The following is a 55,007-nucleotide window of genomic DNA, read 5'->3' as shown; positions in this document are numbered from 1 at the left end:
TCAAAAGGTTGGATAAGCAATGAGTTGGCGGGCGATTTTAAAGTAAAATACCGCGCCCTTCGCGATATCGAACATCGCTTGCAAATGATTGCTGACGCGCAAACCCACGTATTGCCCCGCGATGAAGAAGGCTTCAGCCGGCTTGCCGCAATGATGGGTGAGGACATGGTAGCCCTCAAGCAACGATTGCAGGGCTTATTTGAGAGCGTTCACAGCCGTACGGAGGCGTTCTTTGCGCCAGAAGCACCTGCCGATGATGGTGCTATCGCCAGTATCAACACGACTGATCAGGAAGGCGATACAGCTCCAATTCCGAACGATTTTGGCCAGGAAATAATTGCCCGTTGGCCCAGCTACCCCGCTATGCGTTCTGCCCGCGCCACGGAAATTTTCAATCGTCTGCGCCCGTCCATTGTGGCTAAATTAGTCCAAGCCGCACGCCCCGAAGAAGCGCTTGCGCATTTCGATGGGTTCTTGCGCGGCCTGCCGGCAGGTGTGCAGGTATTTTCTCTTTTTGAGGCCAATGCCCCGCTGGTGGATTTGCTGCTTGAGATTTGCGCGACGTCACCTGCGCTCGCGGCCTATCTTGGTCGTAATTCCAACGTACTGGACGCGGTCATTGCGGGTGATTTCTTTGCGCCGTTCCCAAGTGACGCGCAGCTAGGTGACATAGTTTCTGACGCTCTTACGGCTTGTGCGGATTATGAGGCGGTGCTGGATACGGCGCGACGGATTAAGAAAGAATGGCACTTTAGGATCGGTGTGCATCATCTGCGCGGTGTGATCGATGCGCAAACGGCCGGTGCGCAATATGCGTCCCTTGCCAAGGCTTTGGTTGGCGCGCTTTGGCCGCGGGTCACGGCTGAGTTCGCGTCAAAGCATGGCGCGCCGATGGGGCGCGGAGCTGTTCCAATTGCGATGGGCTCTCTGGCCGCGGGGCAGTTAAACGCGGGCTCGGATCTAGATTTGATTTTGATTTATGATGCGGACCCTGACGCCATCTCTGACGGTCCAAGGCCGCTGCAGACGCGGACATATTTTGCCCGCCTGACCCAAGCGCTGATTACTGCGTTGACGGCGCAATTGCCGGAAGGGCGGCTTTATGAGGTTGATATGCGGCTGCGTCCTTCGGGGCGGCAGGGGCCTGTGGCAAGTGGTTGGGCGTCTTATGCGAGCTACCAGAAAGAAGAAGCTTGGACGTGGGAGCATCTTGCCCTGACGCGCGCACAGGGGCTTGGTGAAGGGGCGCTTGCGCAGGATTGGAATGCTTTGCGCGATGATATTTTGCGGGACACGCAAAAAGATGTGCTGGGTGATACTAGTGATATGCGGGCGCGTTTGGCAGGGGCGAAACCTGGGAGTGATCCTTGGGACGTCAAGAACCGTGCAGGCGGTGTGCAAGATATCGAACTCTTCGCCCAAGCCAGTGCGCTGAAAGCGGGGCTTGATGACGTACCTCGCGATACGTTGGCGCAACTGGCGACAACAGTCGCAAACGGATGGTTGAATGACGCGGACGCGCGCGCCATCACCGCAGCTTATAAGACCCTATGGGCCGTGAAAGCGATGCAGGCTGAATTGAGCCTTGGGCCGTTTGACGCAGCAAAAGTCGGGACGGGCGCGGTTGGCGTTCTAAATGGTATTTTGGGCGCGGGCTCTGAGAACGACGCGCTGGCAAAAGTGGCTGAGGCACGGCAAGCGGCGCGTGCATGTATCGAACGGATTATGCCCATTGGGGGCTCAAAAGATGGGGCAGGCGGCAATGATTGACTTCAAGTTTTTGGACCCACGCGGATTGATCCAAGAAAGCTATAAAATCGATGGGATCAGCGCGCCTGAGTGCCGTTCGATCTTTCTGGACTGGGCTCTTGGGCTGCCTGCGGGCGTTGCGATGCAAGATTATATCAAGCCGCTTATTGACCACTACGGGAAGTCGAACGGGGATCATCCGATGACACAGACGCTGCGCCAGGGCCTAAAAACAGCCCCCGCCACAGGACGGCGGGGCGGGCGTGCCGCGCGTGTAGCTGAATAAACAGCCAAGTGATTACCGTGTAAGTGCTGCGGCTTCGCGCGCCAACTCTTCAATCGCGGCCCAGTCTTTTGCGGCGATGAGATTTGCAGGGCAGACCCAGCTTCCGCCGACGCAAAGCGTGTTTGACAGCCCAAGGTATGTTGGGGCGTTTTCCGGTGTGACACCACCCGTTGGGCAAAATGAGACCTGTGACAAAGGCGCGCCAATCGCTTTGAGTGCGGGAGCGCCGCCATTTGCCTCGGCAGGGAAGAATTTCTGAACGGAATAGCCAATTTCGAGCAGCGCCATGGCCTCGGAAGCTGTGGAGGCACCGGGCAACAGCGGCAGGGCAGAGATTGCGCAGGCCTCAAGCAATTTTGGCGTGGCGCCGGGCGAGACACCGAACTGTGCGCCGGCTTCTTTTGCGGCTTCTACGTCTGTTGGCGTCAAAAGGGTTCCTGCGCCAACTGTGCCGCCTTCAACTTTGGCCATCTCGCGGATCGCATCGAGGGCTGCGGGTGTTCGCAAAGTCACTTCAAGTGCGGGTAATCCGCCGGCCACAAGTGCTTCGGCTAAAGGACGCGCGATTGCGGCGTCGTGGATGACGAGCACGGGCACAACCGGTGCCAGTTCACAAATTGCGCGGGTGTGGTGGCTGGCGTCGAGTGGGCTCATCATGGTGGTATCCTCTTCGGGGTATTTGCTGCCGGAAAGTGACGTGGGTGCCTCCGGCGGCGATGTTGCTAAACAAAAGAATTGAAACAGTAAATTAACTTAAGCTTTGTTTTCGGGAGTGGCAGTACAGGCGGGGACGCCGATGGCTGTAACAAAAGAAGGCCCCACAGGACTTTTGCGCGCATGCGTATCTGTCTCGGGGGCTGATCTTCTTTTGTACATAAATATCCAAATCCCGTGTTTACACAACGACGCCAGCGCCAGAACTGGCAGGGCCTACATTTGCACGAAACACTTCAAACATCTCGCGGCCAACGCCAAATGTGTTGCCTTCAAGGTTTGGTGTGGCTGCTGCGCGCGCGTCAACACCCTCGGTCAGCACATCTAGGGTCCCGTTTTGTGCATCGACCCGAACGATATCGCCGTCCTGCAGTTTTGATAAAAGACCACCGTGAAGCGCTTCGGGCGCTACGTGGATCGCCGATGGGACTTTGCCTGATGCGCCGGACATCCGGCCATCTGTAACAAGCGCTACTTTAAGGCCACGGTCCTGCAACACTGCCAACGTGGGGGTGAGCGAGTGTAATTCGGGCATGCCATTTGCGGCGGGACCTTGGAAGCGCACAACGACGATGGTGTCTGATGTGAACTCGCCCTTTTGAAACGCAGTTTTTACGTCATGCTGATCTTCGAAAACACGGATGGGGGCTTCGACAATTTGACGTTCGGGTGCGACGGCGCTGACTTTCATCATGCCGTGCCCAAGGTTGCCCCGCAGCTGTTTTACGCCGCCTTCAGGTTGAAATGGGTTTGAGACAGGGCGGAGAATTTTCTCGTTTTCACTTTGTGCAGAGCCTTCGCGGTACTCAAGTTTGCCGTCCTGCAAAACAGGCTCTTGTGTGTAACGTGATAAGCCTTTGCCGACGATTGTATCCACATCGTCGTGCAGTAGGCCTGCGTTCAACAGTTCACCGATCATGTAGCCAAGCCCACCTGCAGCGTGGAAATGGTTCACATCCGCGAGGCCGTTGGGGTATACTTTCGCCATCAATGGCACCAACGCTGAGATATCCGCAAAGTCCTCAAGCGTAAGTTCAACGCCCGCCGCGCGCGCCATTGCAGGCAAGTGCAGCACAAGGTTTGTTGAACCCCCCGTGGCCATCAGACCGACGATGCCATTCACAAACGCTTTTTCTGAGAGCACATCGCATGCGGGGGTGTAATTGTCGCCAAGTCCAGTGATGCCGAGGGTCGTTTTCGTAGCATGTTCCGTAAGGGCGGCGCGAAGTGGGGTGTTGGGGTTCACAAAGGACGCGCCGGGCAAGTGCAGTCCCATGAATTCCATCAACATTTGATTGGAATTCGCTGTTCCATAAAACGTGCAGGTGCCCGGGCCGTGGTAGCTTGCCATTTCGGCGGCCATCAACTGGCTGCGGTCAATGTCGCCGGTTGCGAACTGTTGGCGCACGCGGGCTTTTTCGTCATTGGGCAAGCCACTGGTCATTGGGCCTGCAGGCACAAAGACCGACGGGATATAGCCGAATGTACCCGCAGCAATGATAAGACCTGGCACGATTTTATCACATACACCCAAATACATCGCCGCATCAAAAGTGTTGTGCGACAGGCCAACGCCTGCGGCCAGCGCGATCACATCACGTGAAAACAGCGACAACTCCATGCCAACTTGGCCTTGGGTCACACCATCACACATGGCCGGAACGCCGCCCGCAACTTGGGCAGTGCCGCCGTGGTTGGCCGCGGCCGCTTTGATCAGATCAGGAAAATCTTTGAACGGCTGGTGGGCCGAAAGCATGTCATTGTAGGCAGTGATGATGCCAATGTTGGGTGACTGCTCATCAAGCAGGCGGTCTTTGGCGTCACCCATCGCCGCATAGGCATGGGCTTGGTTGCCACAGCTTAGGTGGCCGCGCTTTGGGCCAATGTCTGCGGCTTTGCGCATACGCTCAAGATATGTCCCGCGCCGCTTTCCTGATCGGGCAATGATGCGGTCTGTCACGGCTTTGAGGGTGGGGTTTAGCGACATGTGGCAGGCTCCATCGGCTTTGACGTCTGATATTCACCCGCGTTCTAGCGATGTTTGCGCTAACAAGTCCAGCAGTTTAAGTATCTGGGACACAGTTTGCCGCAGTTTGCTATGATGCTTGGCCAATTCAATCGTGTGCTTTAAGGGGGATATCATGACACAAACCACCACAGATGTGCCCGCTTCACCCAGGGATCTTCCCGTAGTTCGACTGAAACCAAAATCTGACGCCCGTGCCATCAGGTTCGGCGCGCCGTGGGTCTATGCAGAGGATTTGGTGACGGATCGCCGCACCAAAGGCCTAAGCGCTGGCAGCTTGGCGATTTTGGAAGACACAGACCGCAAGCCATTGGGCCTTGTGGGGGTCACACCCGACAGTCAGATCATTGCGCGCATGCTTGACCGCGATGTGACTGCAACGATTGATCAGGCGTGGTTTGAGACGCGGTTGCGGACGGCGTTCGAGCACCGTGAGCGGATGTTTGAGGCGCCGTTTTACAGGCTGATCCACGCAGAGGCTGATGGACTGCCCGGTGTCATCATTGACCGGTTTGGTGATGTAGCAGTGGTGCAACCCAACGCCGCTTGGGCCGATGCGCGGATTGGGCAGCTATCGGCCGCGCTGCAATCGGTGACGGGTGTAAGCTGTGTGATCAAAAACGCCTCGGGCCGTGCGCGCGGGCTTGAAGGGCTTGATGATGTGTCCGAGGTTCTTGCAGGCACAGCGCCGGACGCGCCATTGGAAGTGCCGATGAACGGTGCCATCTATCTGGCGGACGTTATGGGCGGTCAAAAAACCGGTCTGTTTTTTGACCAACGGCCAAACCACGCGGTAACGGCACGGCTGTCGAAAGATGCACGGGTGTTGGATGTGTTTTCCCACGTTGGCGGCTTTGGGCTGGCGGCATTGGCGGCGGGTGCGCAGAGCGCCACATGCGTTGATGGTGCACAGCCTGCGCTTGATCTGGCCCAAGGCGGTGCGGATGCCATGGGCATGGGCGACAAGCTCAGTACGCGCAAAGGGGATGCATTTGCCGTTCTTGAGGCGCTTAACGAAGAAGGTGCGAAGTTCGACGTGGTGGTTTGTGATCCACCCGCATTTGCGCCGTCGAAAAAATCGCTCGACCGTGGATTGCGCGCCTATGAGCGTGTGGCAAAACTGGCGGCACCGCTGGTGGCCGAGGGCGGATATCTTGTGCTGTGTTCGTGCTCGCATGCAGCTGACGTGCATAAATTTGCGCGCTCATCAGCGCGGGGGATCGGGCGCGCAGGGCGCCGCGCCCAGCACATTCACACAGGGTTTGCAGGACCAGATCATCCGTTGATGCCGCAGCTTTCGGAAAGCGGATATCTGAAGGCACTGTTTTATCGGTTGCTGCCGTGAAAGCGCTGATTGACGCCTGCGTTCTTTACCCAACGGTGATGCGTGAGGTGGTGATTGGTGCCGCCCGTGCAGGGCTGTTTGAGCCGCAGTGGTCTGAACGGCTGTTAGAGGAATGGGCCCGCGCTGCGGCGCGCCATGGGCCAAGTGACGAGGTCGCTGCGCGGTCTGAAGCGGTGATGCTCAATGCGCATTTCACAAGCGCCCAGATACGGCCCAAAGACGGTGATTTGGCGCGGCTTTGGTTGCCTGACCAGAACGATATTCATGTGTTGGCAGCGGCGATCGCAGGCTCGTCCGATGTGATTATTACCAACAACGCAAAAGATTTCCCGCGCAATATTCTGGCCGAAGAAGGTGTTTCGCGCGCAGACCCTGATCAATTCTTATTGGGGTTGTGGCATGCCAATCCCGAGGTCATGGCCCGCGTCGTTGAAGGGGTACGCGCCCAAGCAGAAAAGATGTCAGGCAGTACATGGACAACGCGGGGGCTGTTGAAAAAAGCGCGTCTGCCACGGTTGGGCAAAGCGCTTCAGTCCTAAGGGTTCTGCTGCCTGATCGGGCGTTACTTTTGCACCGCATCCCATTTGGCGACATTGGCCTCAATCGCCTTGATCCGTTCTTCGGTTTTGGGGTGGCTAAGCAACCACGCAGGGCTGCCGCCGCGTGCGCCCGTTAGTTTTTCAAGCTTCGTGAAAAGCGTCTTTTGCGGTTCAACCCCGATGCCGGATTTATGCAACAACGCTGAGGCATATGCGTCCGCTTCATATTCATCGGTTCGTGAAAGCCGTGCTGCGATCAGCGATGTTAGCATGCCCGCAATCCACGGGCCAACGCCCGGAATGAAGCGCCCCAAAACCATAGCCAGTGCGGTGCGCAGCGCATTTTGGCCTGAGAAATCAATCATTCTGCGGCGCGAGTGACCCAAGGCGACGTGCCCCAATTCATGGGCGATGACTGATGCCATTTCCGCGCCTGTGACCTCGCCGGCCTGAAACTTCTGATAAAATCCGCGCGTTATGAAAATACGCCCGTCAGGTGCGGCTAGTCCGTTGACGGGCTCGATCTCATAGATGTGCACGCGGATGCGCGGGATATCGAGCGCCTTGGCCATTGCCGCTGTGTGGGTTGTCAAAATCGGATCAGCAAGCTCTGTGCTGTTGCGGTCAAGCTCGCGGGCTGTGCGCCACGCAGAAAAGCGCACCATGACATAGCCATAGGCAAGCGCCAGAAGGATGGGGGCAAATTTCAACATGCTCTTTATATGGGGCAGTGTGGACGGGCTTGCCAGTGTTTGGTGCAAACTTCTGTGTGTCAATAAAAAACGCCCTTGCTAAAGGTGCCAAAGCCAAAGGCTGGCCTTTCAACAAGGGCGCGGTAACGGCGATACTTTTCGCGACGGCGCAACAGTTTTAACCGCACGTTCCGTCTGAGAGGACGTTAGAACCGCCGTTGATCAAACAGGTGCTCACCTACTTTTGCTTCGCGGGCCGAGACTGTCAGCACAAATGCTTGGGCAGGGTCGGCTGTCTTGGCGTTTGATTCGCGCAGGATATGCGTCAGTTGCGCTGTGTTATTATCGGCTTTGGCTTGTACGATTTGCATCAACACAGCCTTTGGATAAACGCTGGGCTCAACGTCTGCGGAACGCGCAGCTGATCTGCACTGGCGACGGTTGTGGCGCCAAGGGACGCGCCTAACCCGAGCAACAGTGCAAGAGCTGCGGTTTTGAATGAGTGACCGTTGAGAAGGGTCTGTGAACGTGTCATCGTGAGGTCCTCCTTTTACATTTGTTGGGCCAACCCCGGCCCTGTCAGATGACAGGCGGGGTGGTCTTCCGTGTGAACCTGCAACAGCATAGGTGCTGCAAAACGGGTCCCGTCACCCTGCGCCATGACCTTGTGATCCGTGCACGGCTGCACATCATAGTTTTGTGTGGGAAGTGGCGGTAAGGCGCGTTGATTGTTACGAAAAAACGCCGCGAAGGCTTAGCCAAGCAGCTTCATACCGCGCGTCAGCCCTTCGGGGGTCATCGGCACCATTTGGTTTTCGAATATCTCGCGGATCATCCCGATGGATTGGGTATAATCCCAATACGCTTCGGGCACAGGATTGATCCAAATATGATCGGCCCATTGCGCGCGGGCACGGTTGAGCCACGTGTGACCGGCCTCAGCGTTCCAATATTCATTCGCGCCGCCGATATAGGCGATCTCATAGGGAGACATGCTGGCATCGCCGACGAAGATGCATTTGTAGTCGGGTCCATATGTGCGCAGTATTTCTGCCGTTGGAATTTTGTCGTCCCACCGGCGCGCGTTGTCGCGCCAAACGCTTTCGTAAAGACAGTTGTGGAAGTAAAAGTGTTCAAGCTGTTTGAATTCGGATTTTGCAGCACTGAACAGCTCTTCTACCACTTTGATATGGGCGTCCATTGATCCGCCAACATCAAAGAACAGCAATACTTTGACGGCGTTGCGCCGCTCGGGGCGGGTTTTGACATCAAGGTAGCCGGCATTGGCCGTTGCGTTGACAGTACCGTCCAGATCAAACTCTTCCCTTGCGCCATCACGCGCCCACCGTCTTAGCCGTTTGAGGGCGACTTTGATATTGCGGGTGCCCAATTCGACACTGTCGTCGAGGTTGCGAAATGTGCGCTTGTCCCAGACTTTGACTGCACGTTGGTGGCGGCTTTCGTTTTGCCCGATGCGTACACCTTCGGGGTTGTAGCCATGCGCACCAAATGGCGAGATGCCCGCGGTGCCGATCCACTTGCTGCCCCCTTGGTGGCGGCCTTTTTGTTCTTCAAGGCGCTTTTTCAGCGTGTCCATCAACGCCTCAAACCCGCCAAGTGCCTCAATCTGTGCGCGTTCTTCGGGGCTAAGGTGCTTTTCGGCCATCTTACGCAGCCATTCGTCCGGTATATCAACCGCGTTCAGCACGTCTTGGGCACTGATCTCATCAAGGCCGGAAAAGCTGGCGGCGAAGGCGCGGTCGAATTTGTCCAGATGCCGTTCGTCTTTGACCAAGGTAAGCCGCGCCAGATAGTAAAACCCGTCCGCATCATATGTGGCAAGACCCGCTGCCATACCGTCTAGAAACGCCAAAAACTCGCGCAGGGTCGCAGGGACCCCGTGACGTCTTAGGTTTTCGAAAAACGGCAGAAACATCAGCGCGCGGCGAGCGTTCCGCCCACGGTCATGATGATAAATGCAATGACGCCCCACACGAAAAAGTAGTGCACCATGTCTTTGCGCGCACCACCGCGCAGTTTGGCAATGATCGCGCCAAATATGCCGCCAACGATGAATGCCAAAAGCATAAGAAGGGGGAATGAGATCATCGGGAATTATCCTCCGCTGCGCCAAATCTGTGGAGAGAGCGAGGCGATCTCTTTGAGGCGCGCGCTCACTTCTTTCTCTGTGCCGAACCCGTACCGCGCCCACCCCAAACTGTCCACCCTGACAAGCTGTGCAGCCGACGCACGGCCTTGCTGACTTAGGCCTTCAGCCTTCAACATCATGAGTGTCGCCAAAAGTGCCGCGTTTTCAGAGGTTTGCGCAGCGTTTAAGTGACGGTCAACCCACGCTACGGCGGCTTCACCGTCCCCTTGGGTGAGCGAAAACGCGGCCATGTGGACGCCAACATGGGCGCGTTGTAGTGCCGCATCAGGGAGGGTGGCATAGATCGCATCCGCTTGGCGGAAGTGGCTGAATGCGCGGGCATTGTCACTGCCCATGTGCAGCCTGCCTTTGATGAAATGGCCCAAGGCACTGCGGGCATCGGTCCAACCTTCTGCTTGGGCAATGCGCATGGCTTCATTGATGGATTTGATACGCGTGGGGACGCTGCTGCGCCGCGACAGAGCAGTGGTGACTGCGTCGCTCCATGTGCGCGGTGTTGATGTTCGTTGGCGGTTGCCAATGCCTTGCCCGCGCGGGTTGAGGCTAGCCAGAATAGCGGGCAGTCGTGCGCGCACTTGGGCGGCGCTCATGCCGCTGCGCAGTTCGGGCGCATAGGTGGCGCGCAGGATCAGCATGTCAAAACCGGTCAAAACCGTATGAAAGTTGTCATCGTTAAAAGTGCTGTCTGAAAGGCGATAAAGGTCATTTAGCGGGCCAAGGCCTTGGGCCACTTCTTCATTCAGACAATCGCGCATTTCTTGGGGGCTTGTGCCTGATGGCAAAAAGACCGCAATGCGCGAACGGGTCTGTAGTTGCGTCCAATCAAGCGCGTGACTGCGGCGCGCCTTTTTATAGGCGTCCCACGTTGCAACGCCCGGTACCACAAAGCATGCAGCATTTGGCACAAGGCTTTTCCGCTGGCGGGCAGGGATGATTTCGATGTTGATCTGCGCGCTGTCTGTGTCAGTGCGGCTAATCGGGATGCCAGCCTCATTGCGCAAGCGGCGCAGCAATGTCTCAAGATCCCGGGTGATGGTAGCGGGCAGATTGTCGCCGGACAGGCGCACCTCAATTGGGCCCTCAAACCGGGTGAAAACCGGCACATTGCGGCCACTTTCAAGCCGGAACGTGAGGTCCATGAAATCACGCGCAATCTCGCGGTTTGACCGAACAGGGCGGCGCGGGCGCGGCGTGGCAAAGACCTTAACCGCAGGCATATCCACGGCCGCACGGCTGGTGACTGAATTTGTATTGGTCGGGGCACAAGAACTAAGGGCAAACAAGCCCGCAAACACAATTGACCGCATTCAGGTAACGCCCCGCAACATAACAACTACGATGGGCGAAATGGCCTTGGATTGCGGCAATTCTTGGGTGCGCGCGCGATCATGGCGCGGCAGTTGGGCAAAGATGTCGGCGTTTTGAGGCAGGCCCGCGCGTGACGCTCTGCGCCGTGTCAAATGAAGAGCCACACCGCGCACGATGCTTATCGCCGCCCTGTTTGGCTGCGCGCCATAAACGCGAGCCGTTCGAACAAATGCACGTCTTGTTCGTTTTTCAAAAGCGCGCCGTGAAGTTTTGGCAGCGCATTTGCGCCGTCGCGTTTCAGATCCTGTGCCGTCAGATCTTCGGCTAAGAGCAGCTTCAGCCAATCCAGCACTTCTGAGGTTGATGGCTTTTTCTTCAGCCCATCCGTTTCGCGGATTTCATAAAACTGCGTAAGAGCCGCGTTCAGCAAATCCCCTTTGATGGTAGGGTGATGCACCGCGATGATCTGTTTCAGCGTCTCGGGGTCTGGAAAGCTGATGTAGTGGAAAAAGCAGCGGCGCAAAAACGCGTCAGGCAGTTCTTTTTCGTTGTTTGATGTGATGATGACGATGGGCCGGTGCGTAGCCTGAACGGTTTGGCCAGTCTCATAAACGTGAAAGGCCATTTTATCGAGTTCTTGCAGCAGATCATTGGGGAATTCGATGTCTGCTTTGTCGATCTCATCAATCAACAGCACAACGCGTTCGGGGGCGTCGAAGGCCTCCCAAAGCTTGCCTTTGCGGATGTAATTGCTGACGTCGTTAACCTTCGGATCACCCAACTGGCTATCGCGCAGGCGGCTAACTGCATCGTATTCGTAAAGCCCTTGTTGGGCACGGGTGGTGGATTTGATGTTCCACTCGATGATCGGTGTTTTTAGCGCGCGCGCAACTTGTAAGGCCAGCTCCGTTTTGCCGGTGCCTGGTTCGCCTTTAACCAAAAGGGGACGCTGCAATGTGACCGCCGCATTTACCGCAACGGTCAGGTCGTCCGTGGCCACATAGCCATCGGTGCCTGTAAATTTCATATCTGCCTCATGTATCGCGCGGTTTTCGCGTCGTTGTGGATAACCTATCAGTTTAGTTCATTCAGGCAACAAAAAGGTTGCGCAAACATTCAAATATTAACTTGTTATCAAGGGCTATGATGCAGTTTTTGCCCGAATTCGACCTTGGCAGGAGGGGGCGTTTGCGCTAGATGGGCACATGAATCGCTGGCCTTTACGTGTATCAGGGGCGCGGCATGATTACTGAGGGAAGCTTTACTATGAAAGCAGAGACCTTTCTGCCAGACGACTATCGTCCCGCCGAGGACGAGCCGTTCATGAATGATCGCCAGCTGGAGTACTTTCGCCGCAAGTTGCTTGCGTGGAAGCACGATCTGCAATCAGACACACGCGACACCATCGAAGGTTTGCAAGACGGTACGCGCAATATTCCCGATGTGGCCGATCGTGCGTCCGAGGAAACAGACCGCGCGCTTGAGCTGCGGACACGTGACCGTCAGCGCAAACTGGTTTCAAAAATCGACGCCGCGCTGCGCCGTATCGATGAGGATGAGTTTGGGTATTGCTCTGTTACGGGTGAGCCGATCAGCCTCAAACGTCTTGATGCACGCCCGATCGCAACCATGAGCCTTGAGGCGCAGGAGCGTCACGAGCGCCGCGAAAAAGTACACCGTGACGATTAAAGCAAAACGCCGCCGGATTGGTAATTGATAATAAAAAGGCATCACCGATAGTGCGGTGGTGCCTTTTTTCTTTTGCCGCTTTGCACCTGCATGATGCGCGGGCTATGACTGGGTGATGAAAAGTGAACTTCAGCACATGCAGATCAATGTCGTTGGCGGCGGCGTAGCAGGGCTTGCCACAGCACGCGCTGCAGCGATGCGCGGGGCAAAAGTATGCGTGTTTGAGCAAGCGCCTGAGATCCGCGAAGTGGGTGCGGGGTTGAAGTTAAGCCCGAACGGGATGCGCGTGATTGATGCGCTTGGGCTTGGCGCGGAACTTCGCGACACATCCCTTGAGGGGCGCGGGGTTGTTTTACGCGACCAGCGCGGCAAACAGGTGCTGCGCATGGATTTTACCAACGTCGATGGCATGTTTTTGATGGCACATCGCGCGGATCTGATCGCGGCTTTATCACACGATTTCGGCAGCTTAGGGATTGATCTTAATCTGAATGTAAAAGTTAAGGCGGGCAGTGCGTGCCCCACAGAACCAGTACTCACAGTTGCGGCTGACGGTGCGCGTTCGGGTCTGCGGGCGGCCCTTGGCGGTGATGCTGCTCCGTTTTTTACGGGCCAAGTGGCATGGCGCGCGATCATTGATGCACATCCTGATGAGCCTGCCGAGGCGCAGGTTTTCATGGGCGCTGGTCGGCATTTAGTGAGTTATCCGCTGAAAGGTGGGCGGCGCAATATCGTGGCTGTGCAAGAGCGCAGCACGTGGGCCGCAGATAGTTGGAGCACCCCAGATGACCCTGAGGCCCTTCGTGCCGCTTTCGCAGACTTCGGCGGCCCCGTGCAAGAATGGCTGTCGCAAGTGAACGAGGTGCATATTTGGGGGTTATTTCGGCGGCCCGTTGCGCAGAAATGGTACGGTTCTGCCAATGGTGCATCCGCGGTTCTGATCGGGGACGCGGCCCATCCAACCTTGCCGTTTTTGGCCCAAGGCGCGAACCTCGCGCTGGAAGATGCGTGGTGTTTGCCGGCGGCGTTGGCGCAATCTCAATCGGGGGATCAATCTGGCGCAGGGGTCCAGCGCGGTTTGCAATTGTTCCAAGACACCCGCCGTGCGCGGGTCGTGCGTGCAATTGAGGCGGCGAATGCTAACGCGCGAAACTACCACATAGAAAACAAGGCACTACAGGCCGTAGCTCATGCAGTTTTGCGAGGTGGTTCAGCGATTGCGCCATCTGCGGCCGTGCGAAAGTTCAATTGGCTCTACGGCTATGACGTGACCAAAGCATTTTAGCTGCTCTGCCAGATAATGACCTGCCTAAATGTCCAACTCGACCCAAATCGGCACGTGGTCCGAGGGCTTTTCGCGGCCGCGCACATGGGCGTCTATCTGACAATCTGTCAGCAGGTCAGCGGCTTGGGGCGACAGCAAAAAGTGGTCAATTCGAATGCCGTCATTGCGGTTGTAGGCGCCCGCTTGATAATCCCAAAACGTGTATTGTTCGGGGGCCGCGTTGCGCGCACGAAACGCCTCTGTAAGGCCAAGCGCGCACAGTTCGCGAAACTTGGTGCGGCTTTCAAGACGGTACAGCGCATCACCCGCCCAGGCCGCAGGGTTGGCGCAGTCTTCGGGTTGCGGGATAATGTTGTAATCACCGGCCATCAAAAACGGCATATCTTGGCGCAACATGTTCTTTGCGTGGGCAATCTGACGGTCCATCCACGCAAGTTTATAGTCGTATTTCGGCCCAGGCACAGGATTGCCGTTGGGTAGGTACAGCCCGCATATACGGATCGCCTGCTTGCCAACAACAGTGGCTTCAATCCACCTTGCCTGTTCGTCGGTCTCGTCGACGGGTAGGCCGCGTTGGATGTCCTCAAGCGGTAGTTTTGACAAGATAGCCACGCCATTGAACGACTTTTGGCCGTGGGTTTCCACGATGTAGCCAAGGTCTTCGATCGGCTCGCGGGGGAATGCTTCATCCACGGATTTGATCTCTTGCAACACGGCCACATCGGGCTGCGCCTCGGATAGCCATTCAAGAAGGGCGGGCAGGCGGGCTTTGATCCCGTTGATGTTGAAGCTTGCGATTTTCATGGGGCACTTGTGCCACGGGCCACGGCGGGCGGAAAGCGCTTTTTGCGCCTTTGATGGGCCTTATGGCGCGGATTAATCGCTACATTGAAAAGCTGGTGCCGCAGCCGCATGAACTTGTCGCGTTGGGGTTGTTGATAACAAACCGTGCGCCAATCAGCTCTTCCTCGAAATCAATTACTGCATCGGCCAAAAACGGCAAAGACACCGGATCAAGCACCACGCTTTCGCCAGCGCCGCTGAGCACAAGATCATCATCTTTGGGGGTGTCGAGGTCGATCTCGTATTGAAACCCAGAGCATCCGCCGCCCTCAACCGCGATGCGCAGCACTTTACCGTTTGCGGCAGCGCCAATTTCAGCAAGGCGTTCAAACGCGCGGGGCGTGACGGTGGGGGGCAGTGTGAGCATGGTAAAGGCACCTGTTGTGGCATCAGACACCTCATCATATAAGACCACAGGCAGGCATCACAAGAGACGGCAGACACATGACGGCACTTTACGCGTCCACCCCCGGCGATAGCCGCGGCAGGTTGGTCTCTGAACAGGAATACGACTTCCGCTCTCCTTTTCAGCGCGACCGCGACCGCATCATTCACGCCAGCGCATTCCGCCGCCTCAAACACAAAACCCAAGTTTTTGTGGAACACGAAGGCGATGCATATCGCACGCGTCTAACCCATACTATCGAGGTGGCGCAGGTGGCCCGCACTGTGGCGGGGGCACTGGACCTTGATCTTGATCTGACCGAGGCGATCGCGCTGGCCCATGATTTGGGGCACCCACCGTTTGGGCACACAGGCGAAGACGCGCTGGACGCATTGATGCAACCTTACGGTGGGTTTGATCACAACGCGCAGGCGCTTAAAATCGTAACCTCGCTTGAGAGGCACTACGCTGAATTCGACGGGCTTAACCTGACATGGGAGTGTCTTGAAGGGATCGCAAAGCACAACGGCCCCGTGCCGCAGCCGTGGCCCTTTGCGCTGTCGGATTACACTGCGCGCCACGATCTTGAGTTGCACACCCACGCCAGCGCCGAAGCGCAGGTTGCGGCCTTGTCAGATGATATCGCGTATAACAATCACGATTTGCACGACGGTTTGCGCGCGGGACTTTTCACGGATGATGATATTTGTGCGTTGCCGATTGTGGGCGATGCTTACGCTCAGGTGGATGCGGCCTATCCGGGTCTTGCGCCAAAACGGCGCCGTCACGAGGCGCTACGCCGCGTTTTTGGTGTGATGGTCGCTGATGTGATCAAAACCTCACGCGGGCTATTGAAGGGCATAACATCCGCCGATCAAGTGCGCAGCAACGGCGCCCCTGTGGTGCAGTTTTCAGCTGGTTTGTGGGCAGACTTGAAAGTTATCCGCGCGTTCTTGTTCAAACAGATGTACCGCGCGCCCGAAGTGGTTGAAATGCGCAAGCGTGTCACATGCGTGGTTGAGGGGCTTTTCCCGCTTTATATGAGCCGCCCGGAGTTGTTGCCCAAAGAGTGGGCCGATGACGTGGCCGCCGCGACGCAAGATGTGGAGCGCGCCAGATTGGTGGCCGATTATATCGCGGGTATGACGGACCGTTTTGCATTGGCCCAAGCCGAGGCGCATTTGGAACTTTAACAAAGCTGTATACGCGGCGTGGCGCGCGATTTGTTGACCCTAGCGTGCAGCGTGGTAAGGGAATGTTAACGCGCCACGCCGCCTAATTTGCGCCGCTCGCCATTGGTGGGCACGCCCGAGTGAAGACACCGGAAGATACCCGAAGGAACTGCCCTATGAATTTGTTTGCTGATATTCGTGCCCTTGTTGTGACGTCGCTTGAGGGGGTGGTGCAGGCAGGTGTTTTGGCCGAGGGGCTGAGTTTCGATAATGTCACCGTCGAGCCGCCGCGTGACGCAAGCCACGGTGACATGGCCACGAATGCCGCGATGGTGCTGGCCAAACCGTCCAAGATGAAGCCGCGTGATATTGCTGATGCACTTGCTGCGGCGTTGCTGAACGATCCACGGATTGAGGCCGCCGATGTGGCAGGCCCCGGGTTTTTGAACCTGCGTTTGTCCAAAGCTCTGTGGCAGGGCGTGGTGAAGTCCGCCCTTGTTGATACGCAGTTCGGTCAAAGCAATATTGGCGGCGGCAAAAAGATCAACGTGGAATATGTCAGCGCAAACCCAACGGGCCCGCTGCACGTGGGCCACACCCGCGGGGCGGTTTTTGGTGACGCGCTTGCCTCACTTTTGGCGTATGCAGGCTATGACGTGACCCGCGAATACTACATCAACGATGGCGGCGGGCAGGTCGATGTTTTGGCGCGCTCGGTCTACCTGCGCTACCTTGAAGCGCATGGGCAGCAGGTCGCTTTTGCGGATGGTACGTACCCTGGTGATTACCTGATTGAAGTGGGCATCGCACTTAAAGACAAAGTGGGCGACGCCTATGTGGATCAGCCCGAAGAGGTCTGGCTAGCTGAGCTGCGCCTTTTTGCAACGGATGCCATGATGGCGATGATCCGCGATGATCTGGCAGCTTTGGGCGTATCCATGGATGTTTTCTTTAGCGAAAAGTCGCTTTATGGCACGGGCCGGATTGAAGGGGCGATTGAGGATCTGCGCAGCAAGGGGTTGATCTATACAGGCACCCTTGAACCGCCCAAAGGCAAGCTGCCCGAAGATTGGGAACCGCGTGAGCAGACCTTGTTCAAATCCACCGACTACGGTGATGATGTGGACCGTCCAGTGCAAAAATCTGATGGGGCATGGACCTATTTCGCCCCTGACATCGCCTATCACTATGACAAGATTACCCGTGGCTTTGACGGCTTGATCAACGTGTTTGGCGCGGATCACGGTGGTTACGTCAAGCGGATGAAAGCGGCGGTTTCAGCGTTGTCTGACACGCAGGTCGCCCTCGATATCAAGCTGTGCCAATTGGTGAAGCTGATGAAAAACGGTGAGCCGTTCAAAATGTCCAAACGGGCAGGGACTTTCGTGACCCTTGCGGATGTCGTTGAAATGGTTGGCCCAGACGTGACGCGCTTTGTGATGCTGACGCGCAAGAATGATGCGCCACTTGATTTTGACATCGACAAAGTGACCGAGCAGTCCAAAGACAACGCGGTTTGGTATGTCCAATACGCCAGCGCGCGCGTGCATCAGGTGATGCGCAAAGCCGCCGAGGCGGGCATCGCGGTGGATGACGCCACCCTTGCTAGCGCGGATCTGAGCATGTTGGATCATGCGGCTGAAATCGCCATGGCCCAAAAGCTTGCAGAGTGGCCCCGTTTGGTCGAAGTGGCCGCCCGCACCCACGAGCCGCACCGCGTGGCGTTTTATCTGTATGACTTAGCCAGCGAGATGCACAGCCTTTACAACCGTGGCAATGATGACCACTCATTGCGCTTCATCCAAGACGATGCTGCGGTGTCACAGGCGAAAATTGCGCTGATTAGGGCTGTTTGTGTTGTTATTTCTCACGGTTTAGGTATTCTAGGGGTAACCCCTGCGACCGAGATGCGCTGATCTAACAAGCCGCACCGTCCGCTAATTGCCCATGTGGGTGAGGGGGTTTGAGGCAAGTTTAGAGACCCGAATGACCCATAAAACAAGGGCGGCGGGCAGTGAGGCGACATGTTTAAACAATCCCATTCCGTGGGTGCTGGACCGGCTGTGCGTGGGCGTGATGCTTATGCGGGACAACAGCACTATTATGGTGAAACCGGCTATGGTGAGGCCGGTTCTGGCGCTGAAAGCGTCTCTTCAAAACCCCATTTGATCGTAAACGCGGCAGGTGCGCTGACTTCGATCGCCTTGGTGATTGGCGTCGCAGTCTGGAGCTATAATCTGATTTCGCGCGATGTAAGCGGCGTCCCCGTGGTCAAAGCCCTTGAAGGTCCGATGCGCATCCAACCTGAAAAGCCCGGAGGCACGCCTGCGGCACACCAAGGGTTGGCCGTGAATGAGATCGCGGCATTGGGATCTGCCCCTGCCGCCCCAGATCAGCTGATGCTTGCGCCCGCGCCCGTCGAAATATTGGCTGATGATGTTGCGGGCGTTCTTGTGCCTACGTCCAACGGTTCCGCTGCAAAAGCGCCCGTAACGGCAGCGCCTGAAACAAACGATGTGACTGCGAACAATGAGACGGACCGCAGTTTGTCCCTTAGCAATGTTCAGCAAGTCAGTGCTGTGGCCCGAAATACCCCAGCGACCAAAGCCGCTCTGGATGAGTTGGTTGCCTCAATCGCAGCAAATACACCCAGCCTGACACCCGTGGCACCAGCGCCCAAAGTGGCCGTTGTAAAGGGCGGTATCGGCACCTCTTTGCGTCCGAAAGCCCGCGTCATGCGCAATAACGTCATTCAGGCGTCAGCCCCTGCGAATATCACATCAACAGGTGTTGAGGTTGATCCCGCGTCTGTGCCGTTGGGTACGCCTTTGGTCCAACTTGGCGCATTCGACAGCGCAGAAGTGGCGCGGGGCGAATGGAACCGCTTGGCGAAAACGTTTGACGGCTATCTGGCCACGAAAAAACGCGTCATTGAGCCGGCTGAGAAGAACGGAAAAACCTTCTACCGTTTGCGCGCATTAGGGTTTGATCAATTGGCAGATGCGCAGCGTTTTTGTTCCGCACTTGAAGCCGAAAACGCGCGGTGTTTGTCGATTGTTAAGCGCTAATTTGATGGCTGTTGATCCTGTGCCGTTTCTCGGTGCGGGCGCTGTTTGATGTTACACAGCTTAAGGTCACATGGCGCGTTCATCCTTGGCTGCTCAGGCACCGGCCTTACACAGGCTGAGGCGCGGTTTTTCCGTGAGGCGGACCCTTGGGGCTTTATTCTGTTTGCGCGCAATGTTGAAACCCCCCAGCAGTTGCAACGCCTAACCGCACAGCTGCGCGAGGCGGTCGGGCGCGACGCAATCATTACTGTTGATCAAGAAGGTGGCCGCGTTCAGCGGTTAACGGCGCCCCAGTGGCGACAGTGGCTGCCCCCGTTGGATCAATCTGCCAAAGTCGCGGAAAATGGCAAAGACGCAGTCCGCGCGATGTATCTGCGCTACCGGATCATTGCTGATGAATTGCGCGCCTCGGGCCTTGATAGCAATTGCGCGCCTATGGTCGATATCGCAACGGCCCAGACCCATCCGTTTTTGCGCAATCGCTGCTACGGTGAAGACTTGCAAACCGTGGTAGCCTTGGCCCAAGCAGCAGCTGCGGGGCTGTCGAACGGTGGGGTTGTTCCTGTGGCCAAACATATGCCGGGTCACGGCCGCGCAACCGTCGACAGCCACAAGGCGCTGCCGCGGGTAACTGAAACGGCACAGGTGCTGCGCCGCGAAGATTTCGTCGCTTTTGCCGCGTTGGGGGATTTGCCCATGGCGATGACCGCGCATATCGTATTTGAGGCGTTTGACGAGGCACCAGCCACGACCAGTCCTGTGATGCAAAAGATCATTCGCGACGAGATCGGGTTTGGCGGGCTGCTTGTGACCGATGATATCAGCATGCAGGCGCTCAGCGGCACTGTGGCTGCGCGCGCACGGGCCTCTCTTGATGCGGGCTGTGATGTGGTTTTGCATTGCAACGGTGATCTGGCCGAGATGACAGATGTAGCCACGGCAAGCGGTTTCATGACCGACAAAGCAGCACTTCGCGCCACACAAGCCGTTGAAAGCCGCCGCACCCCTGATGAGGTTGACATCGCGGCCCTTGAGGCCGAATTTAACGCACTGTTAACGTCCTAAGCTGCCTGAGGGCAGTGCCCGACCAAAAAGGCCTCTTGCGTGTCTGCCGAAAACCCCGCCCAAAACGATTTTGAATTTGACGCCGAACGTGTGGCCGACCGCGTTGCGGCCGAGGCGCTTATTGTTGATGTGGACGGCTTTGAAGGCCCGCTTGATTTGTTGCTGACCTTGTCGCGCACCCAAAAAGTGGACCTGCGCAAAATTTCGGTGCTGGAACTGGCCCGCCAATATCTGGCGTTTATCGACAAAGCCAAGGAACTGCGTCTTGAACTGGCGGCGGATTATCTTGTGATGGCAGCGTGGTTGGCGTTTTTGAAATCACGCTTGTTGCTGCCACCTGATCCCGGGCAAGAGGGCCCTTCGGGCGAGGAGCTGGCCGCACATTTGGCGTTCCAGCTTGAGCGTTTGGCCGCCATGCGGGACGCTGCGGCAAAACTGATGGCGCGCGACCAAAAGGGCCGTGATTTCTTTGTGCGCGGCATTCCCGAAGACGTCACCCGCGTGCGCAAAGTGATTTATTCCGCTACATTGATGGACCTGATGCAGGGCTATGCGCGCACCCGTACCAAAGATGAATTCCGCCCCTTTGTGATGGACCGCGAAGCCACCATGACCCTTGAACAAGCCCTTGAGCGCATGCGCGGGCTGATTGGTTACGCGGGCGAATGGACGGATTTGACCAGTTACCTGCCTGAAGGGTGGGAAATGGACCCCAAAAAGCGCCGCTCGGCGACAGCGGCCAATTTCGCAGCAACCCTCGAGTTGGCCAAAGCAGGTAAGATTGATATACGACAGGGCGAGATTTTCTCTGCCATTCAGATCAGGAAACGTGACCATGACGGATGATGTGAGCGCCGCTGAGCAGCCTGAAAAAGATCAGGCCGATGCGCCAACTGAGATGCAGGACGAAAGCCTGTTTGATGCCCCGCCGATGGCTGAACAAGAGCGGATGGTTGAAGCGATCTTATTTGCCACTGCCGAGCCGTTGAGCCTGAAAGATATCGCCTCGCGCCTGCCAATGGGTTGTGAGCCGCAAACTGCACTTGTGCACTTGGGCAAACGCTACGAGGGGCGGGGCGTGAACCTTGTGCGTGTGGGTGAGGCATGGGCGCTGCGCACAGCGCCGGACCTTGGATTTTTGATGCAACGCGAAACCATTGAGCACCGCAAACTATCGCGCGCGGCCATTGAAACCCTTGCAATCATTGCATATCATCAACCGATTACGCGCGCAGAGATTGAAGAAATTCGCGGTGTCGCCGTAAGCCGCGGCACGGTGGATCAACTGCTTGAGATGGATTGGATCCGCTTTGGTCGCCGCCGTATGACGCCAGGCAGACCTGTCACATTTGTGGTCACGCAGGAGTTTTTGGACCACTTCGGCTTGGAAACCGCGCGTGATTTGCCAGGCCTGAAAGAGCTTCGCTCGGCTGGATTGTTGGACAATCGTCCAACGCCCACGGATATGCCGGGCCCCGGTGAGGCCGAAGACGAAAGCCAAGACGACGAAGAGCAAACGGAGCTGTTCGAGGAATAGGTTTGTTTCAGTAGGGTCGAAATTTCGTCGTATTGCACCTATATCATCTGTACGTAACGAGTTTGGAGTGACGGGATGAACCAGATTGTGAACATGGTAATGCGCATGGTGATGCGGCGCGTGATCGGCAAAGGCATAAATGCGGGTATGAACGCGCTAAGCAAAGGCAAAAGCGCAGCGCGCGGGGCGGGCCGCTCTGCACCGCCACCCGCACCCAAAGACCGTGAAAAATACTAGGGCCGGTTTGCGGGTTTTCCCTGAGGGATTTGGATATTTTTAAACAAAAGAAGGGCTGTGCAACGCCAAGTTCAAGGTGTTTTGAAATGCTTTGATAGCTTCAGCCCTTGGCCTTGGTAGTTGCTGGCGATCCCTGTGCCGTAAAGCTGATCTGGAACATCTGCCATGCGTTCATAGACTAAACGCCCCACAACTTGGCCGTGTTCCAGCACAAATGGTGCCTCATGGCAGCGTACTTCAAGGACGCCGCGCGAGCCTTGCCCACCTGCGTTTGCGTGGCCAAATCCGGGGTCGAAAAAGCCAGCGTAGTGCACGCGGAATTCGCCCACCATGGCCAGATAGGGTGCCATTTCGGCAGCGCAATCAGGCGGGATGGTGACGGCCTCACGGCTTACCAGAATGTAGAAGGCACCAGGATCGAGGATAATCCGTTCGTCCGTGGTGTAGATCGGCTCCCAATAATCGGTGGGCGGATAGTGCGCGATTTTATCAAGATCGATGACACCCGTATGGGGTTTTGCACGGTAGCCCACCAGACCCGTAGCTGTGGGTTTCAGATCAACAGAAAAGCCCAGACCGCTGTCGATATGGGCAGGGCCGTCCACAATCGGATCTTCTGCGTGTAGCTGTTTCAGCTCAATATCAGACAGCACCGAGGGCTTTGCATCACGGAAACGAATTTGATTTAGTCGTTGCCCTGGGCGCACCAAAACGCTGAAAGAACGCGGACAGATTTCAGCATAAAGCGGTCCTGAGTAGCCCGCGGCAATGCGGTCGAACTCAACACCGCCATCTGTGATTGTGCGCGTCAGAAGATCCAGGCGGCCCGTGGATGATTTGGCGTTGGCCACCGCGGTGATGCCCGCAGGCAGATCAAGCGCCTCCATCAGCGGAACCACATATACCGCGCCTTTTTCAAGGACCGCACCTTCCGTCAGATCAATGCGGTGCATTTCAAACTCGGCCAGTCGGTTAGCGACTGTGTTGCCTTCACCGGCCAAAAACGAGGCGCGAACACGGTAGGCGACAGTTCCAAGACGCAAATCAAGGCTGGCTGGTTGCAGTTGGGCGGGCAAAATCTCGGGCGATCCGATAAGCGACTTGTCTTTGATCAGCTGTTCGATGTTTTGGCTGGCTAGAACGCCCATAGTATTGATCCTTATACACAAAACGCCCGCGCGACGGATCGCACAGGCGTTTTAATGTGGGTTATTTTGGTCGGGCTAGCAGGACTCGAACCTGCGACCTTCCGTCCCCCAGACGGACGCGCTACCAGGCTGCGCCATAGCCCGCTCATAGGGTCTATAGCTCCAAGGATGGGGCGGACACAAGCGTCATTTGTACGAATATTGGCAAAGCATTGGTGCGGGTTCGTCAGGAGCATGCGACTGGTCATGAACCTACTTGGCCGCGTCCATTTTCGCGGCAAGGGCGGCGAGACGATCGTGAAGGGGGCGTATGGATTGGGCTTTCCCAGGCAAAGCGTTGGGTGATGTTTGGGCAATGAGCCCGCCAATTGTTGGCCTTTGCGTAAGCTCGGTATCCGTTGGATCCGCAGGCGTCTGAACTGGCGTAATTTGTGCTTTTGCAGGCCCGGCCGGTGTTTGCGCATCAAACGGGGCTGCCGCGGGAAAACTGACGACGTCCGCCTCGGGGGTCGCGGGTTCGTCGATGACAGGAACATCAAGCGCAGCAGGGGCTTCGGCTGAAGCGGCTGGCTTTGGCTCGACCTGCTGCAGAGTGTCTGCAGCATCATTAGGCCCAGCTGGCTCATCGATTGGCTCATCGAGGAAGAGCGACGCTTGCAGTCCTGCGGGGGTGTCTTCCATGCGGAAGTCATTCGTTCGCTCTGCCGCGGGCTCTATTTCTTGGTGGGCCTCAGCGGGTGAGGGTGTTGTTGTGTGCGGCGAGGTAAGTGTGCTTGCCCGGGGTGCGGCAACAGCCTCGTCTTGCTCAAACGGGAGCGGGCGGGAGTGTTCGGAAATGGCATTGGCGCCGCTCTCGGACATCATCTTTTGAACGCCCTTGATGGTCATCCCGTCATCGTGCAGCAATTTACGTACGCCGCCCAACACACGCATATCTGCGGGCCGATAGTACCTGCGTCCGCCTGCGCGCTTTACGGGCTTCACTGCAGCAAATTTACTCTCCCAATAGCGCAGCACGTGAGGGGCCACGTCGAGCCACTCAGCCACTTCCGAGATTGTGCGAAATGCATCTTTGGTTTTGGCCATCGGGCCGACCCCTTAGGATTTGTTGCCGTCTACGACACGCTCTTTCATCAGGTGCGAGGGGCGGAACGTCAAAACACGGCGGGGCGGAATAGCGGCTGCCTCGCCTGTTTTAGGATTACGGCCTTCACGGGCGGCTTTTTCGCGGACGGAAAATGTACCGAACGAGCTGATTTTCACCTGCTCGCCGCGCACTAATGCGTCGGACATTTCATCAAGTACGGTTTCGACAAGGCCTGCGCTTTCGTTGCGTGAAAGACCAACCTCGCGGAACACAGCCTCAGACAGATCCATGCGCGTAAGTGTTTTATCAACCATTTAGACATCCCCCAGACATATGAGAGGGACTTTGACCCATGGTAATTTGTGAGTCAATAACAACAGCTTAGAACAGGCAGTTGAGGCGCTTTACCAGCGCAATACAACTGATCCCCAAGCCAAACCGCCGCCAATGGCCTCTGTGACCAGCAAATCACCCGCTTTGATCTGACCACGCTCAACGCCCACAGACAGTGCCAGCGGGATGGATGCCGCAGATGTGTTGCCGTGATCTGGCACTGTTACTACGACACGCTCCATGGGCAGGCCCATCTTGGTGGCGGTGGCTTTGATGATGCGTAAATTCGCTTGGTGGGGCACAACCCACGCGACGTCGTCTGCGGTTACATCGCATTTCGCCATAGCGGTGTGTGCGGTGGCGGCCAGTTTTTCAACGGCGTGACGGAAGACTTCCTTGCCTTCCATGCGTAGCTTGCCAGCGCCTGGCGCGTTAACGCCGCCGTCTACGTAAAGAATATCACGGTAGCTGCCGTCGCTGTTTAGGTCCGTGGCCAGAATGCCGCGGTCGGCTTTGGTGCCATCACCTGTGCTGCGCTCAATGATCAGCGCACCCGCGCCGTCGCCGAACAGCACACAGGTGCCACGGTCGGTCCAATCCATGATGCGGCTGAATGTTTCGGCGCCAATCACCAACACACGTTCCGCTTGCCCAGAAATCACCAGCGCGTTGGCATTGGCCAGCGCAAAAACAAAACCCGCACAGACCGCTTGGATGTCAAATGCAAAGCCGCTTTTCATACCCAGTGCCGCCTGAACCATGGTGGCGGCAGACGGGAAAGTCAGGTCTGGCGTTGATGTAGCGACGATCAGCGCGTCAATGTCACTTGCCTCAAGCCCCGCCATTTTCAGGGCGTTTTTGGCCGCAGCAGCAGCCATTTGCGAGGTCGTCTCACCCTCAGCGGCAAAATTACGGCGCTCAATACCGGACCGCGCTTTGATCCACTCGTCCGTGGTGTCCAGCGTTTTTTCGAACTCAGAGTTTGGAACAACGCGGGCCGGCAGATAGTGGCCAACCCCTCGAACAACAGCACGGACAGTGTCTTGGGTCATGCGTCAGCTTTCTTCTTTATCCAGATCAGCCGCAAGCTCATTTGCAGTGGCGATGCGTTTGGCGAGTTTGCGGTTGAAATCCGATTGTGACAAGCGCGACGCAAGATGAATTGCACTGGCCATACCCAGGACGTCGGACGAGCCGTGGGATTTCACAACTGTGCCGTTAAGCCCCAAAAACACACCACCGTTTACACGGCGCGGATCAATTCGGCGCGCCAATCGGCGCAGAGAGGGCAGGGCCAAAAGGGCTGCAAGGCGCGAAAGAGGCGTGTGCCGGAAGGCCGCGCCCAAAAAGTCACGGATCAGGCTGGCTGTCCCTTCACCGGTTTTCAGCGCAACATTGCCCGTAAACCCATCGGTCACAATTACGTCCACTTTGTCAGACGGAATATCACCGCCTTCCACAAAGCCTACATAATCAAGTTTTGACTTTTTTGCAGCGCGGCGCAGCAATTCATGGGCTGCTTTAAGTTCGGCGCGGCCCTTATTTTCTTCGGTGCCAACGTTCAAAAGCCCCACACGCGGGGTTTTAAGGTCCAGACCGTTGCGGGCATAGGACGCGCCCATCATGGCGTACTGCAAAAGATCATGTTCGTCGGCGCGAATATCTGCGCCTACATCCAACATCACATTAAAGCCTGATGAGTTCCGTGAGGGCCACAGGCACGCAATCGCCGGGCGGTTCACCCCATCAACTTTGCGCAAACGGATCATGGAAATCGCCATAAGCGCGCCGGTATTGCCGCATGAAACTGCAACATCCGCGTCACCTGTGCGCACCGCCTCAATACACGACCACATGGAGGTGTCTTTACCGCTGCGCAGAACTTGTGAGGGTTTGTCCGCCATCTCGACCCCGCCCGCACAATCACGCAGCTCAACCCCATCGCTAAGACGGCGGCGGTCAAGCAGGGGGGTCAGAACGCTGGCTTGGCCGTGTAAGATGAACCGCAAAGACGGATCTTTCTTGGCACAACGTGCAAGACCCGCAACAACGGTCGCGGGTCCACTATCGCCACCCATGGCGTCAACTGAGACAACCGTGTGACTGCGTGTGGTATCCTCGATCTGTTTGATCTGGGGTTGGTCGGTCATACCGCCTCACACGCGCCTTTAGTTAATCGGTTTGGTTTGCTGAAAAGCAGCTTATGCCGCGTCTTCGTCATCCAACTCGATTTCTTCAACCAATGCCACAATTTCTTTGTCGTCGTAGTGGCCGCAAGAAGCGCAAACGTGGTGTGGACGCTTCAGTTCGCCACAGTTTGTGCACTCGTTCGGGTTGCCAGCAACCAACGCGTCATGTGCGCGGCGGTTGTTGCGACGTGATTTCGAAATCTTATTCTGGGGGACAGCCATGTCTCAACCTCAGGTGTCTGCGGACGGCCCGCAGGGCGCCCTAGGTAAATATTCAATCTGCTCTGAGCGGCGCGATAGGGGATTCCCGAGCGGCTGTCCAGACGATGTATGTTTCAGAACCGCGACGTATAGTCAGAAATTGCAGTGGCGCAAGTATTTTCGCACGCATTTCAGCGCAATACTCCACGGAACAGGCCTGCTTTTGCGGTCTTGACGGTGCGAAGCGGGGCTGGATCGCTAAAGTTAAGGCCTGTTTTGACGCCCCTCACTATACAATGAGCGAATGCTAACGCGGGAATTAGTATCTGGCAATGTCTGTTCAAACGCCTGATCTGGGGCAGGGTAGTGTCCAAAGGCGCATTACAGTTTCGGTGCGGCTCGCGCATTTATACCCTTGGTAAAGGACCATATCGAATGACCAATTTTGCGACCAAGACAACGCTTGCGGGGGTGTTGGCGCTTAGCACCGCGTTTGGCACGCAGGCCGAAACGTTTCGGTGGGCGGGCAACACTGATCCCCAAACCATGGACCCTCAAGCTGTAAACTCTGCGCCGGTTCTGGGCTTTTGGAACAATGTCTACGAGGGCCTTGTGCGCCGCGGCAAAGATATGGCGATCAAGCCTGCGCTTGCCACGTCATGGGAGCCGATCGGCAACGGCGAAGGTTGGCGGTTTAACTTGCGTCAGGGCGTAAAGTTCCACGGCGGCGAAGATTTCACTTCTGCGGATGTGCTCTTCAGTTATCAGCGCGCCTCGGGCCCGTCTGCGGATACCTCAAGCTGGTTCTCGCCTGTCTTGGACGTGAAAGTCGTGGATGACTTCACTGTCGACATTATGACCAAAGCGCCCAATCCCATTTTCCCCGACAGCATCGCCAACTGGATGATCATGGACAGCGGATGGGCCGAGGAAAATGACGTGGTGGCACCCACGAAAGAAGGCGAAAACCACGCGACACTTAACGCCAACGGCACCGCCGCCTTTATGTTGACCGAGCGTCAGCCAGGTCTGCGCAATGTCCTTACGCCATTTGATGGATGGTGGGTGAAGCCGAACATAACGTGACTGAGGCGGTATTTACGCCCATCCAGAACAGCGCAACGGCGGTGGCCGCATTGCTGTCGGGTGACGTGGATATGATCAACCCCGTGCCGATCCAAGACGCCAGCCGCCTTTCGGGCGACGCCAATGTGAAAGTGATCCAAGGCATTAAGGCCCGCGTTATCATGCTTGGCGTGCCCCACGCGGCAGATACGCTGAAATACGGCACTGACGCAGGTCAGCCGAACCCGTTCAAAGATGTACGCGTTCGCAAAGCGGTTGCATCGGCCATTAATGTACCGGCGATTTTGCAAACCATCATGCGCGGTAACGCAGAGCCCGCCAACCAGTTGGTCAGCCCAGCAATGCGCGGCTATACGCAAAATCTTGGTGCGACAAACGGTGCTGCGGTGGGTGATGCCAATGCGTTGCTCGCAGAGGCGGGCTATGCGGACGGGTTCTCATTTGGCCTGAAGTGCCCCAATGATCGTTACCTGAACGATGAGGCGGTCTGTCAGGCGGTCGTTGGCATGCTGGCGCAAATCGGTCTTGATGCGCAACTTGAGGCGATGCCCGTGGGCAATTACTGGCCAGAGCTGCGCGAAGACAACTTTGACATGTATCTTCTGGGCTGGTCGCCCGGCACTTTTGACGCAGAGCAGCCGATCCGTTTCCTTGCCAGCACACCTGATGCAGAGAAAAAGCTGGGCAGCTGGAACTTTGGTGACTATTCAAACGCCCGCGTTGATGCGCTGTTGCCAATGATCCCATCGGAAATCGACGATGCAAAACGCCAAGCGATGCTGGACGAGGTGGCGACCATCCTAAAAGATGAGCAAGCTTATGTGCCGCTTTATGTGCAACCGCTTGTTTGGGGTGCGCGAAGCAACATTGCGCTGACACAACGCCCCGACAACTTCTTTATCTTGCGGTGGGTAAGCGTGAACTAATCACGCATTAGCTTTGAAAGTTTAGGCGGGCGTCTCATGCGTGGGGCGCCCGTTTTCTTTTGTGCAGAACGGTTCACGCACCGCGGTTTTGAACCAAATGTGCAATGTCAGCCGCACCAGCTTCCGCCAAGCCGCGCTCAACGCTACTACGGACTGCCTGTTCTTTGTTCGGGCTCATTTTCCACGTGCCTTGCAGATCATCGATGATAATCTCAAAGCCCACCAAACCGCGCAGCATCCGCGCCACATAATCGTCAGGGGCGTCGGTCACAGCCCATGGTTGGGGACGGTTTTGCTCGTGGGCGTCGGTCAACTCATGCAGATGGCGCATCAACCATTCGGGGTCACGCTTGAACGTCAGGGTCCCGCGGGCGTGCACGACCACGTAATTCCACGTGGGCACAACTTTGCCGTGCTCCTTTTTTGAGGCATACCATGCGGGCGTCACATAGGTTTGCGGCCCTTGGAATAGGCAAAGCACCTCAATAGGGCCGGACGTTTCGCGAAAAAGCGGATTGGACACAGCGACATGCCCGTGCAGCGCACCTAACGGATCAACACTGATGTGCACCACAAGCGGAACGTGATCAGCGCTGAGGTTGCCTGTGGCGTGCGACACAACCGCCGCAAAAGGGTGCTCGGTCATCATCGCGTGCATCACGTCAACGCGTGTCTCGCTGAATACCTCGGGCTGGCGCATGGGGCGTCCTTACTTTGGCTACTGGGGAATTTGGTACTGCTTTGAAATGGTTAGCAACCCTGCGGCTGCTCGCCAAACATTACTGATAACACGTCGCAAAAAGAAGGGGGCAGGTTTCAGCCCTCAACAATTCATCCCTCAACAAAAAGTGCGTTAGTCTTTGCTGCCCTTAAGCAAATCCGCAAGCCCCGCGAACGGCTTTGCCTGCTCGTCGGTCATGGCTTCTTTTTCGGGTGCAGTTACCGCAATTTTCACCGGGCCTGAGCCTTCGATCCGCGGAAATGCGGGCACCGATAGGGTCAGCGCTTCGAACAAGACATGCATCAGATCAACCACTTCGGGCAAAGGCTCAATCCGGTCGTCCTCGGGCATCTCAATTTCTGTGGCTTCATCAACGGCGGGTGGGTTGGCCGTGTAAATCCGCTCAAGCGGCTCATCGATGCGGGTGGTCACAGGCTCAAGCGTTGCCACGCAGGGCTGGGTAACGGTCGCGCCAAGCTGTGCGGTTAAATGCCAGTCGTTCTGGCCTTTGGGGGTGATTTTCCCCTCAAGGCGTACTTTGCGCAGGCTCTCCACCCCAAGATCGGCGCGCAGATCAGCCAAAAGCGCGTCGTGATCCGCACCTGTGGGCGTGACAGTAAAATGCGTGGGCTTGCGCGAGGCCAATTCTGACAGGCGCAAAATATGGGCCGCGGGTGGGGTAGGCTGGTCTGGCGCAGTCATCGGGATTTCCATTCTTGAACACTCGAGTGTGCCGATATAGGTCTATTAATACAGAACGCCAACCCACGCGCGCTCGGATAAAGGGTCACACCGGTTATGCATCTTTTCAAAGCCACAGTCATCGCAGCCGCTGTTTTCACGGTTACGGCGTGTTCCGAACGGTTTCGCAACCACGGGTACGCACCTACAGATGGGGATCTGGCCGAAGTGGCCGTTGGTGTTGATACGCGCGATTCTGTGATTGAACGCTTTGGTCCGCCCACGACAGGTGGTGTGCGCACGGACAGCGGTATCTATTACGTTCAAAGCCAGTTCCGCCTTTATGCCTACCAAGCCCCAAGCGAGGTTGATCGCGAAGTTGTGGCAATTAGCACAGACGCAGACGGCGTGGTCAGCAACATCGAGCGGTTTACGCTTGAGGATGGCCAAGTGGTGGCCCTGTCGCGGCGCGTCACAGACAGCAACATTGAGGGCGTAAGCTTCTTGAGTCAGTTATTGGGTAACTTGGGCAACTTTGATACAGGATCAGTCCTGGACGACGCTTAAACCCCGCCAGATTCTACTATTTGTCGAGCGTATTGCGCAGCGACCGTTGCATAATCACTGTATCTACCCATTGACCCAGCTTAAAACCCACAGCCTGAAGCGTGCCCGTCAGGTGGAACCCGCGTCCTGCGTGTAGCTGGATTGATCCGTGGTTTTCGCTGTTTCCTATGACGGCCACCATTTGTGCCCATTCTTTGTCTTCACAGGCCGCGACTAAGGCCGCAAGCAAGGCGCGCCCCACACCGCGCCCCCGGGTGGCCGCATCCACGTAGATAGACGATTCGATAGAATGACGGTACGCGGGACGCACCCTGTATGGACCCGCATATGAGTATCCCGTGACCACCCCATCAAGTTCAGCCACCAAATAGGGAAATCCGCCCGCGCGCAGGGCATCAAAGCGGCTGGTCATCTCCGCTTCATTGGGGGGTGTTTCTTCAAATGTGGCAAGCCCGTGCAACACCTCATAGGCGTAGATTCGTGTCACAGTCGCCATATCAGCGGCGGATGCGGGGCGGACAAGCGGTGCGGTGGATGTGCTCACGGTGGCTCAGGCCTCGTCTTCGGCGTGAAAAGACAGGGATACGCCGTTGATGCAATAGCGCAGGCCCGTCGGCGCAGGCCCGTCCGGGAACACATGGCCCAAATGCCCGTCACAGCGCGCGCAATGTACTTCTGTGCGGCGCATGAAAAAGTTGTTGTCTGATTTTTCACCGACTAATTCTGCATCAATCGGTTGGTAAAAGGATGGCCATCCGGTGCCGCTTTCAAACTTGTGGGCTTGATCAAAAAGTGGCGCGCCGCACCCTTTGCACAGGTAAATACCATCGTTCTTTGGGAAGTTTTCGTTGCTGCCCGCGCGCTCTGTGCCGTGTTTGCGCAGGACTTTATACTCAAGATCATTCAGTTGCGTGCGCCATTCCGCGTCGGTTTTGATGACTTTATCCATGGGCTGTCTCCTTGAACGAGGGGCATTTTGGGGGTGGGTCATGTTTGGTGATGACCTTCGCTTGCAACAGACATAGGGTGAGCGGGCTGCTTCGCCAAGGAGGGTCGAACACATGCAACCCCGCGACGCATCTTTTGATGAACCGCTCAGCCCTGCGCCTCAGACGCGCAGCGCGCCGCGTTTTGTCGCGCGGCCCGCATCAGGACCCGCAGAACTACGCGCGTTGCAGGCCCTGCGCCACCGCGCTTTCTTTGGCAGTGCGGGCATCGATGCAGACCCGTTTGATGTGCTGTCTCAGCATCACGTTGTGGTGGATCATCAACAAGACGGCCGCATCGTTGGTGGGTTTCGAACCCGCGTGTTACAGCCGGTGACCACGCCCCAAGGTGCGGCAAGCTACGCAGACAGTTACACAGGCGGCTTTTACGATTTGAGCCCCTTTGCCGAGCGCGGCGATACGATACTTGAACTGGGCCGTGTCTGCGTTGATCCGGATGTACAAAACGCGGATGTGTTGCGCCGCGCGTGGGGGACGCTGGCCCAATTGGCGCGTGCGGCAGATGTGGATGTGATCATCGGGTGCTCAAGCTTTGAAGGCACTGAGATTGCGCACCACACGGATGTGCTTTGCCACCTTTTTACCAAGCACGGTCGTCAGGGGCACGGCACGCCGGTGTTACCAGCTGGGCAAGCGGGTAAGTTGGCAGGCGGCAAGGCGGTGGCTCTGGCCTCACTGACGCCAACTGGCCAAGTTCTGCGCCGCACAAATGTGCCGCCGCTTTTGCGGACTTACCTGATGATGGGCGGTTGGATCGGGGATCACGCGGTGGTTGATCCGCATATGAAGACCACCCATGTTTTCACCGCGCTGCGCGTGGCAGATGTGCCCGAGGCGCGCAAACGGCTGGCGGACAGTTGGGCGTGATGCAAGATCATGTTGACGCGGCGGCCGCACGCACATAGCTGCTCCCCATGGCACGTGCACCCCTTTTACAACTCTCTGACATCTCGCTGACCTTCGGCGGCGAGCCTGTCTTCTCCGAACTGGGCCTTCTGGTTCATCCCGCAGACCGCGTAGCATTGGTGGGGCGAAACGGCTCTGGCAAATCCACGTTGATGAAAGTCATGGCGGGCTTGGTCGAGCAAGACACAGGCGCGTGCGTGACAAGCCCCGGCGTCAGCGTTGGATACATGGAGCAAGACCCCACGATGGAGGGGTTTGCCACATTGGGCGATTATGCCACCAGCGCGCTTGACCCATCTGAAAGCTATAAAGTGGACATGGTTGCAGAAGGGTTGAGGTTTAACCCCGACGGTGATGTGGCCACCGCATCGGGTGGGGAGCGCCGCCGTGCGGCCTTGGCCAAACTTATGGCTGAAGCGCCCGAGTTGATGCTGTTGGACGAGCCGACGAACCACCTTGATATTGAGGCAATCGCGTGGCTTGAGGCCGAGCTGAAACAGACCCGTGCAGCGTTTGTGCTGATCTCGCACGACCGCGCGTTTTTGCGTGCTTTGACCCGCGCGACCCTGTGGATTGACCGTGGTGCGGTGCGCCGTCAGGAAAAGGGCTTTGATGCGTTTGAGCAATGGCGTGACGCCACGTGGGAAGAAGAGGACATGCAGCGCCACAAGCTGGACGGCAAGATCAAGGCCGAGGCCCGTTGGGCCGTTGAAGGCATCTCGGCGCGGCGCAAACGCAATCAGGGCCGTGTGCGTGCATTGCAGGAATTACGCGCCGACCGTGCAGGTATGATCAAACGCCAGGGCGGTGCTGCCATGGCGCTTGAGGCTGGGCCGAAGTCTGGCAAAAAGGTTATGGAAGCTATTGGTATTTCAAAGCGTTACGGCGATAAGCTAATCCTGAATGATTTCTCGCTTACGATCCAACGCAAAGACCGTATCGCCTTTGTGGGACCGAATGGTGCGGGCAAAACCACGCTGCTTAATATGCTGACCGGACAAGTGTCTCCCGATGAGGGACAGATCAAATTGGGCACCAATCTTCAGTTGGCAATTTTTGATCAAAGCCGTGCTCAACTGGATCCGGATATGACCCTTTGGGACAGTCTGACGGGCGACAAAGATATGGCAGTTTCGGGTAAAGCAGACCAAGTTATGGTGCGCGGCGAGCCACGTCACGTGATTGGCTACCTTAAGGACTTTCTCTTCGACGAACGTCAGGCCCGCGCGCCTGTTCGTTCGCTTTCGGGGGGTGAAAAAGCGCGGCTTTTGCTGGCTAAAATCATGGCGCGCTCATCTAACGTGTTGGTCTTGGACGAGCCGACCAACGATTTGGACGTTGAAACCCTTGATTTGATGCAAGATTTGCTTGGGGAATACGATGGCACGGTCTTGCTGGTCAGCCACGATCGTGACTTTTTGGACCGCGTTGCCAGCACCACAATTGCAATGGAAGGCGATGGCCGCGCGACTGTTTATGCCGGCGGCTGGAGCGATTACCAAAGCCAGCGCAGCGCCGTTGCCGCAAGCGTTGAAGCGTCCGCGCCGCAAGCAAAACAAGCGCCAAAAACAACCGCGCCTGATCCCGCTGCGAAACCTGTTGAGGCACTAAGTTTCACGCAAAAGCACCGTCTTGAGGCGCTGCCCGCCGAGATTGACCGCCTAAACGCCGAGATCGCAAAGCTTGAGGCATATCTGGCGCAGCCTGATCTTTACACAGCTGAACCTGTGAAGTTTGCCAAAGCGACCGAAGGTCTGGTTGAGCGGCAACAGCTTTTGGCACAGGCTGAAGAAGAGTGGCTTGAACTGGCAGAGCGCGCCGAGGGCTAGGCAGTTATGGTTGCGACTAGCTAGCGGTTATCGGTTACTTAAACTTCACCCCGTAGGGTATTGTTATTGCTCAGGTATAAAGTCTGCGGCGAAGGTGAAAAGTGTCTTTAATGCCCCTGACAGCGCATCATCATCATCCACAGTCATAGCAACTCTAATATGTCCCGCTGCCGCTTGGCCGAAACTCTCGCCCGGCATGACCGCAATGTTGTGATGATCCAGTAGTGTGTTGGCAAAGCTGTCGCCGCTTACCCCCGTGCCACGAATGTCGAGCATCAGATACATCGCGCTGGCACTGGGGATAAGGCGCACTGTTCTGCGCCCCCAGAATATCCATCGCAATTTTGCGGCGCCGCTCGAACGGGGCACTCACGCGCCGTTCAAGCTCCGGATCATCGGTCAGGGCGAAATGTGCTGCGTCTTGGATAAAACCCGCCACGCCGTATGTCGTGTGCGTCGCCAGATCGCGAAGATGTTCAATGATCGGCGTATCGGCAATGACCCAGCCGATACGGCTACCAGTCATGGCGTGGGATTTCGACATAGAGCCAACCACCAAAGTACGTGCCGCCATGCCGTCAATCGTGCGGGGGGACAGGTGTTTGCCGCGCCAGATTTGGGTGTCATAAACCTCGTCGCTGATCATCCACATGTCGTTTTCAAGGACTGTTTGCGCAATGGTTTCAATGGTTTGTTGGGTATAGATTACGCCCGTTGGGTTGTTGGGGGTGTTGATCACCAAGCTGCGCGCGTTGCGTGCTGCTGCCAGATCTGTTGCGGTTGGTTGAAAGCCATTGTCCGCCTGAACAGGCACGGCGCGCGGGATCGCACCAACCGTGCGGATCGTGCCGGGGTATGTGGCGTAATAGGGCTCGATATGGGCAGCGGTGTCGCCTTCATCGCAGCACGCGTGGTGGGCTGCAAAAAGGGCGGATTGCCCGCCGGCGGTGATCAGAACGTTGTCGCGGGTTGTGGGGACACCTGTCCGTGCGCTTACCCGTGCCGCAACTGCATCGCGCAGCGGTTTGGTGCCAGGTACGCTGGCATAGCCCGTGTGACCACCCTTGGCGCTTTCGTTCATGGCGGCCAGAATGCTTGGGTCCGTGCGGATGTCATGCTCGCCAATGGTGAGGTCTGTGATTTCAGTTCCAGCGGCTTTGAGCGCACGGGCGCGGTACAAAAGCGCCCATCCGTCGTCGCCGTCGCCCGTCAGGGTGCTAATGCGATTTGATAATTTCATGTCCTATGTGGGCCAGAGAGTGCAGCGCGGGTCAACCGGAATTTGCGCTGCACGCGGCGGGTTGTTTCATCTGGGTCTGCAAGGCTCTTGGCGCGTCCGCGTTGCAATGATAAGCCCGCCCCGACAGACCGCAGGAAGCATCCCATGACGATTACGCTCTATGATACCAAGCGCCGTGAAAAAGCCCCGTTCACGCCGATCGACCCGCAAAATGTGCGGATGTATGTGTGCGGTCCCACGGTCTACGATCGTGCGCATTTGGGTAACGCGCGTCCGGTCGTAGTGTTTGATGTGCTCTACCGTGTGCTGCGCCACACATATGGGGCGGATTGCGTCAAATACGTTCGCAATTTCACAGACGTTGATGACAAGATTAACGCCAAGGCGGCCGCAACGGGCCGCGCTATTGGCGACATTACGGATGAGACAATTAGCTGGTTTTTAAGTGACATGGGCGCGCTTGGCGCGCTTGAGCCTGATGCGGCCCCACGTGCGACCCAGTATATTCCGCAAATGATTGAAATGATTGAAGGCTTAATCGCATCGGGTCATGCCTACGCGGCAGAGGGCAATGTGCTTTTTGCGGTCGAAAGCTATGCGGAATACGGCGCGCTTTCGGGGCGATCTGTAGATGATATGATCGCTGGGGCCCGTGTTGAAGTGGCGCCCTATAAACGTAACCCGATGGACTTTGTGCTGTGGAAGCCATCGGATGCGCAAACGCCAGGTTGGGACAGCCCATGGGGGCGCGGCAGACCCGGCTGGCACATCGAATGCTCTGCCATGGCCCATGACCTTCTGGGCGCCGAATTTGATATCCACGGCGGGGGCAACGACCTTCAATTCCCCCACCACGAAAACGAGATCGCGCAAAGCTGTTGTGCCGGTCACGGGTTCGCAAAAGTGTGGCTGCACAATGAAATGCTGCAAGTTGAAGGCAAGAAAATGTCCAAATCGTTGGGCAATTTCTTCACGGTAAACGAGTTGTTAGACCAAGGGGTGTCTGGCGAGGTCATTCGATTTGTGATGCTGTCGACGCATTACCGCAAACCAATGGACTGGACTGAGAAAAAGCGCGCTGATGCGGAAAAAACCCTCGCGAAATGGCGCGGGCTTGCGGCAGACGGTGGACAGGTGTCCGCTTCGGTAATCCAAGCCCTTGGGGATGATCTAAACACTGCGGGGGCTATTGCCGAATTGCACCGCTTGGCTTCTGCGGGTGAGGGCGCGGCGCTGAAAGCATCGGCGCAGTTCTTGGGCTTGCTGGAGGTGGATGAGGCCGGTGACGCAGTTGATTTGTCCACACTTGAGGCGTGGCTGTCAGAGCTGCGGACACAGGCCATGGAAACTAAGGATTTCGGGGCCGTAGACGCGCTCAAGACCAAACTATTGGCTGCTGGCATTCAAGTGCAAATGTCAAAAGCGGGCGTCAGTCTCAGCGCGCCTTTGGGGTTTGATGCAGCAACGCTTGAGGAGCTGCTATGACCGAGCGGCTCTATATTTACGACACAACCCTGCGCGACGGACAACAGACCCAAGGGGTGCAGTTTCATACTCACGAAAAACAGCACATCGCCACTGTTCTTGATGATCTGGGCGTCGACTATATCGAGGGTGGTTGGCCCGGGGCGAACCCCACTGACAGCGCGTTTTTCGATGCAGCGCCCCAAACCAACGCGCAGATGACGGCGTTCGGGATGACCAAACGGGCAGGGCGCTCGGCGGCTAATGATGAGGTGCTTGCGGGTGTTTTGAACGCGGGCACGGGGGCTGTGTGTCTTGTGGGCAAAACCAGCGCGTTTCATGTGACAGATGCGCTCCGCATCACGCTTGAGGAAAACCTTGCCAATATCGCGGACAGCATTGCCCATATCGTGTCCCAAGGGCGCGAGGCGCTGCTGGACGCAGAGCATTTCTTTGACGGGTATTTGGCCGATCCGGCCTATGCGCTTGGATGTTTGCATGCGGCGATTGAAGCAGGCGCGCGGTGGGTTGTTTTGTGTGACACCAACGGCGGAAGTCTGCCCCAAGATGTGGCGCGCATCACTGCCGAGGTCATCAAAGCGGGCATCCCCGGTGACAAACTGGGAATTCACACCCACAACGACACCGAAAACGCCGTGGCGAATACTTTGGCGGCCGTTGATGCGGGGGCGCGTCACATTCAAGGCACGCTCAATGGTTTGGGGGAGCGGTGCGGCAACGCAAATTTAACCACGCTTTTGCCCATTCTGCTGTTGAAAGAACCTTATGCCAGCACGTTTCGGACAGGTGTCTCAGTCGATGCCCTAAAGGGTCTGACCAAGGCCTCGAGGATGCTGGATGATATCTTGAACCGCGTGCCCGCAAGACAGGCTGCTTTCGTGGGTGCATCAGCCTTTGCCCACAAGGCGGGATTGCACGCCAGCGCCATTTTGAAAAACCCCGCCACCTATGAGCACGTGGACCCTGCCGTTGTCGGCAACGCCCGCGTGATCCCCATGTCAAACCAAGCGGGACAGTCAAATCTGCGCAAGCGACTTGGGGATATGGGGCTTGAGGTTGCCAAAGATGACCCTGCGTTGGGGCGCATCCTGAACCGTGTAAAAGAACGCGAAGACGCGGGCTATTCGTTTGACACGGCGCAAGCCAGTTTTGAGTTGCTTGCGCGCCGCGAATTTGGCCAAGCGCCCGAGTTTTTTGAAGTCAAACGCTACAAAGTTACGGTTGAGCGGCGCAAAAACAAGCGTAACAAAATGGTAAGCCTTTCTGAGGCGGTGGTGGTTGTGAAAGTCGATGGGCAAAAGATGCTGTCAGTGTCGGAATCCATGGATGAAACCGGCAGTGACCGTGGGCCGGTGAACGCGCTTGCCAAGGCATTGGCCAAAGATCTTGGGCCTTATCAAACGCTGATTGATGATATTCGGTTGGTGGATTTCAAAGTGCGCATTACCCAAGGCGGCACCGAGGCCGTGACCCGTGTTGTCATTGACAGCGAAGACAGCGGCGGCAATCGCTGGTCTACGGTCGGGGTGTCTGCAAACATTGTGGACGCAAGTTTTGAAGCGTTGCTGGATGCGGTAAACTGGAAGCTGGTGCGCGATGTCGTTTGAAAGCTGTGCGGCCCTTGTTGAGCGCGCTGATCCGGACCGTTTTGCGGCCCTTATGTCTGCTCCGGTGGCGGTGCGCCGCGTATGTTTTCCGCTTTATGCCTTCAATATTGAGGTAAGCCGCGCGCCGTGGGTCACCAAAGAACCTATGATCGCTGAAATGCGGCTACAGTGGTGGCGTGACGCTTTGGAAGAGATCGGCCAAGGACGCGGTCGTCGTCATGAGGTGGTTGATGCGCTTGGGTCCGTACTTGATCCACGTGCGGCGGGTGATCTGGACGCGCTTGTCGCCGCGAGGCGGTGGGATGTCTACACAGACGCATTCGAGGACATGGCCGCCTTTGATGGCTACATCGAAGATACCTCTGGGCTGTTGTTGTGGACAGCTGTCCGGCTTTGCGGACAAGTGTCCGAAGAGACGCGGACAGATGTCCTGCGCTATGGTTTCGGGGTTGGGGTGGCCAATTGGCTGCGTGCGATCCCGCAGCTTCAAGACCGCGGATGTATTCCACTGGTGGACGGCACACCCCAAGGTGTGCGCGATTTAGCCGAACGGGCGCTGTCCGATATGAAGCACGCCAAGAGCAATTTGAGACACGTGTCCGCCCCTGCGCGCGCAGTATTGCGCAGCGGATGGCGGGCCGAGGCAACCCTGCTTGCGGCGCGCGATATCCCCGAACGTGTCATAGAAGGTCAGCTTGACGAAAGCCCCTTTGCGCGCAAACTTCGCCTAATGATGCTTAGCGCGCGCGGTGCGTTTTAGGCTGCAACAGCGGGCCTGCGCATCAGCCAGACAAGGGCACCGCCGGCCAACGCCAGAAATGGCACCATCGCGACGTTAACAGCGTTCCAACCTTCCACAACGTCACCGCCTGAACAGTTCATCAAGCCGCCCGACGCAAGCGAGGCAAGCGTTACACAGCCAAAGACGATGGCATCATTCATGCCTTGCACGCGTCCGCGCTCTTGCGGGCTATGGGCGGATGCAAGCATGGCTGTTGCGCCGATAAAGCCAAAGTTCCAACCGATCCCAAGCAACACCAACGCTGCGTAGAAATTCAGCAATTCCACCCCGGTAAGGGCAACGAGGCCCGCAAACCCAAGGATAACCAACCCCAAGGCGACAACGTTTTTTGCACCAAAACGGGCGATCACATGGCCCGTGAAAAATGATGGGACGAACATGGCAAGCACGTGGCTTGTCACCACGTTTGACGCGTCAGACGTGGAATACCCGCAGCCCACAACGGCCAATGGCGTTGAAGTCATCACAAGGTTCATTAATGAATATGTAACCATGCCACAGATGATCGCCACGGCGATCGTCGGGTCACGCAAGAGCTCTGCGCGGCTGCGACCGGCTTCGGCACCTGTGGCGGGTTTTGGCGGTTTCGGGATTTTGAGCGCAAAGAAAAGCACCAACCCCACAGCATTCAAAAGCGCTGCGGCCACGTAGACATTGAAAAAGCGCATCACGGTCTGATCGGGGTCCGCGGCGGTGATGAAGCTGACCAGTTGTGGGCCGATGATGGCACTGGTCAGACCACCTGCCATGACATAGGAAATCGCCTTGGGACGGAAACTTTCCGATGCGGTGTCAGCGGCGGCGAAGCGGTAAAAACCGTTTGCGCTCATATAGATACCGGTTAGGTAGCTGCCGAACAAAAAGACCAGAAAACTATCAAGCGTCAGCCCCCAGGCCGCAATACCTGCGCCTGCCATCCCGCCAAGGGTGCCGATCACAAAGCCCACGCGGCGCCCGTATGTTTGCATCACGTTCGACAGCCAAGGCGCCGTCGTCATGGAGCCCAAAACCACCATCGAAACGGGCAATGTCGCAAGGCACGCATAAGGCGACAGCTGTTGCCCCGCCAGTCCCGCCACCACAAACACCAGAGGAATTTGCGCGCCCATAACCGCTTGGCACAACACCAAGACAGCAACGTTTCGTTTGGCCAATGCGTCAGATGCAATGGCCGAGGTCGGTGCAGAGGTGGTCATGTCATGGGGCCTTACTTAGGTGTTGAAATCGATAATATGCGCAAACGAACCACAAACGCGACCCTCAATTAAGCCCATGTGGCTTAACGATGTGCCTTCGCTGTCTTTTGCGGCAAAAAGTGGTGCGCCATTTGCGCGTAATGTGGTGGCGTAGTGAAATTCGTGGGCGGGCAGTGGTGCGGTCGTATGGCCTGCAAAAAGGCTCGTGGTTTGGGGGGCGAGCGGCGTTAGGGACCGGTATCCCAGATGCAGCTTACGGTGCTGAAACGACGTTTCCAGATCCAGAAGTCCGGCCATTTTGTGGCGCGTTCCATCCGCGTCAATTAGGGCTGAGCCAAGCAGCATGTATCCGCCACATTCACCATATATATCAGTTGTTTGTGAGGCGCTCTTAAGGCTATTTATAAAGGTCGAATTGGCGGCGAGTTTTCCCGCATAAAGTTCGGGATAACCACCGGGTATGAAAACGAAATTCGCCTCAGGTACTACATCATTTCGCAGGGGCGAAAACGGTGTGATCTGCGCACCGGCCGCGCGCCACTCTTGCAACATGTGGGGATAAGAAAAGCGAAACGCCTCATCTTGGGCGATGGCGATACGTTGCGCGGGCGGTCTGATGGTTTTGGCAGCTGCGTGCGGTGCTTTACCAAGCGCCGCAAAAGGCAGCGCGCTTAGATCAATATGCGCCTCCGCCGTATCTGCGAGAGCGTCGAGCCATTCTATAAGGTCTGCGCGCTCATCTGCTTGGACCAAGCCCAAATGCCGCGAAGGGTGAGACAACTGTCCACTGCGCGGCACTGCCCCAATGATGGGGGGTAAGTCGGCCCACGCGCTTTCAATCATCCGGCGATGTTTGTAAGAGCCGACACGGTTCAAGATCACTGCTGCAATTTTGACATCCGGATCGTGAAGCATCATCCCACGCACCACGGCGGCAACGCTTTGCGCGGTTTTCGCGGCGTCCACGATCAAAACCACTGGCAGTCCCAAGGTTTTTGCAACCCGTGCGGCGCTGCCTTTGGCGTGGGGCAGTTCTCCGTCAAAGAGGCCCATCGCGCCTTCTACGATCAATGGGGCGGGGTCACTCTGTGCGCGCACCATGAGACAGGTGTTCGCCATCGCCCAGCCATCAAGGTTGAGGCACGCGCGGCCAGTCGCTGCAGAGTGAAACTGTGGGTCGATGTAATCAGGTCCGCATTTCGCGCCCCTAACGGGGCCTTTTCGAGCTAAGGCGCGCAAAATAGCGAGGGTCAGCGTTGTTTTACCCGCCCCGGAGCTTGGCGCGGCAACCATAAATCCAGTGTTGTTTCGGGCGAAAGACGAGGTGGCGGACATCTGTCCCCCTATGCGCTTTCTGCGGGGCGGCCACGGCCAAGCGGGTCCATGTCGCGTACTGACTCACCCGCTATTTGGCCCTGCCAATCAAGGACTTGGCGCATGCGAACGGCCTCACCGATACAGATGATCGCTGGGGGCTCAAGGCCGGCCGCGGCGATGTCGGCCTCCATTGTGCTGAGGGTCGTCTCAAGCACCTGTTGCGCGTCCGTTGTGGCCGTTGTGACGATGCCAACGGGTTCATGGGCGCTGCGACCACCTTCCATCAGCTCGGCGGCGATGCGGGCAATATGTTTCATGCCCATGTAAATAACGATGACCTGGCTGCCTTGGGCGATGGCGCGCCAATTAAGCGAGGAGGGCGTGTTGCCCGATTGATCATGGCCGGTCACGAAGGTCACAGATTGGTTAACGTCCCGGTGCGTTACAGGAATGCCTGCGTAGGCCAGCCCGCCGATGCCCGCGGAAATGCCGGGGATAATGCGGATCGGGATGCCGTGCTGCACAAGGGTCTGTGCTTCTTCACCGCCGCGCCCAAATACGAACGGATCACCGCCCTTAAGGCGCAGAACACGTTTGCCTGCACGGGCAAGATCAACCAGTCGAAGCGAGATATCGCGTTGTTTTGCCGAAGGTTTTCCGCCGCGCTTGCCTGCATAGATATGCTCGGCCTGCGGCGCCCACTCCAAAATCGCCTCTTGAACCAGCGCGTCATAAATCACCACATCTGCCTGTCGAAGAGCATTGAGCGCATGCAGCGTCAGCAGACCTGGGTCACCGGGGCCTGCACCACACAACCACACCCAACCCCGCTCAAGCGCGGGCCAGTTTTTGGACGTCAGTGGAGGAAACATAGAGTCGGACATATGCAACTTATGGCGCGCAAATTCGCAAACATGAAGCAGTAATGCGACATTACATACCCGCTTGGCGGCGCGAAATGCGCTGATATAGTCGGCGTCAAGGCAAAGGGACGTTTCACAGCAATGGCACGAAAACCAACAGGACCGTTGCGGCGCGGCTGGACCACAGGCGCATGTGCGACCGCTGCGGTGAAAGCGGCGCTGTTGCGGTTGCGAGACGGGACGTGGGGAGACACTGTCTCAATCACTTTGCCCAAAGGTGAGACACCTGTTTTTGTCCTTGAAACTACGGCTGTTGGCGAAGGCTGGGCCGAGGTGGGCATCATCAAGGATGCAGGTGACGATCCGGACGTTACCCATGGTGTGTTGATCAAAGCGCGGGTCGAACTTGGTGGAAGTGGCGTCAGCTTTCTTGCGGGCGAGGGTGTTGGACATGTCACCAAGGCAGGTCTGCCGATCGCGGTGGGTGAGCCCGCGATTAATCCGGTGCCACGCGCGATGATGGATGAAGTGGTTGCTGAGATTGGCTGGCAGACAGATGTCCGGATTACCATTTCAGTGCCAAATGGTGCGGCGATTGCACAAAAAACATGGAACCCGCGCCTTGGGATTGTGGGCGGTATTTCGATTCTGGGCACCACGGGCGTTGTGCGCCCGTTTAGCTGTGCGGCGTGGATCGCGAGCATTCACCGCGGTATTGATGTGGCCGTTGCCGAAGGGATGCCCCATGTGGCGGGGTGCACAGGTGCGACCTCAGAAAAAGTGGTGCAACAGCTGTACGGATTGCCTGATCATGGGATGCTCGACATGGGCGATTTCTCGGGTGGTTTGTTGAAATACCTGGCCAAAACGAACGTCCCGCACATCACGATTGGTGGTGGTATTGGAAAACTGGTGAAGCTGGCGCAAGGCGCGGTTGATCTGCACTCTGGACGATCGCAGGTTGACTTTAACTCTTTGTCACAAGCTGTTGATAATGAAATGATTAAAGGCGCAAATACGGCGCTTGAAGCTTATGAAATTGTGGGGCCAGCTGTTGCGGAATGGGCCGCAGAAACGGCGCAGGTCGAAATTCAAAAACAGCTTCGTGGTGCAGGTATCACAAGTGATGTGGTGTTGATTGACCGCGCAGGAAAAATCCTTGCGCGCGCGGGAGACCGGCCATGAAAGTTCTGTTGCTTGCAGGCTCTGGCGAAGGGCGGGTTCTGGCCGATGCGCTGTATAAAATGGGCGTTAACGCGGTGGCGTCCCTTGCGGGTGCCACCCGTCAGGCAAAACCACTGGCGCTGCCGACGCGCGTTGGCGGGTTCGGGGGCGAAGACGGGTTTTGCGAGTATCTTGAGCGCGAAGAGATTACGCATATTTTGGATGCAACGCACCCATTTGCCAGTCGGATATCCCATAGAACTGCATTAGCTTCGGCCCGTAAAGGATTGAAGTATATGCAATACCTAAGACCCGCGTGGACAGCGCAGGCGGGTGATCAATGGTACCATATCCGAGATGAGATAGATGTCCTGGGATTGCTCAAGAAAACGCCATCGACGGTGTTTTTGGCCACGGGACGTCAGACCCTTGAACGGTTTGCGAACCTTGAAGGGCACCGTGTCATTTGCCGCCAGATTGATCCGCCCACGTCACCATTTCCCTTTGAGGGGGGCGAGTATTGCATTGGTCGGCCTCCGTTTTCAGTGGGACGCGAAGTGGAGTTGTTTGAGGCACTTGGGGTGGATTTATTGGTGGTAAAAAACGCGGGCGGCACGGCGAGCCGGTCAAAACTGGATGCAGCGGCGCTGTTGGGGTTGCCCGTTGCGATGATTGAACGGCCCCCACAACCGGATACGCCAAAAGTTGATACGATTGAGGCAGCCCTTGATTGGGTGCGGGCGTGTTGATCAACCGAATTGAAACTTTGGCAGATGTTACCTTTGGCGCCCAAGAGTTGATCAAGATTGAACCCCGTTTTGCGCCTGCTTTATAAGTGACCGCGCCTTTACTGCTTAGGCGCAAGCCTGACGGGTTTGCGGCCCTGATGTCCGCAATTGTGGGTCAGCAAGTCAGTGTTGCCGCCGCCCGCGCGATTGAGGCGAAGTGCGTGGCATGTGGTCTGGCCGATCCCGCAACCGTGCGCAGCGCGGCAGAGGATGAGATGCATGCCTGCGGATTAAGCCGTCAGAAAGTGAAATATCTCAAAGCATTAGCCGAGGCGCGGCTAGATTATGATGCCCCTCGGGCTGCGCCAACAGACGATGTGGTACGCACTTTGGTAGCTGTGCCCGGCATTGGGCCCTGGACAGCAGAGATTTATGCAATGTTCTCGTTGGGGCACGCGGATGTGTTTGCCCACGGCGATTTGGCGCTTCAGGAGGCGACGCGATTATTGTTTGAGTTGCCGTCCCGCCCGACCGAGCGCGCGATGCGCGCTATCGCAGCCGAATGGGCCCCTTGGCGCGCGGTTGCAGCGCGGCTCTTGTGGGCATACTACCATGTTGAAAAGCAAAGGGATGGGATCTCATGACACGGGTTTTGGATGCAAAAGTGCGCGCGCCGCACTCTGGTGATTTACGCAGTGCGGTGGTGTTTTTGCACGGCTACGGGGCAAATGGCGCTGATTTGATTGGCCTTTCGGACCCGCTGGCGGAACATATGCCCGACACGATGTTCATTAGCCCCGATGCCCCGCAAGAATGTGATGGCGCCCCGATGGGCCGTCAGTGGTTTCCGATCCCGTGGATTGACGGATCAAGCGAAGAAGAAAGTCGCGCAGGGTTGTTTCAAGCGGCGGATGATTTGAACGCGTTTCTTGACGGGATCATGGTCGATAATGATTTGCTGCCCGAGCAAGTGGTCGTACTTGGGTTCAGCCAAGGCACGATGATGGCGCTACACGTGTTGCCGCGCCGCGAAGATGCAGTTGCGGGCGTGGTTGGCTTTTCTGGACGCTTGCTTGAGCCGGATACTCTACCTGATGAGGTAGAGAGCCACTTTCCCGTTTTGTTGGTGCACGGTGATGAAGATGATGTTGTGCCTGTGCAGTCTCTGCCTGCGGCGGTTGAGGGGCTTCAGGCGGCGAAATTCCGTGATGTGTTCGCCCATGTGATGAATGGCACAGCCCACGGAATTGCCCCTGACGGGTTATCTGTTGCGCTGGCTTTTATGCGCGAACAGCTCGGATATCAGTAACTTAGCGGGCGGCCGTTAGGTTAAGTGATACATCCACACCGAAGCCCAACGTGCCTTCGTCGGCCGCACCGATGCTAAAATCGGTGCGATCAAGCCGTGTTGCGCCCGACATTGTGGCAAGCCCGTCCACGATGCTCAGATCAAACGTAAACTCGACCGGAATGCTTTGCCCCTTAAGCGTGAGCGTGCCGGTTGATGCGTATTGATCCGCCTCAATATGGCTGATCCGCCCTTCATAAATGGCCGTTGGGTGGGTCGCCGCGTCAAAATATTCCGCCCCGAGCGCTTGGGGCGTGACAGACCCGATGCTGAGCGACGCGATGTTGATGGTGGTTGTGACGCTGCCGGTTTTGGCGGTTTCATCGAAAGTGATCGCGCTTGTCCAGTCGCTGAAGCTGCCATTAGTCTGGCTGCCGAATTGTGTCACGGCGATCCCGATTTCGCCGGACTGAACCGTCCAGTCGCTTGCAACGCTTTCAAGCGCTGCGGTGGTTTGACCCGCGTCGCTGCGATAAAGTCCAAGGCTTTGGCCGACGCCAAGCGCGATGACCCAAACCGCCAGCGCCCCAAGGATGGCTGTTTTTGCGCTGTGTTGTTGCGGGCGGGGGCCGACTGCGGTTGTGCCGAACCACATGCGGCGCAGGGTGGCGTCTTTGTCTATCACGTGATGTTTCAGCGCACCGGCGATGTGCAGCAACAGGCTGGCAACCAGCACCCGCTCAAACATAACGTGCAACCCTTCGAATAGATGTGCGGTACTGTCAGATTTGGCTACAAACGGCAGGTCCTGCCCGAAAGGCCACCAGATTGGCGCAAATCCAGAGGTCGCCGCGTGGTGAATCCAACCTGTCACGGGCACCAACACGAGCGAGCCGTAAAGCAACCAATGGATCATGCTGGCCAGCCAATGCTCTGCCTTTTTGTCACCGTTCAACGCCTCCGGCTTTGGTTGGCTGATGGCCCAAGCGATGCGCGCAAGGGCAGTAAACAATATCGTAAGGCCGATGGTTTTGTGGAGGCTAAACACGAACGCAGCGCGGGCCACGGTTTGCGCATCCGCGCCATTGGCTTCAATGGCGTGGGCCAGATTGTTGCCGTAGATGCCAAGGGGGATCACCAAAAAGATGCCAAGGGCAATGGTCCAGTGAAAGAGTTTGGTGATGATGCCGTAGTGGCTGGCGGTGTTGGACAGCATGGGACGTTCCTTGGTCATAACAAATTACGGGTGAGGGTACAGCGAAGTGTAGGGCGGACAACTCTCCATCGTTGAACAATATGTGTGCGCGGTTTAGACACTCAGTCAACATAATGTGGAGACAACCATGAGCAGAGCATTTATTTTTCCTGGACAAGGTGCACAAACCATCGGAATGGGTAAAGCGCTGGCAGATGCCTATCCCGCGGCGCGTGCAGTTTTTGAAGAAGTAGACACGGCCTTGGGCGAGTCGCTGTCGACGTTGATTTGGGAAGGTGACCAGCAAGAGCTGACGTTGACCCACAATGCGCAGCCTGCGTTGATGGCAACATCAATTGCGGCGTTCAAGGCGTTGGAAACAGAAGGTTTTGATATTTCTGACGCCAGCTTTGTGGCCGGTCACTCCCTTGGGGAATATTCCGCGTTGGCCGCGTCTGGTGCGATTAGTATTGCGGATACGGCGCGTTTGTTGCGCATCCGCGGCGAAGCCATGCAAAAGGCCGTGCCAGTTGGATTGGGCGCGATGGCGGCGTTGCTTGGCCTTGATTTTGAGACGGCCCAAGCCGTGGCCAAAGAGGCAGCTGAAGCCGGCGACGGCGAAGTGTGTCAGGCAGCAAATGACAATGACCCAGGCCAAGTTGTGGTTTCGGGGCACAAGGCGGCCGTGGAGCGCGCCGTTGAAATCGCTAAGGAAAAGGGCGCAAAACGTGCCGTGTTATTGCCGGTTAGCGCACCTTTCCATTGTGCGTTGATGCAGCCGGCAGCGGATGTGATGGCTGATGCGCTGGCGCTGGTTGATGTTTCTGCCCCCAAGGTACCGCTGGTGGCCAATGTTTTGGCCGAGGCAGTTACGGACCCCGTGCGCATTCGCGAATTGCTGGTTGAGCAGGTGACTGGCTCTGTGCGCTGGCGCGAAAGTGTGGCGTGGATGGGGGCCCAAGGGGTTGCCGAAATGTGGGAAATTGGTGCGGGCAAAGCACTGTCTGGCATGGTGCGCCGCATCAACCGCGACATCGCCTGTGCCGCTGGAGGCACCCCTGATGATATTGCAAAACTGAAAACCGCCTAAGCGCGCGGAGGAGACTAAAAAAATGTTCGATTTGTCTGGTAAATGTGCCCTTATCACTGGTGCTTCTGGTGGTATTGGTGGCGAAATTGCAAGAACGCTTCACGCTGCGGGCGCCACAGTTGGCCTGTCTGGCACCCGTGTTGAGCCGCTCCAAGCTTTGGCGGATGAGCTGGGTGAACGCGCCCATGTTTTGCCGTGCAACTTGTCTGATGCAGAGGCTGTGACAGCCCTGCCAAAGCAAGCCGCCGATGCCATGGGTTCCGTTGACATCTTGGTCAACAACGCAGGGATCACACGCGACAATCTTTTTATGCGCATGTCAGAAGAAGAATGGCTGAGCGTGCTCGATGTAAACCTGACCAGCACCATGCGCCTGTGTAAAGGTGCGATCCGTGGCATGATGAAGGCGCGTTGGGGCCGGATCATCAACATCAGCTCTGTTGTGGGCAGCACGGGCAACCCGGGTCAGGCAAACTATGCGGCATCAAAAGCGGGTATGGTCGGCATGTCAAAGTCACTTGCCTATGAGGTTGCATCCCGCGGGATTACTGTGAATTGCGTGGCGCCCGGATTTATTACCACGGCGATGACCGATAAACTGACTGACGATCAAAAATCGAGCATTTTGACCAACGTTCCTGCAGGCCGCATGGGCGAAGCTGCCGAAATCGGTGCGGCGGTGCTATATCTGGCGAGCGCTGAGGCCGGATATATGACGGGTGCGACCTTGCATGTGAACGGCGGCATGGCCATGTACTAGGCTCTGAGGTGAGGCTATTTACGGCTTTACCCAGCGTTATCGAAAGCGTTTGCCTTATCATGAAATTGTGGTAAGTCGCGCCATGAGAAGGGAGGGTCGGCAATGTCGCTCTCCTTAGGGGCCTTAAAATTAGGCATTAGACCAAGGTCCTTACAGGACGATATTAAAGACGAGGATTGCCATGAGCGACGTTGCAGATCGAATAAAGAAAATTGTTGTTGAGCACCTGGGTGTTGAAGAAGACAAAGTTGTAGAAAACGCGTCTTTTATCGACGATCTTGGCGCAGACAGCTTGGACACGGTTGAGCTGGTTATGGCGTTCGAAGAAGAGTTTGGCATTGAGATCCCAGACGACGCTGCTGAAACCATCCAGTCTTTCGGCGATGCAGTGAAATTCATCACAGAAGCTGCTTAAGGCACGCTTCGCGCCCCGCAACTGCGGGAGCTGCAAGATAGCAAACGGCGCTCCAGTTGGGGCGCCGTTTCGCGTTTTAGGCCTGTTTTTGTAAAAAAGGTGGGCGGTGAGGCGCTGATTGGTGTGCAAGCCCTTGCCCCTGAGTGTTGTGGCGCGGTATGTGGTAGCCACCATAGGCAGTACTAAATTGGGGGAAAACCGATGCGCCGTGTCGTTGTTACAGGTCTTGGAATGGTTTCGCCGCTTGGCGACGGTGTGGATGTGACGTGGTTACGTCTGCTTGAAGGGCAATCCGGTGCCGGCCCCATCACGAGATTTGACGCCAGCCACCTTGGCACGACCTACGCCTGCGAAGTGCCGCGCGGCGAGGGAGAGGGTGATTTCAACGCTGAAGCGTATTTGCCCCCCAAAGAACAGCGCAAAATTGATGATTTCATTTTGTACGGTGTTGCAGCGGCGGACCAAGCGATAGCCGATTCTGGCTGGGTTCCTGAGAGCGATGACGATCGGTTCCGCACAGGTGTGATGATCGGGTCCGGCATTGGTGGGCTGAATTCAATCGCCGATACTGCCGTTTTGCTGAAGGAAAAAGGCCCGCGCCGCGTGTCGCCTTTCTTTATTCCCGGCGCGTTGATCAACTTGGTAAGTGGGCAAGTCAGCATCAAATACGGTCTGAAAGGCCCCAACCATGCGGTTGTGACGGCTTGTTCAACCGGTGCGCACGCCATTGGTGACGCGGCCCGTTTGATTGCGCTTGATGATGCGGATGTGATGGTTGCTGGTGGCGCTGAAAGCCCTATTTCCGAGATCGGTGTCGCAGGTTTTAACGCGTGTAAGGCGCTGTCGACCAAGCGCGCAGATGATCCAACTAAGGCTAGCCGTCCTTGGGACGCGGACCGTGACGGGTTTGTCATGGGTGAGGGCGCGGGCGTCGTTGTTCTGGAAGAATATGAGCACGCAAAGGCGCGCGGTGCCAAGATTTACGCCGAGATTTTGGGCTATGGTCTGTCAGGCGACGCGCACCATATCACTGCGCCGCCCCCCAACCATGAGGGAGCCGAGCGGTCGATGCGTGCTGCCGTAAAGCGCGCGGGCATTGCACCGAGCGAGATTGATTACGTCAACGCCCATGGCACATCCACGATGGCCGACACCATTGAGCTTGGTGCGGTTGAGCGTGTTCTTGGGGATGCGGCGTCTGAGTGTTCCATGTCGTCGACCAAGTCAGCCATTGGCCATCTGCTGGGTGCAGCCGGTGCGGTTGAGGCGATCTTCTGTATTCTGGCGATCCGCGATCAAGTGGCGCCGCCCACACTCAACCTTGAGAACGTGGACTGTGAGCACACGATTAATCTGATTGGTCCAGAAAAGCGCGAGCGCAAGATTGATACTGTGCTCTCTAACTCGTTTGGGTTCGGTGGTACAAACGCCAGCCTGATCATGGGTAAGGTGCGATAAGCCATGTGGCGGCACGTCGTTTCTAATGCGTTGACGTTGGCAATTGTAATCCTGTTTCTTGTGGGCGGCGTGATCGTTTGGGGAACTTCGCAGTATAAAGACGACGGGCCGCTCGCCGAGGCTATTTGTTTACAAGTGCCGTCGGGTGCGTCGATGGGATCGGTTAGTGCCGATCTTGCGGAGCGGGGTGCTGTGAGCAATGCACGCATTTTCCGGCTTGGGGCAGATTATTCCGAGAAAGCGTCTCAGCTTAAGGCGGGTTCGTTCTTGATTGAAGCGGGCGCATCTATGGAGCAGATCGTTGATGTGGTGACACGCGGTGGGCGCAATACATGCGGCACCGAAGTGGTGTTCCGCGTTGGCGTGACACGTAAGCAAGTACAAGTCCGTCAGCTTGATCCCGCCACCAACCGTTATGTTGAGCAGGCGCGGTTTGAGCCACAAGTAGAGCCTGTGGCTCCTGTCTATACCGCCGCGCTGGATGCCTCTGACACGTTGATCCGTTTTGCAGTTGCCGAAGGTGTGACCAGTTGGACCATTGTTGATGCGCTCAACAACATTGATTTCCTGAGCGGTGAGGTGGCCTCTGTTCCATCCGAGGGAAGCCTTGCGCCCGACAGCTATGAGATCAGCAAAGGTCAGGACCGGAACGAGATTCTAGCGGATATGGCCGCCCGTCAGAAACGCATTTTGGCCCAGGCTTGGGCTGAGCGTGCGGATGACGTTGAAGTTGAGACGCCTCAAGAGGCGTTGATCCTTGCTTCCATCATTGAAAAAGAGACCGCAGTTGCAGAAGAGCGCGGTCAAGTGGCCAGTGTTTTCACCAATCGTTTGAAACGCGGGATGCGTCTGCAAACGGACCCTACGGTGATCTACGGCATCACCAAGGGCGAGGGGATTTTGGGCCGCGGGCTGCGCCGCAGTGAGTTGCGCGCCGAAACCCCTTGGAACACTTATGTTATTCCGGCCTTGCCGCCGACCCCCATTGCCAATCCGGGACGGGCCAGCATTGAGGCGGCGTTGAACCCCGAGAGTACTGATTTGTTGTTCTTTGTGGCCGATGGCACCGGTGGGCACGCGTTTGCGCGCACCCTTGATGAGCATAACGCCAATGTTGCCAAGTGGCGCAAGATCGAAGCTGAGCGTAACGCTAACTAAGTGTTGGGCTTTGCTGCGCGCCTTATTTTTAAGGCAAGATGATGGTTAACTCTCTGTTTCTTTTCGGAAAATTAAGCATATCGCGCGGTGGGGTGTTGCGCCTCTCCGCGTTGGAAACTTTGACTTTTGGCGCTTTTTGAAGGTATAACTTGGCTATAGATAGGAGAGACTGCCTAGGATGAACGGCTGGTAAAAGTCAGGGTCCTATAACGCTTTTTCGGTCTGTGGAGGGGGTAACACCCAAACATAGGCACCAAATTATGAGCAACATGAACCATGACGCGTTTGACCAGACGGAAGATAGTTTGGCTGCAGCGTTGGATCAAATGAGCCGCTATGAGCGATTTATCGAGGCGGCATTACGGAAAATTGAGAGCGGCGAGATGGATGGGGCCAAGGGTCTGTCCACCCATTTGAGTGGCCTCATGAAGGGCCGGGATGCCGTGATCGCAGAACGAGGACAATTGCGAGATGATGAGCTTAAGCGACGCGACCGCATCACCGAACACGATATCGATTTCGATGCCCGACGATCTGAAATCGCTGGCCATTTGCAGGTGAAGCGCGGCGATAGCCTTATCACTGCGCAGTGGGTGAGGCGGACGCGGATTGACGGAGATCATTGGGATGGATTTGATGTGCCTGTCGGTGAGATGCGCGAGCAATATTTGATAAGGTTGCGCGATGAAACTGGCGTGAAACTTGAACAAACGGTGACGAGCACCACCCCTGTGCTTAATGAGCCGTTAAGTATCAGTGGTAATCTAATCTTTGAAGTCGCACAGCTTTCGGATCGTTTTGGACCAGGACCATTTGCACAGATTGCCGTGCCTTAAGCACATATTTTGACCATTGTTATGTATACTTTTTTGGTTGGCGCTACATATGTGCTAGGTTAGGGGCAGGCGTAAAGGAGACCACCGATGGCAAATGTTCGCACGACAAGCCGCAGCATCGACCCGATTTGGGAGCAGGTGCAAGAAGAAGCGCATCAAGCGATTGTTGATGAGCCGCTTTTGGGCGGATTGGTGCACAGCTCTTTGTTGCATCATGCGACTTTCGAGCGGGCTTTGTCCTATCGATTGGCGTTGAAATTATCGTCCGGTGAAATGTCAGAGCAGCTGATTGCTGAAATCGCAGATGCCGCCTATGTCCGTAATCCGGCGTTGGGTTTGGCGGCGCGGGCTGATTTGGCTGCGGTTTATGACCGTGATCCGGCGTGTCACCGTTTGATGCAGCCGCTCCTTTATTTCAAAGGCTTTCAGGCAGTTCAGGCACACCGTGTCGCTAACGCATTGTGGCGCGAAGGGCGCGCTGACCTTGCGTATTTCATTCAGATGCGAACCTCAGAAATGTTCGGAATTGATATTCACCCTGGGGCCACGATTGGTCAGGGGATCATGATTGACCATGCCCATTCTATCGTGATCGGTGAAACCGCGGTGGTGGGCGATAATGTGTCAATGTTACACTCAGTAACTCTTGGCGGTACCGGTAAAGAAGATGATGACCGCCACCCAAAAATTGGCGACGGTGTGTTGATCGGGGCGGGCGCGCATGTGCTTGGAAACATTTCAATCGGGCAATGCTGCCGGATTGCCGCCGGATCTGTTGTGCTTGAAGATGTGCCGCCTATGAAAACGGTCGCTGGTGTACCGGCGAGAATAGTTGGCGAGGCGGGGTGCTCTCAGCCATCAATTAGCATGGATCAGTTGTTGCGCGGCTCAATGATCGAGTAGAGTGATACTTCAGTATTTGAAAAGGCCGCTATGGGGTATCTCATAGCGGCCTTTTTGTTTGGTATCAGTTAGTTAACTGGTGAGGTTTTACGCAAGCATCCCAAAGGGATTTTCGAGGTTGTGCTTGATTGTGTTCAACAAGTTCGCACCTAAAGCCCCATCAATGACACGGTGGTCAACTGACATTGTGGTGGACATAACGGTGGCGACTTTCAGCTCTCCGTCTGCACCGACGACAGGTTTCTTTGCACCTGCACCCACAGCCAAAATCGCTGAGTGGGGTGGGTTGATGATGGCGTCGAAGTTGTCGATGCCGAACATACCCAAGTTGGAGATTGCAAAACTACCGCCTTGGTACTCATGAGGAGCCAGCTTGCGATCGCGCGCACGAGACGCCATGTCTTTCATCTGCGTGGAAAGCGTAGAAAGTGACTTTTGATCGGCGTCTTGTAGCACAGGGGTGAAAAGTCCGCCCTCAATTGCCACTGCAACAGCAACATCAGAACGTTCCATTTTGAGTGTTCTGTCACCGGCCCAAACCGCGTTTGCTTCAGGCACCTGTTGCAGTGCAGTTGCGCAGGCTTTGATGATGAAGTCGTTTACCGATAGTTTGATGCCACGAGGCTCTAGCGTTGCGTTGATCTCAGCGCGGAACTTCAAAAGCGCATCAAGCTCAATGTCGCGGCGCAGGTAGAAGTGTGGCACAGATTG

General features: G+C 56.7%; 59 protein-coding genes, 1 tRNA gene and 1 pseudogene (1 of these 61 running past the window's edge). 33 read left to right on the top strand and 28 right to left on the bottom strand.

The window, feature by feature from the left end:
- Together ACTF5M_RS04820 and ACTF5M_RS04815 are read left to right on the top strand one after the other, a co-directional pair.
- Window positions 1-1,770, top strand: the 3' portion of a protein-coding gene (locus ACTF5M_RS04820; RefSeq protein ID WP_438959940.1) for a bifunctional [glutamine synthetase] adenylyltransferase/[glutamine synthetase]-adenylyl-L-tyrosine phosphorylase. The gene continues 1,080 nt to the left of window position 1, outside the view; only the last 1,770 of its 2,850 coding nucleotides appear in the window; its start codon lies off the left edge, out of view; it ends in the stop codon at window positions 1,768-1,770.
- Entirely contained in the window at window positions 1,763-2,035 is a 273-nt protein-coding gene (locus ACTF5M_RS04815; protein ID WP_438959939.1) for a hypothetical protein, read from the top strand. Before ACTF5M_RS04820 ends, ACTF5M_RS04815 begins: the two co-directional genes overlap by 8 nt.
- A gap of 12 nt (window positions 2,036-2,047) precedes the next feature.
- On the opposite strand, the gene eda is transcribed toward ACTF5M_RS04815, so the two are convergent.
- Entirely contained in the window at window positions 2,048-2,689 is a 642-nt protein-coding gene (gene eda, locus ACTF5M_RS04810) for a bifunctional 4-hydroxy-2-oxoglutarate aldolase/2-dehydro-3-deoxy-phosphogluconate aldolase (RefSeq protein WP_438959960.1), read from the bottom strand.
- 241 nt (window positions 2,690-2,930) lie between these two features.
- Window positions 2,931-4,736 carry a phosphogluconate dehydratase gene (edd, locus tag ACTF5M_RS04805; protein ID WP_438959938.1) on the bottom strand — a complete coding sequence of 602 codons (1,806 nt, stop codon included), beginning with the start codon at window positions 4,734-4,736 and terminating at the stop codon, window positions 2,931-2,933.
- Between the two features lie 154 nt (window positions 4,737-4,890).
- Between edd and ACTF5M_RS04800 the strand changes: the two genes are divergently transcribed.
- Window positions 4,891-6,120, top strand: coding sequence for an RSP_2647 family RNA methyltransferase (locus ACTF5M_RS04800; RefSeq protein WP_438959937.1), 1,230 nt, complete (start codon window positions 4,891-4,893; stop codon window positions 6,118-6,120).
- Window positions 6,117-6,659: an RSP_2648 family PIN domain-containing protein gene (locus tag ACTF5M_RS04795; RefSeq protein WP_438959936.1), complete on the top strand. Its 543-nt coding sequence runs from the start codon at window positions 6,117-6,119 to the stop codon at window positions 6,657-6,659. Before ACTF5M_RS04800 ends, ACTF5M_RS04795 begins: the two co-directional genes overlap by 4 nt.
- A 23-nt stretch (window positions 6,660-6,682) precedes the next feature.
- Here ACTF5M_RS04795 and ACTF5M_RS04790 read toward each other — a convergent pair whose 3' ends face one another.
- The 6 genes from ACTF5M_RS04790 to ACTF5M_RS04765 form a co-directional block, all read right to left on the bottom strand.
- Complete coding sequence (locus ACTF5M_RS04790) at window positions 6,683-7,372, bottom strand: M48 family metallopeptidase (RefSeq protein ID WP_048597367.1); 690 nt, start codon at window positions 7,370-7,372, stop codon at window positions 6,683-6,685.
- A 185-nt stretch (window positions 7,373-7,557) separates the two neighbouring features.
- The gene (locus ACTF5M_RS04785; RefSeq protein ID WP_438959935.1) at window positions 7,558-7,722 is read right to left on the bottom strand and encodes a hypothetical protein; all 165 of its coding nucleotides are present in this window, start codon (window positions 7,720-7,722) and stop codon (window positions 7,558-7,560) included.
- Complete coding sequence (locus ACTF5M_RS04780; RefSeq protein ID WP_438959934.1) at window positions 7,722-7,886, bottom strand: hypothetical protein; 165 nt, start codon at window positions 7,884-7,886, stop codon at window positions 7,722-7,724. The genes ACTF5M_RS04785 and ACTF5M_RS04780 overlap by 1 nt, the downstream gene beginning before the upstream one ends.
- 219 nt (window positions 7,887-8,105) lie before the next feature.
- On the bottom strand, window positions 8,106-9,287 hold the full coding sequence (locus ACTF5M_RS04775; protein ID WP_438959933.1) for a vWA domain-containing protein: 1,182 nt from the start codon (window positions 9,285-9,287) through the stop codon (window positions 8,106-8,108).
- Window positions 9,287-9,460, bottom strand: a complete 174-nt coding sequence (locus tag ACTF5M_RS04770) for a hypothetical protein (RefSeq protein ID WP_158441636.1) — start codon at window positions 9,458-9,460, stop codon at window positions 9,287-9,289. Before ACTF5M_RS04770 ends, ACTF5M_RS04775 begins: the two co-directional genes overlap by 1 nt.
- 6 nt (window positions 9,461-9,466) lie before the next feature.
- On the bottom strand, window positions 9,467-10,660 hold the full coding sequence (locus tag ACTF5M_RS04765; RefSeq protein ID WP_438959932.1) for a DUF2927 domain-containing protein: 1,194 nt from the start codon (window positions 10,658-10,660) through the stop codon (window positions 9,467-9,469).
- On the opposite strand from ACTF5M_RS04765, the gene ACTF5M_RS04760 reads away from it, so the two are divergent.
- Window positions 10,659-10,946 (top strand): hypothetical protein, encoded by a 288-nt coding sequence (locus ACTF5M_RS04760; protein WP_438959931.1) that lies wholly within the window; start codon window positions 10,659-10,661, stop codon window positions 10,944-10,946. The two genes, ACTF5M_RS04765 and ACTF5M_RS04760, sit on opposite strands and share 2 nt — an antisense overlap.
- A gap of 61 nt (window positions 10,947-11,007) precedes the next feature.
- Here ACTF5M_RS04760 and ACTF5M_RS04755 read toward each other — a convergent pair whose 3' ends face one another.
- On the bottom strand, window positions 11,008-11,856 hold the full coding sequence (locus tag ACTF5M_RS04755) for an AAA family ATPase (RefSeq protein ID WP_438959930.1): 849 nt from the start codon (window positions 11,854-11,856) through the stop codon (window positions 11,008-11,010).
- Window positions 11,857-12,095: 239 nt separating this feature from the next.
- Here ACTF5M_RS04755 and dksA point away from each other — a divergent pair, with 239 nt between their 5' ends.
- On the top strand, window positions 12,096-12,518 hold the full coding sequence (dksA, locus tag ACTF5M_RS04750) for an RNA polymerase-binding protein DksA (RefSeq protein ID WP_048597372.1): 423 nt from the start codon (window positions 12,096-12,098) through the stop codon (window positions 12,516-12,518).
- Between the two features lie 115 nt (window positions 12,519-12,633).
- Window positions 12,634-13,803 carry an FAD-dependent monooxygenase gene (locus tag ACTF5M_RS04745; RefSeq protein WP_438959929.1) on the top strand — a complete coding sequence of 390 codons (1,170 nt, stop codon included), beginning with the start codon at window positions 12,634-12,636 and terminating at the stop codon, window positions 13,801-13,803.
- 24 nt (window positions 13,804-13,827) lie between these two features.
- On the opposite strand, the gene xth is transcribed toward ACTF5M_RS04745, so the two are convergent.
- On the bottom strand, window positions 13,828-14,607 hold the full coding sequence (gene xth / locus ACTF5M_RS04740) for an exodeoxyribonuclease III (protein ID WP_438959928.1): 780 nt from the start codon (window positions 14,605-14,607) through the stop codon (window positions 13,828-13,830).
- A gap of 79 nt (window positions 14,608-14,686) precedes the next feature.
- A complete protein-coding gene (locus ACTF5M_RS04735; protein WP_048597707.1) occupies window positions 14,687-15,013 on the bottom strand; it encodes a HesB/IscA family protein in 327 nt (108 codons plus the stop codon).
- 77 nt (window positions 15,014-15,090) lie between these two features.
- Here ACTF5M_RS04735 and ACTF5M_RS04730 point away from each other — a divergent pair, with 77 nt between their 5' ends.
- From ACTF5M_RS04730 to ACTF5M_RS04700, 7 genes are all read left to right on the top strand, one after another.
- A complete protein-coding gene (locus tag ACTF5M_RS04730; RefSeq protein WP_438959927.1) occupies window positions 15,091-16,224 on the top strand; it encodes a deoxyguanosinetriphosphate triphosphohydrolase in 1,134 nt (377 codons plus the stop codon).
- Window positions 16,225-16,379: 155 nt separating this feature from the next.
- Window positions 16,380-18,119 carry an arginine--tRNA ligase gene (gene argS, locus ACTF5M_RS04725; protein WP_438959926.1) on the top strand — a complete coding sequence of 580 codons (1,740 nt, stop codon included), beginning with the start codon at window positions 16,380-16,382 and terminating at the stop codon, window positions 18,117-18,119.
- Between the two features lie 108 nt (window positions 18,120-18,227).
- Entirely contained in the window at window positions 18,228-19,271 is a 1,044-nt protein-coding gene (locus ACTF5M_RS04720) for an SPOR domain-containing protein (protein WP_438959925.1), read from the top strand.
- Window positions 19,272-19,319: 48 nt separating this feature from the next.
- Window positions 19,320-20,336: a beta-N-acetylhexosaminidase gene (nagZ, locus tag ACTF5M_RS04715; protein WP_438959924.1), complete on the top strand. Its 1,017-nt coding sequence runs from the start codon at window positions 19,320-19,322 to the stop codon at window positions 20,334-20,336.
- Between the two features lie 39 nt (window positions 20,337-20,375).
- Window positions 20,376-21,182 (top strand): segregation and condensation protein A, encoded by an 807-nt coding sequence (locus tag ACTF5M_RS04710; RefSeq protein WP_438959923.1) that lies wholly within the window; start codon window positions 20,376-20,378, stop codon window positions 21,180-21,182.
- Window positions 21,172-21,873, top strand: a complete 702-nt coding sequence (scpB, locus tag ACTF5M_RS04705) for an SMC-Scp complex subunit ScpB (protein ID WP_438959922.1) — start codon at window positions 21,172-21,174, stop codon at window positions 21,871-21,873. Before ACTF5M_RS04710 ends, scpB begins: the two co-directional genes overlap by 11 nt.
- A 75-nt stretch (window positions 21,874-21,948) precedes the next feature.
- Window positions 21,949-22,110, top strand: coding sequence for a hypothetical protein (locus tag ACTF5M_RS04700; protein ID WP_438959921.1), 162 nt, complete (start codon window positions 21,949-21,951; stop codon window positions 22,108-22,110).
- 71 nt (window positions 22,111-22,181) lie between these two features.
- Here ACTF5M_RS04700 and ACTF5M_RS04695 read toward each other — a convergent pair whose 3' ends face one another.
- From ACTF5M_RS04695 to rpmF, 7 genes are all read right to left on the bottom strand, one after another.
- The gene (locus tag ACTF5M_RS04695; protein WP_438959920.1) at window positions 22,182-23,258 is read right to left on the bottom strand and encodes a 2'-deoxycytidine 5'-triphosphate deaminase; all 1,077 of its coding nucleotides are present in this window, start codon (window positions 23,256-23,258) and stop codon (window positions 22,182-22,184) included.
- A 67-nt stretch (window positions 23,259-23,325) separates the two neighbouring features.
- Window positions 23,326-23,402, bottom strand: a tRNA-Pro gene (locus ACTF5M_RS04690).
- A 108-nt stretch (window positions 23,403-23,510) separates the two neighbouring features.
- On the bottom strand, window positions 23,511-24,344 hold the full coding sequence (locus ACTF5M_RS04685) for a MerR family transcriptional regulator (protein ID WP_438959919.1): 834 nt from the start codon (window positions 24,342-24,344) through the stop codon (window positions 23,511-23,513).
- A gap of 12 nt (window positions 24,345-24,356) precedes the next feature.
- On the bottom strand, window positions 24,357-24,659 hold the full coding sequence (ihfA, locus tag ACTF5M_RS04680; RefSeq protein ID WP_438959918.1) for an integration host factor subunit alpha: 303 nt from the start codon (window positions 24,657-24,659) through the stop codon (window positions 24,357-24,359).
- Between the two features lie 90 nt (window positions 24,660-24,749).
- Window positions 24,750-25,730 (bottom strand): beta-ketoacyl-ACP synthase III, encoded by a 981-nt coding sequence (locus ACTF5M_RS04675; RefSeq protein WP_438959917.1) that lies wholly within the window; start codon window positions 25,728-25,730, stop codon window positions 24,750-24,752.
- A 3-nt stretch (window positions 25,731-25,733) separates the two neighbouring features.
- Window positions 25,734-26,828, bottom strand: coding sequence for a phosphate acyltransferase PlsX (plsX, locus tag ACTF5M_RS04670; RefSeq protein ID WP_438959916.1), 1,095 nt, complete (start codon window positions 26,826-26,828; stop codon window positions 25,734-25,736).
- 51 nt (window positions 26,829-26,879) lie between these two features.
- Window positions 26,880-27,089 carry a 50S ribosomal protein L32 gene (gene rpmF / locus ACTF5M_RS04665; protein WP_438959915.1) on the bottom strand — a complete coding sequence of 70 codons (210 nt, stop codon included), beginning with the start codon at window positions 27,087-27,089 and terminating at the stop codon, window positions 26,880-26,882.
- Between the two features lie 414 nt (window positions 27,090-27,503).
- Here rpmF and ACTF5M_RS04660 point away from each other — a divergent pair, with 414 nt between their 5' ends.
- Complete coding sequence (locus ACTF5M_RS04660; protein WP_438959914.1) at window positions 27,504-28,154, top strand: ABC transporter substrate-binding protein; 651 nt, start codon at window positions 27,504-27,506, stop codon at window positions 28,152-28,154.
- On the top strand, window positions 28,127-29,080 hold the full coding sequence (locus ACTF5M_RS04655) for an ABC transporter substrate-binding protein (RefSeq protein ID WP_438959913.1): 954 nt from the start codon (window positions 28,127-28,129) through the stop codon (window positions 29,078-29,080). The genes ACTF5M_RS04660 and ACTF5M_RS04655 overlap by 28 nt, the downstream gene beginning before the upstream one ends.
- A 73-nt stretch (window positions 29,081-29,153) precedes the next feature.
- Here ACTF5M_RS04655 and ACTF5M_RS04650 read toward each other — a convergent pair whose 3' ends face one another.
- A complete protein-coding gene (locus tag ACTF5M_RS04650; protein ID WP_438959912.1) occupies window positions 29,154-29,780 on the bottom strand; it encodes an FMN-binding negative transcriptional regulator in 627 nt (208 codons plus the stop codon).
- A gap of 153 nt (window positions 29,781-29,933) precedes the next feature.
- Window positions 29,934-30,503, bottom strand: a complete 570-nt coding sequence (locus ACTF5M_RS04645; protein ID WP_438959911.1) for a YceD family protein — start codon at window positions 30,501-30,503, stop codon at window positions 29,934-29,936.
- Between the two features lie 96 nt (window positions 30,504-30,599).
- Here ACTF5M_RS04645 and ACTF5M_RS04640 point away from each other — a divergent pair, with 96 nt between their 5' ends.
- Window positions 30,600-31,049, top strand: coding sequence for an outer membrane protein assembly factor BamE (locus tag ACTF5M_RS04640; protein ID WP_438959910.1), 450 nt, complete (start codon window positions 30,600-30,602; stop codon window positions 31,047-31,049).
- A gap of 16 nt (window positions 31,050-31,065) precedes the next feature.
- Here ACTF5M_RS04640 and ACTF5M_RS04635 read toward each other — a convergent pair whose 3' ends face one another.
- Window positions 31,066-31,593, bottom strand: coding sequence for a GNAT family N-acetyltransferase (locus ACTF5M_RS04635; RefSeq protein ID WP_438959909.1), 528 nt, complete (start codon window positions 31,591-31,593; stop codon window positions 31,066-31,068).
- A gap of 6 nt (window positions 31,594-31,599) precedes the next feature.
- Window positions 31,600-31,998: a peptide-methionine (R)-S-oxide reductase MsrB gene (gene msrB, locus ACTF5M_RS04630; protein WP_438959908.1), complete on the bottom strand. Its 399-nt coding sequence runs from the start codon at window positions 31,996-31,998 to the stop codon at window positions 31,600-31,602.
- Window positions 31,999-32,110: 112 nt separating this feature from the next.
- Between msrB and ACTF5M_RS04625 the strand changes: the two genes are divergently transcribed.
- The gene (locus ACTF5M_RS04625) at window positions 32,111-32,923 is read left to right on the top strand and encodes a GNAT family N-acetyltransferase (protein ID WP_438959907.1); all 813 of its coding nucleotides are present in this window, start codon (window positions 32,111-32,113) and stop codon (window positions 32,921-32,923) included.
- A gap of 47 nt (window positions 32,924-32,970) precedes the next feature.
- Window positions 32,971-34,791 (top strand): ABC-F family ATP-binding cassette domain-containing protein, encoded by a 1,821-nt coding sequence (locus tag ACTF5M_RS04620; protein WP_438959906.1) that lies wholly within the window; start codon window positions 32,971-32,973, stop codon window positions 34,789-34,791.
- A gap of 63 nt (window positions 34,792-34,854) precedes the next feature.
- On the opposite strand, the pseudogene ACTF5M_RS04615 reads toward ACTF5M_RS04620, so the two are convergent.
- A pseudogene (locus ACTF5M_RS04615) lies at window positions 34,855-36,031 on the bottom strand (pyridoxal phosphate-dependent aminotransferase).
- A gap of 144 nt (window positions 36,032-36,175) precedes the next feature.
- Here ACTF5M_RS04615 and cysS point away from each other — a divergent pair.
- From cysS to ACTF5M_RS04600, 3 genes are read left to right on the top strand one after another with little or no spacing between them, the layout of a single operon-like run.
- Window positions 36,176-37,516, top strand: coding sequence for a cysteine--tRNA ligase (gene cysS / locus ACTF5M_RS04610; protein WP_438959905.1), 1,341 nt, complete (start codon window positions 36,176-36,178; stop codon window positions 37,514-37,516).
- Window positions 37,513-39,123: a citramalate synthase gene (gene cimA, locus ACTF5M_RS04605; RefSeq protein ID WP_438959904.1), complete on the top strand. Its 1,611-nt coding sequence runs from the start codon at window positions 37,513-37,515 to the stop codon at window positions 39,121-39,123. Before cysS ends, cimA begins: the two co-directional genes overlap by 4 nt.
- On the top strand, window positions 39,113-39,883 hold the full coding sequence (locus ACTF5M_RS04600; protein WP_438959903.1) for a squalene/phytoene synthase family protein: 771 nt from the start codon (window positions 39,113-39,115) through the stop codon (window positions 39,881-39,883). Before cimA ends, ACTF5M_RS04600 begins: the two co-directional genes overlap by 11 nt.
- Here the strand turns inward: ACTF5M_RS04600 and ACTF5M_RS04595 are convergent.
- The 3 genes from ACTF5M_RS04595 to cobA are packed head-to-tail and all read right to left on the bottom strand — an operon-like array spanning window position 39,880 to window position 43,310.
- Window positions 39,880-41,121 carry an MFS transporter gene (locus ACTF5M_RS04595; protein ID WP_438959902.1) on the bottom strand — a complete coding sequence of 414 codons (1,242 nt, stop codon included), beginning with the start codon at window positions 41,119-41,121 and terminating at the stop codon, window positions 39,880-39,882. The two genes, ACTF5M_RS04600 and ACTF5M_RS04595, sit on opposite strands and share 4 nt — an antisense overlap.
- 15 nt (window positions 41,122-41,136) lie before the next feature.
- Window positions 41,137-42,456 (bottom strand): cobyrinate a,c-diamide synthase, encoded by a 1,320-nt coding sequence (locus ACTF5M_RS04590; RefSeq protein WP_438959901.1) that lies wholly within the window; start codon window positions 42,454-42,456, stop codon window positions 41,137-41,139.
- 8 nt (window positions 42,457-42,464) lie between these two features.
- Window positions 42,465-43,310, bottom strand: coding sequence for a uroporphyrinogen-III C-methyltransferase (gene cobA / locus ACTF5M_RS04585; protein ID WP_438959900.1), 846 nt, complete (start codon window positions 43,308-43,310; stop codon window positions 42,465-42,467).
- Window positions 43,311-43,442: 132 nt separating this feature from the next.
- Between cobA and ACTF5M_RS04580 the strand changes: the two genes are divergently transcribed.
- From ACTF5M_RS04580 to ACTF5M_RS04565, 4 genes are all read left to right on the top strand, one after another.
- The gene (locus ACTF5M_RS04580; protein ID WP_438959899.1) at window positions 43,443-44,486 is read left to right on the top strand and encodes a cobalt-precorrin-5B (C(1))-methyltransferase; all 1,044 of its coding nucleotides are present in this window, start codon (window positions 43,443-43,445) and stop codon (window positions 44,484-44,486) included.
- Window positions 44,483-45,214 carry a cobalt-precorrin-6A reductase gene (locus ACTF5M_RS04575; protein ID WP_438959898.1) on the top strand — a complete coding sequence of 244 codons (732 nt, stop codon included), beginning with the start codon at window positions 44,483-44,485 and terminating at the stop codon, window positions 45,212-45,214. Before ACTF5M_RS04580 ends, ACTF5M_RS04575 begins: the two co-directional genes overlap by 4 nt.
- Window positions 45,215-45,300: 86 nt before the next feature.
- Entirely contained in the window at window positions 45,301-45,837 is a 537-nt protein-coding gene (locus ACTF5M_RS04570; RefSeq protein WP_438959897.1) for a DNA-3-methyladenine glycosylase family protein, read from the top strand.
- Window positions 45,834-46,502: an alpha/beta hydrolase gene (locus ACTF5M_RS04565; RefSeq protein ID WP_438959896.1), complete on the top strand. Its 669-nt coding sequence runs from the start codon at window positions 45,834-45,836 to the stop codon at window positions 46,500-46,502. The genes ACTF5M_RS04570 and ACTF5M_RS04565 overlap by 4 nt, the downstream gene beginning before the upstream one ends.
- A 1-nt stretch (window position 46,503) precedes the next feature.
- Here the strand turns inward: ACTF5M_RS04565 and ACTF5M_RS04560 are convergent, their stop codons facing one another.
- Window positions 46,504-47,697, bottom strand: coding sequence for a cytochrome b/b6 domain-containing protein (locus ACTF5M_RS04560; RefSeq protein WP_438959895.1), 1,194 nt, complete (start codon window positions 47,695-47,697; stop codon window positions 46,504-46,506).
- A 127-nt stretch (window positions 47,698-47,824) separates the two neighbouring features.
- On the opposite strand from ACTF5M_RS04560, the gene fabD reads away from it, so the two are divergent.
- From fabD to cysE, 7 genes are all read left to right on the top strand, one after another.
- Window positions 47,825-48,766: an ACP S-malonyltransferase gene (gene fabD, locus ACTF5M_RS04555; RefSeq protein ID WP_438959894.1), complete on the top strand. Its 942-nt coding sequence runs from the start codon at window positions 47,825-47,827 to the stop codon at window positions 48,764-48,766.
- A 22-nt stretch (window positions 48,767-48,788) separates the two neighbouring features.
- Window positions 48,789-49,526 carry a 3-oxoacyl-[acyl-carrier-protein] reductase gene (fabG, locus tag ACTF5M_RS04550; RefSeq protein WP_438959893.1) on the top strand — a complete coding sequence of 246 codons (738 nt, stop codon included), beginning with the start codon at window positions 48,789-48,791 and terminating at the stop codon, window positions 49,524-49,526.
- A gap of 181 nt (window positions 49,527-49,707) precedes the next feature.
- The gene (locus tag ACTF5M_RS04545; protein ID WP_438959892.1) at window positions 49,708-49,941 is read left to right on the top strand and encodes an acyl carrier protein; all 234 of its coding nucleotides are present in this window, start codon (window positions 49,708-49,710) and stop codon (window positions 49,939-49,941) included.
- 201 nt (window positions 49,942-50,142) lie between these two features.
- A complete protein-coding gene (fabF, locus tag ACTF5M_RS04540; protein WP_438959891.1) occupies window positions 50,143-51,399 on the top strand; it encodes a beta-ketoacyl-ACP synthase II in 1,257 nt (418 codons plus the stop codon).
- A 3-nt stretch (window positions 51,400-51,402) separates the two neighbouring features.
- Window positions 51,403-52,557, top strand: coding sequence for an endolytic transglycosylase MltG (gene mltG / locus ACTF5M_RS04535; RefSeq protein ID WP_438959890.1), 1,155 nt, complete (start codon window positions 51,403-51,405; stop codon window positions 52,555-52,557).
- Between the two features lie 260 nt (window positions 52,558-52,817).
- A complete protein-coding gene (locus ACTF5M_RS04530; RefSeq protein ID WP_438959889.1) occupies window positions 52,818-53,393 on the top strand; it encodes a hypothetical protein in 576 nt (191 codons plus the stop codon).
- A gap of 87 nt (window positions 53,394-53,480) precedes the next feature.
- Complete coding sequence (cysE, locus tag ACTF5M_RS04525; protein ID WP_438959888.1) at window positions 53,481-54,296, top strand: serine O-acetyltransferase; 816 nt, start codon at window positions 53,481-53,483, stop codon at window positions 54,294-54,296.
- 87 nt (window positions 54,297-54,383) lie between these two features.
- Here cysE and ACTF5M_RS04520 read toward each other — a convergent pair.
- Window positions 54,384-55,007 (bottom strand): 2-oxo acid dehydrogenase subunit E2 (locus tag ACTF5M_RS04520; RefSeq protein WP_438959887.1); only part of this gene is annotated, 624 nt, incomplete at its 5' end.

It is taken from the genome of Nereida sp., assembly GCF_965655635.1.
GTDB lineage: Bacteria > Pseudomonadota > Alphaproteobacteria > Rhodobacterales > Rhodobacteraceae > Nereida.
The sequence above is the reverse complement of the archived record's forward strand: the minus strand, read 5'-3'. Positions and strand labels throughout refer to the sequence as shown.

Coding starts and splice junctions, on each gene's coding strand:
- ACTF5M_RS04815 (WP_438959939.1), top strand. CDS start 1,763: ATGATTGACTTCAAGTTTTTGGACCCACGCGGATTGATCCAAGAAAGC.
- eda (WP_438959960.1), bottom strand. CDS start 2,689: ATGAGCCCACTCGACGCCAGCCACCACACCCGCGCAATTTGTGAACTG.
- edd (WP_438959938.1), bottom strand. CDS start 4,736: ATGTCGCTAAACCCCACCCTCAAAGCCGTGACAGACCGCATCATTGCC.
- ACTF5M_RS04800 (WP_438959937.1), top strand. CDS start 4,891: ATGACACAAACCACCACAGATGTGCCCGCTTCACCCAGGGATCTTCCC.
- ACTF5M_RS04790 (WP_048597367.1), bottom strand. CDS start 7,372: ATGTTGAAATTTGCCCCCATCCTTCTGGCGCTTGCCTATGGCTATGTC.
- ACTF5M_RS04785 (WP_438959935.1), bottom strand. CDS start 7,722: ATGCAAATCGTACAAGCCAAAGCCGATAATAACACAGCGCAACTGACG.
- ACTF5M_RS04780 (WP_438959934.1), bottom strand. CDS start 7,886: ATGACACGTTCACAGACCCTTCTCAACGGTCACTCATTCAAAACCGCA.
- ACTF5M_RS04775 (WP_438959933.1), bottom strand. CDS start 9,287: ATGTTTCTGCCGTTTTTCGAAAACCTAAGACGTCACGGGGTCCCTGCG.
- ACTF5M_RS04770 (WP_158441636.1), bottom strand. CDS start 9,460: ATGATCTCATTCCCCCTTCTTATGCTTTTGGCATTCATCGTTGGCGGC.
- ACTF5M_RS04760 (WP_438959931.1), top strand. CDS start 10,659: ATGAAATCACGCGCAATCTCGCGGTTTGACCGAACAGGGCGGCGCGGG.
- ACTF5M_RS04765 (WP_438959932.1), bottom strand. CDS start 10,660: ATGGACCTCACGTTCCGGCTTGAAAGTGGCCGCAATGTGCCGGTTTTC.
- ACTF5M_RS04755 (WP_438959930.1), bottom strand. CDS start 11,856: ATGAAATTTACAGGCACCGATGGCTATGTGGCCACGGACGACCTGACC.
- dksA (WP_048597372.1), top strand. CDS start 12,096: ATGAAAGCAGAGACCTTTCTGCCAGACGACTATCGTCCCGCCGAGGAC.
- ACTF5M_RS04745 (WP_438959929.1), top strand. CDS start 12,634: ATGAAAAGTGAACTTCAGCACATGCAGATCAATGTCGTTGGCGGCGGC.
- xth (WP_438959928.1), bottom strand. CDS start 14,607: ATGAAAATCGCAAGCTTCAACATCAACGGGATCAAAGCCCGCCTGCCC.
- ACTF5M_RS04735 (WP_048597707.1), bottom strand. CDS start 15,013: ATGCTCACACTGCCCCCCACCGTCACGCCCCGCGCGTTTGAACGCCTT.
- ACTF5M_RS04730 (WP_438959927.1), top strand. CDS start 15,091: ATGACGGCACTTTACGCGTCCACCCCCGGCGATAGCCGCGGCAGGTTG.
- argS (WP_438959926.1), top strand. CDS start 16,380: ATGAATTTGTTTGCTGATATTCGTGCCCTTGTTGTGACGTCGCTTGAG.
- ACTF5M_RS04720 (WP_438959925.1), top strand. CDS start 18,228: ATGTTTAAACAATCCCATTCCGTGGGTGCTGGACCGGCTGTGCGTGGG.
- nagZ (WP_438959924.1), top strand. CDS start 19,320: ATGTTACACAGCTTAAGGTCACATGGCGCGTTCATCCTTGGCTGCTCA.
- scpB (WP_438959922.1), top strand. CDS start 21,172: ATGACGGATGATGTGAGCGCCGCTGAGCAGCCTGAAAAAGATCAGGCC.
- ACTF5M_RS04700 (WP_438959921.1), top strand. CDS start 21,949: ATGAACCAGATTGTGAACATGGTAATGCGCATGGTGATGCGGCGCGTG.
- ACTF5M_RS04695 (WP_438959920.1), bottom strand. CDS start 23,258: ATGGGCGTTCTAGCCAGCCAAAACATCGAACAGCTGATCAAAGACAAG.
- ACTF5M_RS04685 (WP_438959919.1), bottom strand. CDS start 24,344: ATGGCCAAAACCAAAGATGCATTTCGCACAATCTCGGAAGTGGCTGAG.
- ihfA (WP_438959918.1), bottom strand. CDS start 24,659: ATGGTTGATAAAACACTTACGCGCATGGATCTGTCTGAGGCTGTGTTC.
- ACTF5M_RS04675 (WP_438959917.1), bottom strand. CDS start 25,730: ATGACCCAAGACACTGTCCGTGCTGTTGTTCGAGGGGTTGGCCACTAT.
- plsX (WP_438959916.1), bottom strand. CDS start 26,828: ATGACCGACCAACCCCAGATCAAACAGATCGAGGATACCACACGCAGT.
- rpmF (WP_438959915.1), bottom strand. CDS start 27,089: ATGGCTGTCCCCCAGAATAAGATTTCGAAATCACGTCGCAACAACCGC.
- ACTF5M_RS04660 (WP_438959914.1), top strand. CDS start 27,504: ATGACCAATTTTGCGACCAAGACAACGCTTGCGGGGGTGTTGGCGCTT.
- ACTF5M_RS04655 (WP_438959913.1), top strand. CDS start 28,127: ATGGTGGGTGAAGCCGAACATAACGTGACTGAGGCGGTATTTACGCCC.
- ACTF5M_RS04650 (WP_438959912.1), bottom strand. CDS start 29,780: ATGCGCCAGCCCGAGGTATTCAGCGAGACACGCGTTGACGTGATGCAC.
- ACTF5M_RS04645 (WP_438959911.1), bottom strand. CDS start 30,503: ATGACTGCGCCAGACCAGCCTACCCCACCCGCGGCCCATATTTTGCGC.
- ACTF5M_RS04640 (WP_438959910.1), top strand. CDS start 30,600: ATGCATCTTTTCAAAGCCACAGTCATCGCAGCCGCTGTTTTCACGGTT.
- msrB (WP_438959908.1), bottom strand. CDS start 31,998: ATGGATAAAGTCATCAAAACCGACGCGGAATGGCGCACGCAACTGAAT.
- ACTF5M_RS04625 (WP_438959907.1), top strand. CDS start 32,111: ATGCAACCCCGCGACGCATCTTTTGATGAACCGCTCAGCCCTGCGCCT.
- ACTF5M_RS04620 (WP_438959906.1), top strand. CDS start 32,971: ATGGCACGTGCACCCCTTTTACAACTCTCTGACATCTCGCTGACCTTC.
- cysS (WP_438959905.1), top strand. CDS start 36,176: ATGACGATTACGCTCTATGATACCAAGCGCCGTGAAAAAGCCCCGTTC.
- cimA (WP_438959904.1), top strand. CDS start 37,513: ATGACCGAGCGGCTCTATATTTACGACACAACCCTGCGCGACGGACAA.
- ACTF5M_RS04600 (WP_438959903.1), top strand. CDS start 39,113: ATGTCGTTTGAAAGCTGTGCGGCCCTTGTTGAGCGCGCTGATCCGGAC.
- ACTF5M_RS04595 (WP_438959902.1), bottom strand. CDS start 41,121: ATGACCACCTCTGCACCGACCTCGGCCATTGCATCTGACGCATTGGCC.
- ACTF5M_RS04590 (WP_438959901.1), bottom strand. CDS start 42,456: ATGTCCGCCACCTCGTCTTTCGCCCGAAACAACACTGGATTTATGGTT.
- cobA (WP_438959900.1), bottom strand. CDS start 43,310: ATGTTTCCTCCACTGACGTCCAAAAACTGGCCCGCGCTTGAGCGGGGT.
- ACTF5M_RS04580 (WP_438959899.1), top strand. CDS start 43,443: ATGGCACGAAAACCAACAGGACCGTTGCGGCGCGGCTGGACCACAGGC.
- ACTF5M_RS04575 (WP_438959898.1), top strand. CDS start 44,483: ATGAAAGTTCTGTTGCTTGCAGGCTCTGGCGAAGGGCGGGTTCTGGCC.
- ACTF5M_RS04565 (WP_438959896.1), top strand. CDS start 45,834: ATGACACGGGTTTTGGATGCAAAAGTGCGCGCGCCGCACTCTGGTGAT.
- ACTF5M_RS04560 (WP_438959895.1), bottom strand. CDS start 47,697: ATGCTGTCCAACACCGCCAGCCACTACGGCATCATCACCAAACTCTTT.
- fabD (WP_438959894.1), top strand. CDS start 47,825: ATGAGCAGAGCATTTATTTTTCCTGGACAAGGTGCACAAACCATCGGA.
- fabG (WP_438959893.1), top strand. CDS start 48,789: ATGTTCGATTTGTCTGGTAAATGTGCCCTTATCACTGGTGCTTCTGGT.
- ACTF5M_RS04545 (WP_438959892.1), top strand. CDS start 49,708: ATGAGCGACGTTGCAGATCGAATAAAGAAAATTGTTGTTGAGCACCTG.
- fabF (WP_438959891.1), top strand. CDS start 50,143: ATGCGCCGTGTCGTTGTTACAGGTCTTGGAATGGTTTCGCCGCTTGGC.
- mltG (WP_438959890.1), top strand. CDS start 51,403: ATGTGGCGGCACGTCGTTTCTAATGCGTTGACGTTGGCAATTGTAATC.
- ACTF5M_RS04530 (WP_438959889.1), top strand. CDS start 52,818: ATGAGCAACATGAACCATGACGCGTTTGACCAGACGGAAGATAGTTTG.
- cysE (WP_438959888.1), top strand. CDS start 53,481: ATGGCAAATGTTCGCACGACAAGCCGCAGCATCGACCCGATTTGGGAG.